Below are 56085 nucleotides of genomic sequence, written 5' to 3' on the forward strand. Positions count from 1 at the left end.
CGCCCTTGGCGAAGGTGGCTCCGAATTCGTAGAGTAACCCTCGCAGTGCATTGGTCTGCATGATTCGCATCTTCATCAGTGCCTGACGCTGCCGGTGCAATGTCAACGTCGCCTGCTGAGCTACTGATTTGATGCCCACAAACTTGACACCAGGTTGCTGCACCGCCAGCCAGATGGCGCGTGCGTCCGTGGCGTCGGTTTTGTTTCCGCTGACAAATGGGCGAACCACTTTGGCGTGCAGAAGTCGCACGGTATGGCCCAAAGAGCGCAACGCCCGTGCCCAGTAGTGTCCACTGCCGCAAGCCTCGATGGCGATCAGGCTGGGCCTGCGGTTGGCGAAGTGTTCTAGCACCTTTGCCCGCTTGATTTGCACGTTGGAGATTTCGCCGGTCTCCATGTCGACGCTGTGCAGTTGAAACACCTTCTGCGCAATGTCCAGGCCGACCACCTGCTGCCCGGCCATCGTGCCAATCACTTGTCCCGCGTGCATCCCAGTATTACGACTCATGATGGATCCTCTGTGGTGTTGGTGAAGACGGTGGTCTATCACTTCTTGGGCGCTTTGATGCCGTATCCAGCAGAGGATTCACCCGCAACTCGGGACTTCTCTACTGACCAACGGCTGTTCAGGCTTTGTGCCCAATCCACTGCCCAGCCCGAAGGAGGGAGGCATCCATAGCATCTTGCGCGGTTGTCGTGGGGGTTTCGCGGGTCACAGACTTCGACTTGCCACGTTGCCATGGCAGAGGTTTCGGTCTCGCCGCAACGCCCGTCCCAGGCGTGTCCTGCGTGTTGTGCGCGTCGATGAGAACCACCATTGCGCTGTTGCGGTCGCGCGGGGCCGTGTGCCCGCAGTGCGGGCACACATGCACACGCTGCGCCAACGTCTTGGGAGCGAGTTCCCAGCACGCCGCGCAGCGCTGCGACGGTTTGAGCTGGCGCGTATTGCTCAGATGCAGCCGCGTACCAGCTTCTTCAGCTTTGTACGCGAGCATCGGATGCGCCATGCCGAACCCCGCCGAGAGAATCTCCCGGTTGAGTCCGGCCTTCTGCCGCACGCGACGGCCCGGTGCATCCACCGTGCCCTTCGCGCTGCGGCTCATGGTCTTCGGAGCCAGTTGCTCGGTCGCCAGGACGGCGCATTGCCGCACCATCCTGGTTGTTTCCTTGTGCACGAAGTCCCGGCGCAGATTGGAAATCCGGTCGTGCAGTTGTGCGATGCGACGCCCGAGCCGTTTGAAGCGCAGCGATCCCTTCTTCTTCCTGGCGCGCTGCCGCTGCAGCGCGGCAAGGCGCGGCAGTTCTTCACGCAGCCAGCGGGGATTCGCAATGATCTGTCCATCGTCGAACGTCGCCCAGTCGGTGACGCCGAAGTCCACGCCTCGGCGCATGCAGTCCGTGCGCTGCCGCGCGCACGCTTCTTCGGGCACGCGCAGCGTCACCGACACGAACCACTGATCGTTGCTGCGCGTGAGCGTGATGTCGTTAGGCTTCGCGTCAGCGCCGAAGCGATGCTGCCCACGCGCCCGGATGGACATGGCGGATGGACCACTGCCGATGCGCAGGGTTGCGCCGCTGCCGCCATGCTGCATGAGCTTCCAGCCAGCCGGGTCGGGATAGGCGAAGCCGGAGAACCGCATGCTGGATTTGAATCGCGAGAATCCGGGCGTCTGCCCCGCCTTGACGCGGCGAAAGAACGACTGGAAGGCGAGATCGAGCCGCCGCAGCGTCTGCTGCAAGGCATGACTGCCAAGCGCGATGAACTCGGGCCGATCGGCCTTGATCTGAGGCAGGACGTTCTGCTGGTCGAAGTAGCTGATCGACTTGCCGGCCTTGTGCCAGGCGTCGATGCGCTCTTCGAGCGCCGCGTTGTACAACTCGCAGTGCAGCCGCGTCCACGCCTCCGGCTGCGCCATCTGCGCGGCATTGGGATACAGCTTGAGCGTGACTTTGCGCCGTTTCATACTGGTATTTTATCCAGCCTGGAGAGGAACAACAAGCGAAACCCGCCCGCTTGACCCCCTCCTGCCCGGTCGGCTTCGCCTGAGCGACGCTGTGCGTCGGGCCGGGCGAGGAAGGGGAATGCGCGGGCATTAGTTCAAACTGCACGGCATGTCAACGCGAGCAATGGCATATTCGCCACAACAGTCTGTTCGTGCCGGCCGACTTTGATCTCTCACCCTATTTCGCCATCGTCAAACCCGAAGCCGACGTAGCACTCGATTACCGCGCCCTGCCATGGGTCTCGATGCTGGACGCCGATCTCGTGCCAGCACTGCAAGACTCCGCCCACGCAACAGCGGACGTGCCTCGATAGATAGGACGGACGCGCGCACGGATGAGGTTGACATGCCACAAGCATGAGCCAAACGGTGACGGCCTTGCGCCGGAACACGGTTCCGCCCAGAGCCGCAAGCGCCGGGACGCGTAATCGAGCAGTGGCGGCCTGTGTTGTTTCCAGCCACGGCAAAGCTGATCGGCTTGGCGACTCGCCAGGGTGTGCAAGCAGCTCAGCTTATTTTGGCTCGTCCGAATCGCTGTCCCGGTAATTCCGCCAGTTGCTCATCGCCTGGCGCATGGTCAGAACCTGCTTCTCAAAGCGGGGGCAAGCTTCACACATCAGGAAATGCAAGCGGATCGCCCATCGCTCCGCAAAGCTGAGCGCTCTGTCCTCTCGCGCGAGAACAAATGCGGAAATTTCGCGGCAAGAGCGGAGTGTGGTGAGTTTCACGATGAGGATGGTCCGAACCAGTTGAGTTGCAGACATTCTCGAAGGCGTAAGCGAGCACGTGAGAGCATCTGCCACACATTGGTCGGAGAAATGCGCAATTCCTGACAGATGGCCTTGGTGTCGAGCTCCAACCATTCGCGCATCAAGAACACGCGGCCAATTTGCCCCGGCAGAAGTTCCATGCACGTCTCGAGTACTTCGAAAAACTGGCGCTGCTGGAGCGCTGCGGCGGGAGCATCCCAGTTTTGCGGCACGGTCTGGAAATGGCCGTCCGCCTTGAACATTAAATCTTCGAGTGGGTCGTCGTTTTCGTCACTGTCATATCCGCACTCACGCTGGCGTAGGCGTAGCTGGTCGAGCACTTTGTGCTTGAGGATGCCGACCACCCACGTCTTGAATTGCGATTTGCCTGAAAAACGCGCGGCGCCTTCCAAGGCCGCCAGCAATGTCTCTGAGACCGCATCTTCCGCCCAGGAGAGATTGCGCAACTGCAGTTGCGCCAAGCGCAGCAGTGTTGGGCGCAGCGCCTCGATGCGAGCATGGAGTTCCGCGGAATCGTTGGTGGCTGCTTTGGTGGGCATGGGCAAGTCGATCAGTACGCCGGGCGCTGCGCCGCATTCTTCCATAGGCCCGCATCGCACGCTCGACAAGGGCCCTGGTCACGGGTTTACCCCAGTGCATTGCGTTGTCAGGAATCGCCAATCAGGCCGACCAAGATGCAACCCGGTCACCAAAGCTCCGGGGCCTTGCGGGTGCATAGCCTGCTTCACCATCCATCTTCTCAGGAGATACACCATGAACAAGCGTCAATTCCTCAGTACAGCCGCCGCCTCCATGCTCGCCATGGGCGTGCTCGCCATGGCTCCCGCAGCGCATGCCGAGAGTATGGGGAAATGCTTCGGCGTGGCCACCGCCGGCCATAACGACTGTGCCGGGATTTCGGGTCTGCACTCCTGCAAAGGCACCACCACCGCGAACTACAACCCAGGCGACTTCGTCATCAAGCCGACCGGTACTTGCGAGAAGATGGGTGGCCTGACGATGGAGCAAGCCAAGGCCATCCTGGCCAACCCTGCGCAAACCAAGGCATTCGAAGAAGAAATGCAAAAGAAATTGGGCGCGTAACTGTCCTCGGCGCGTGAGCTGGTCCGTGTCTGCACGTCCACCAGCTCATCCCCTCAGCAATCCGCCAACGGAATTTGCCATGCCCGCAACCCTGATAGCCCAAACGTACCGCGCAGGCATCGGCCTACGCCAGCCGCATTACAGCGACTTCCGCACGGCGCAGCCCAATGTCGGTTGTGTCGAGGTGCATTCCGAGAATTTTTTTAATCCGCATGATGCGGCAACGCAGGTCCTGGCCGCTGTGCGACGGGATCATGCCGTCAGCCTCCATGGCGTCGGCCTGGCGCTGGGTTCGGCCTGTGGTCTGGACGGGCAGCACCTGGACAAGCTCGCCGCGCTGGTCGGCCGCATCGAACCGGTGCGGGTTTCCGATCACGCCTGCTTCGCGCGCGCGCCGCTTGGCCCATGCGGCATTGCCCATGCCAACGATCTACTGCCCGTCGCTTTTACACGCGGGCAGCTCGACATTTTCTGCGCCAATGTGCAGCAGGTTCAGGACCGCCTGCGTCGCCCCATCCTGCTTGAAAACCTCAGCACCTACCTTGACTTCGCCGAGCGCGATTTCAGCGAACCGGTGTTTTTTGCCGAATTGGGCGCGCGCACCGGTTGCGGTCTTCTGCTCGACGTGAACAACCTCATGGTCAATGCCAAGAATGCCAATGAGACGGATCCCCTGCGCGCCGTGTGCGACTGGCTGGATGCACTTGCCGCGACCGCGCCGCCGGGATTGGTCGGTGAAATTCATCTGGCCGGCCACAGCGTGCAACGGGGCCTGGTGATCGACGACCATTCTGAGGTGGTTTCGCTGCCGGTGTGGATGGCCTACGCCCACGCGTTGCGGCATTTCGGTCCCGTGCCAACGCTGATCGAGTGGGACACCGCATTGCCAGCGCTTGATGTGCTGCTGGGCGAAGCCGCGCAAGCGCAGGCGCTGCTCGACGAGGCCGCAGCGGGTCTGATCCCGAACGTGGCGTGGCGCGGCGCGAATAACTTGTCTGATCTGGAAACCTTCACGGCCGAAGGAACCTTGCTGGAGTGCTTGCGATGAGCGCCTTGAACGCGTCCTCCGTGGAGCAGTCTCGCGCTCTTGACGCTCGGCAACGCGAGGCGCGACGCCAGCGCAGCCTGCTTGCCGCCGTGTTCGCCCCCCAGCCCACCCCAGCCCCATCGGACGAACTTGCGATACGTCAGCGCGGCGCACGCTGGCAGGCTGGGCTTTCGGCCTACCGCACCAACGGCGTGGCTCATGCCATTGAAGCCTTGCGCGCGCAGTTCCCCACCGTGCTGGCCATGCTCGGTGAACAAGCGTTTGAGGCCGTTTGCATGCGCCACTGGCGCAGCCACCCGCCCAGGCAAGGTGACCTTGCTTGGGTTGGCATTGATTTTCCGCAGAGTCTGGCCGTCCTGGACGAGCTGTTGCCATGGCCATGGCTGGCCGACTGTGCCCGATTGGATCTCGCACTTTGGCAAGTTTTGTTCGAACCGCGCCCCGGGCTGAAGCAGGATGATTTGCAGCGCCTTGCTGCGCAAGATCCCATGGACTTGAACATGCAACTGGCTCCCGGCACACGCCTGCTTGCGTCGCCTTGGCCTATCGTCACGCTGCGGCGACTGCACTGCGAGCCCGAACCTGATGCTCTGGCACTTCGCACTGCCTTGCAACAACCCGGCGAGACGGCCTGGGTCTGGCGCGAGGGCCTGCAGGCGCAGTGCAGTGCACTTGCCCCAATCGAGGTGCAATGGATTTCGGCGTTGCAAACGAGCCCGACGTTGGCCGCGGCGCTGGACGTCGTGCAGGACGACTTCGACCTGGCCGCGTGGCTGCACCTTGCCGTGGTGCATGGCTGGCTGGAGAGCGTGCAAGACCTGCACCACACTGACGCCATCGCGAATGTCAATGGATGCGTGAGCGCGCGATGAAGACCGCGATGAGCGCGATCCAAACCCCACCAACCACTTAACCCGCCCCACATGAAGGAGCCGATCATGACCGCATTGCCCTTGCCCTCGACCCCCATCCATGCCAATCCGATAAGCCGCGCCTGGAGCATGCTCATTCGGATTCTCGACGGTCTCCAGTCGCCTGTTCTGCTCGTCGCGCGACTGTATGTGTCCTATGTGTTTTTCAACTCCGGCGTGCAAAGCCTGCGCAATTGGCAAGGCACAGTCTGGCTCTACGAGAACGAGTTCCACGTCGCGCTGCTGCCGCCCCATCTTGCCGCCATCGTTGGCACGGCCGGGGAGTTGCTTCTGCCGCCGCTGGTCGCACTGGGCTTGTTCGGGCGTTTTGGCGCGCTCGGGCTGTTCGTGGTCAATGCTGTGGCACTGCTGTCGTACATGCATGCCCTGCAGCCTCCAGCCATCATGTTTCACATCATCTGGGGCATCCTGATCCTGGTTGCCGCCTTGTGGGGGCCGGGTATATGGTCCGTGGACCACTGGATGCAGCGTCGCCGCAGTACGGCGTGAAGGGGGCTTTGATCACGCACTGCAACCTTGCCGAACGGCTCGACCGTGTCCGATGGAACCGGTTCCACGCCACCGTCACGATTGCCTTGGGTGTCGGCTGGCTCCTCGATGCCTTCGAGGTCACGATTGTCAACAATGTGATCGGCGTGTTCAAGGATCTTTGGCACTTGGACAATGCGCAAACATCCTGGATCCTGAGCACCTGGTTTGTCGGATTGATGATCGGCGCCTATGGCTTCGTCTTTCTGGCCGCTCGATTTGGGCGCAGGCGGCTTTTCCCGCTCACGCTGCTGAATTACGGCGTCTTTAACCTGCTGACGGCATTGGCCTGGAGCTACCCACCGCTCCTGGTTTTGCGCCTGCTCACCGCAGTCGGCATAGGTGCGGACTATTCGGCCATCAGTGAGTTCATCCCTTCGCGCAACCGCGGCAGGGCGAACGCGTCAGTGATGAATTTCTGGCCTCTGGGCGCCATCCTTGCTGCGCTGGGCTCCCTTTACGTGGTCAACCCGCTGCCTCCCGACATCGGCCAGCGAGTGGCATTCGGCTTTGGCGCCTTGGTGGCTGGGTCCCTGCATCGTTCACCCTCGGCAGTCTGTTCGCAACCGGAGCCTGGATTTCGCCTTATCCGACGTTTTCCCAACTCCTTCCCAACCAATTGGGCTCGAACGGCATCCGCATCTCGGTGGCCGTGCGGCGTCTCGGCGCCTTCGCTGCGCCATTGATCCTGACAGCCGTGGCCAAGGCCTATGGCATGGTCGCGGGATTGGTTTTGCTGGCGTCCGTCTGGGTAATTGGCGCGGTGACGATGATTCCATGGATCATGTACGGCGTCGAAGGCAAACGCCGCTCGCTCGAGGGGATGGTTGCCGGAGCACTGGCGTCATGACGAGGCTAGGCCATGAACCTATGGCGCCGCCGGGCCGCCACTGCCCGATGCGCTACCACGATGCCGCGCGTGCGTACGACTGCGCACCATGGTTCGAGGCCAAGACCCTGTACGTGGTCGCGGCGTTGTATGGCACTGTCGAGGCACTTGAGGTTGTGCTGGTCATGCAGCAAGCCGAGTCGCGGCATGGCTGCCCTGTCACGCTCATGTTCAACGGTGATTTCCACTGGTTCGACGTGGACGCCGAGAGTTTCGCGCGCATCAGCGAGGTCGTGCTCGACCATGCGGCAATTTGCGGCAACGTCGAGATGGAACTCGGTACCCCAAACGATGGTGCCGGCTGCGGGTGCGCCTATCCCGATGACGTGTCCGACGCCCTGGTCCTGCGCTCCAACCGCGTCATGCAGCGCGTGTATGCGCAGGCCGCGAATGTGCCCGAGATCTCGCAGCGGCTGGCGGCTCTACCGATGCACGCCACGATCTGGATCGGTAAGGGCGCATCGGCATCGTGCATGGCGACGCGCATTCGCTTGCCGATTGGGAGTTCGCCGTCGAAAACCTCAAACACGGCACCGGACAGGTGCAAGCTGATAACCGCCTGGACCAAATCCGAGCTAGATTCCGGCAAGCGCAGGTCAGCGCCTTTTGCTCGTCACATACTTGCCTGCCCGCGGCCTTCGCCTTCGAGGTCGACGGTCAAGAGCGCCTGATCATCAACAATGGCGCCGCTGGCATGCCCAATTTCCGGGACACGTCGCTCGGCGTGCTGACTCGGATTTCAGTTCGTGCTGACGCGCCTCTCGACAGTCTCTATGGCATTGATTTGGGTGGCCTGCGCTGCGATGCGCTGCCCATCCGCTTGGACGAGCGCGCGTGGCAACGCCGCTTTCTGCGCAACTGGCCTATCGGGACCGATGCCCACGCCTCTTACTTCGCGCGCATCATGCATGGACCTGACTTCGAACTCACCCAGGTCATAGCTGGCGGCGGTGTCCGGCAAACGGCCTTGTTACCCCAACCTTCGCGCGATTGATCTTGGAAGATGGCATTCGGCTGGGCAGGGCCCGCCTTGCGTGTTAAAGGTGACGCGCGAATCCCCAATTCCAAGCATCGGCAAAGATCTCCACTATTTTGTTCTATATTGTTCAGAAGAGGAACGATGACTCATGCCGAGACCCCGAACCTTTGATCAAGACACCGTCATCGATGCCGCAGTCGGCGCATTCTGGCAAGGCGGGTTGGGCGCAACCAGCGTTGACGACGTGCTTCAGGCCACGGGGCTGGCGCGTTCATCGCTGTACAGCAGCTTTGGCAACAAAAATGACATCCTGCGGCTGGCGATCGACCGTTACGTCGATCGCCAGATTGTGGAGTTGGATCAGGCATTTCGAGGCCGCTCTCTGCACGAAGCGCTCGAGGGTATTTTTCTAGACATCGCGCGTCGCAACAACGATGGCAGAGGCTGTTTGCTGATCAACAGCGTGAATGAGTTGCGGGGTGCGGACGACGGAGCAGCCCAGGCGGTGCGCTCGGGCTTCGCACGCATGGCCAAGAACATTGCGAAATTGGTCGAGCGTGCGCAGCCGCATCAGGAGAGCCCGGCCGGCATTGCCGCCGAAATCATCGGCGCCATCGCCGGTCTGCGTACTTTGCAAAAAACCGGATTACCCCCTGCAGTGGTACGTGAGACGGCTCGGCGCTTCGCACGCAATATCGCTGAGCGCTAATTTTTTTCACAATTACGGAACATTCGTTCCATAATATTCCAGCCTGTGTTTTCCACAGGTCCAACCCGCGCCATGAAACGCAATGACCAAGGACATGCCATGACATCGCCGGTCGCAACGTTAAACCTTCCGTCCCACACCGTGGAGTCGACGCAGGGCAAGGCCCGCGAAATGCTCGAAACCGCCAAGGCGCGCTTAGAGTTCGTCCCGACGATGTATGCCAATATGGTCAATTCCCCGGGGCTGCTCGAAACGTATCTCCTTGGCTACGAGCGTTTCCGCGAACATGGCGGCTTCACCCCAGCCGAACAAGAGGTTGTGTTCCTCACCATCAGCCGCTTCCATGGGTGCACTTACTGCATGGCGGCGCACAGCAGGATTGCGGAAAGGCTGTCCAAGGTCCCGGCCGCCGTCCTCCAAGCCGTGCGCACGGGTACCGCCATTCCCGCTGCCAAACTGGCGGCGCTGTCAGCATTTGCGCACATCATGGTTGAAAGCCGCGGCAGCCCGACCCGCGCGCATTTGCAAGCCTTTCGTGTTGCGGGCTACTCCGATCGTCATGCCTTGGAAATCGTGCTTGCCTTGGCGGTGAAGACCCTATTGCTCCGGCCCTGTGAAGTATTAAGCTGCGTAGCGAACATGCCGGTCCTGGAAGTAGCTCATCACACGCTGCGGGTTTTGTTCCAGCCTCGCCATGTGGTCGTTGGCAGCTTCGCGTAACTTGGCCTTGGTTCGCACCGGCACGCGTTTGCCCATTTCCTGTTTGAGATCGGCGTTGAGCCTCTCCTCAGGGTTGAGTTGGGGGCTGTAGCTGGGCAGGTAAAACAGCTCGATCTGAGCGTGATGCAAGGCCACCCACGCCTTCACCAACTTGCTGTGATGCACCCTCAGGTTGTCCAGAATCAGGAACACCTTCCTGCCCGCATCCTGGATCAACGCCTGCAAGAACTCAATCAACTTGTCGGCATCAAACGCCTCGTCGATGATCATCCAGCGGGTCTTGCCCTGGTTGGTCACCGTGGCGATCATCGAGAGCTTCTGGCGCGTGCCGCCCACCGCCATCGCCACGGGGGTTTTGCCCGCAGGGGCAAAGCTTCTGCCGCGCACGTCCGTGTTGACCAGCGCGGTTTCGTCTCCCCAGTGAATTTCCCCGCCCTCAGCCCTGGCGCGCTGCTCAATGGCGGGGTATTCCCCCTCCAGCCAAGCCTGCACCGCCGCAGGGCTTTGCTCATAGGCTCGCTTGATGGGCTTTTGCGGCGTAAAGCCCCAGCGGGTGAGGTACTTTCCAACGCTGCGCACCTGCAGTTTGATGTCGAACTCCTGTTCAATGAGCTGCATCACTGCAGCGCGGCTCCACAGGTGAAAGTCCATCTTGAGTTGCTCGGGACGCGTGTCAATGATCAGGCGCTGGATCGTCTCTTCTTGCGCTTGACTGAGCACCCGACCGTCGCCTCTGGCGCGTCCCCGCCGAGTCGGTCGGATGGCGCTCCAGCCGCCGGCCTCGTACAAGTCGATGGCCGCTCGAACCGGCGGGTAACTCAGCCCCGTCATGTCCACGATCTGCATGATCTTGACGCCCCGCTTGTGCAACCTCACGACTTGCTTGCGCCGCTCGTGAAGTTGCTCGAGTGTTTGCTTTCTTGCGTTTTCTTTTTCCATCATCAATGGATCAAGAAACTTTCCGAAAGTTCATATTTTATTGGGCCTTATCTATAAGCAACTTCTCGAATCACTTGATGCACACTGAAGTCGACCCGGCGTTCCAGCCTTACGCTTGGGCGGCCTGATCGTGCAGTCAAATCATGGTCCCCGCCTGCGTGGGGAAATTTACGCGCAGGCCTTCTCGGCCAGAAACCAGGAGTTTGCAATGCGTCCAGAATTGATCTCGATTGACGCCGTCGTCTTTGACGCCTATGGCACGCTGTTCGACACGGCCAGCGCCGCGCGCCGTCATGCCGCGCACCTCGGGGAGCGCTGGACCGCGCTGGCGCAGCTCTGGCGCGACAAGCAATTGCAATACACCTGGCTGCGCGCACTGAGCGGCCAATGGGCCGATTTCCAGACGGTGACGTCCGATGCACTCGACTTCGCGATGGACAGTCTTGGCCTCGTGGATACGAACTTGCATGCCGATTTGATGCACGCGTATCTCACACCCGATCCATTTCCCGATGTTGCAGACACACTGCATCGTCTGCAGCAAAGCGGCAAGCGCTTGGGCATTTTGTCCAATGGCAGTGCACCGATGCTCGCTGCGGCCGTGCAGCATGCCGGACTCGAGGCCCTGTTGTCTGCCGTCTTGTCGGTCGACCGCGTGCGGACGTTCAAGCCCCACCCTGGGGTGTACCAACTTGCGGTGGACGCCTTCGAACTGCCTGCCCATCGCATGCTCTTCGTTTCCTCCAACGGCTGGGACGCATGGTGTGCCAAGGCTTATGGGTTTCGCGTCGCGTGGTGCAACCGCGGCGGCCTCACGCCAGAGCGCCTGCCGGCTTCGCCAGACCAGACGATCCCGGGACTGGCGCCCCTGCCGTCCCTTTTGCGATGAAAAACCATGTTTGTCCAGGATCTGAGCCAGCCTTTCGAGCGCGTGATGACATGCAGCGTGAGCGAACTTCTTCTCTGGCTCCCGGCGGCTCTGCCTGGCGCCCGCATTGAGATCGACGCAGCTGCGAAGCACTGCGAGCACGGTTCGACGGCGGCATCTTCGCGCTGCGCTGGACAGTGTTGCCCGAGCGCCGGATTGGCGCCCTGCGTCTGCCGCAACTGCATTTGCACCTTTCCTATCAAGGACTGGGCCGCAATGCGCGCGAGGGCGTTCAACAAGCCTTTGATCGCGCCACGCAGCGTGGCGGCGGCTGATCACCTTGCCTGCTGACGCCTGGCATGTTGATGGGGTCGGCGCGACACCACCATGATTGTCTCGCATCGGCGTCTGGATTTTGGGTGCGACGCGACGAACATGGAGGAGTCGTGTGCCCTAGCGCGATCGTGAATGCGCCACGAGGTCCAGGGGTGCGCTTCGACACTGCGATGCCTGCCCACACCGCGATCAGGAGATTCTCATGCTGCAGTCAACCAAACCCCGTCTTGGCATGGTCGCTTCCGAAGCCGTGTGCGCGCTCGCCCTGGGCCGCGCGCCTGCAGCGCGGGCGGATTACGTCAAGCCCACCATTCATCACGCGCCCTGTCGAACGGATGGTCGTACCCATCACAAGTCCCGACCCCGGGGATCTGGGGGTTCAAGTTGAACAACATCGCCAATAGCGAAAATGGCATCAAGGACTGGAGGCCCAAGCGCGAGGCGCACGTTGTCTTCTACGGACCTGGCCTCAACCTGCTGGAGGAGCCCATGGATCCCGAATTGCAGAGCAAGGTGGATCAATTGCGTGGGAAAGGTGTTCGCTTTGACCCGGTGCGCTACAAGCCCCCCGGATCGCAAGGACGCAGCTTGTCGCGCAGCGGGTCAGACAGCACTGCACGATCGCTGAACGTCGCCGGTGCTCACGCCTCTGGGGACTCGGGCGCATAATTCGGCTTTATCCTGAAAGTAATCACACTTGATGAACACCCAATCTCCAGCTTTTGACGCCGCCATCGAGCCCATTCAGCGCTACAGCGATCTGGGACTGGACGCGCGGCTTCTCAAAGCTGTTGCCGACATGGGGTACGAAACGCTCACGCCGATTCAACAGCGAGCCATCCCCATCGTACTGTCAGGGCGCGATGTCATGGGTGCAGCGCAGACCGGTACCGGCAAAACGGCGGCGTTTTCGCTGCCCATCCTCCAAAAGCTCCTGCCATTGGCCTCCACCAGTGTCTCTCCGGCCCGCCACCCGGTGCGTGCGTTGGTGCTGGCTCCCACGCGTGAACTGGCCGACCAGGTTTTCACCAACATCCAGGCCTATGCACGGCACACGCCGTTACGCAGCACGTGCGTGTTCGGGGGCATGGACATGGCGCCACAGACGGCGGCGTTGCGGCTGGGCGTGGAACTGCTGGTGGCAACCCCAGGACGGCTGCTCGATCATCTGGAAGCCAAGACAGTCAACCTTTCGCAGGTGCAGTTCGTTGTCCTGGACGAAGCCGATCGCATGTTGGACATTGGCTTCCTGCCCGACTTGCAGCGCATCTTGGCCTATTTGCCCAAGCAACGCACGACGTTGCTGTTCTCGGCTACCTTCTCGGGAGAAATCAAGCGCCTGGCGCAAAGCTATCTGCAGGATCCGGTGTTGGTGGAGGTGGCACGACCCAATGCGACGGCCACGAATGTCGAGCAGTTGGTCTACAAGGTCACCGAAGACAGCAAGCACGCCGCACTCCTGCAGCTGCTGCGCGAGCATGATCTCAAGCAGACCCTCGTCTTCGTCAACAGCCGATTGGGTGCGAGCAGATTGGCGCGCATCCTCGAGCGCGATGGGCTCAAGGCGCAGGCGATGCACGGCGACAAGTCTCAGGCGGAGCGCTTGGCCACGCTGGACGCGTTCAAGCGCAACGAGGTCGAAGTGCTTGTTGCAACGGATGTGGCGGCTCGAGGTTTGGACATTGTCGAGTTACCAGGTGTGATCAATTACGACGTGCCATTCAGCGCCGAGGACTATGTGCACCGCATTGGGCGCACGGGCCGCGCAGGGGCGTCGGGCCTCGCAATCACGCTGGCCACGGAACGCGACAGCCGGTCGCTCGGCGATATCGAAAAGCTCATCAAGCGCGGAATTGAAGTGCGCACCCTAGCGCTGGAGCCGCGCTCCAGCCGGCGCCCGGCACCTGCGGAGCGCGGGACTGTCGTCACCTCCACGACTGCGCCTGGACGTCATGGCAGCAGTCCCCGCACGGCCGCGCGTGATCCATGGTTCGACAAACCCTACGAAGCGGATCCGGACGCCAAACCGGCTTGGGAAGACAGCACCAGTCTGCCAGCCCGTGGCGCCATGTCGTCGAACATCCGCCAACGTCGTAAAGTCGCTGCCCTTCTCGGCGGCAAGCCTTCAACGAAGTAAATCGTCGCCGAGGCTCGCGCGCGGCGACTGTCGGCGGCCTTGGCGCCATTGCGCAACCGACGATTGCAAAAGCTCGCCCAGCGTCTTCCCCGCAGGCCTGAGGCCGAGATGCGTCGCGGCTGCACATATGGCCTGGTACCCGGGCACGAAAGGCTGCGCGCCATCCTGCTTGGAAAGCTTGCGTCCATGCCCATCGCGCACAAGCGCAACGTGCAAATACGATGGCGTGGGCAAGCGCAGCGCGCGTTGCAGCAGGATTTGCCTGGCCGTTGACGCGGCAAGATCTTCGCCGCGTACGACGTGGTTGACGCCCTGCGCCGCATCATCGACCACCACGGCAAGCTGGTAAGCCCACAGACCATCCGCCCTCTTGAGCACGAAATCGCCGGTGATCCTGTCAACCTGTTCGAGCCGTTCCCCCAAACGAGCATCCACCCACCGCACAAGGCACTGGTCGGCATCGGGCAAGCGCAGCCGCCACGCTCGCGCCTTGCGTCCAGCGAGGCCTGCTCGGCAGGTTCCGGGATAAACGCGCTCGCCCAAGGGCTGGATTTCATGGCCCTGCCCACGCAGGGTCCCTTCAATGTCCGTGCGGGAGCACGCACAGGGGTAGGCCTGCCGGCCGGCAAGCAGGTTCTCCAGCGCAGCGTCGTAGGCCGTGGTGCGCTGGGACTGCCACCACACGGGTCCATCCGGTACAAGCCCGCAGCCGGCGAGCTGCCGAAGGATCTCGGCATCGGCACCCGGCTTGCAACGCTGCGCGTCGATGTCCTCGATGCGCACCACCCACTGACCGTCGTGCGCCCTTGCGTCGAGCCAGGAGGCCAGCGCTGCCGCCAACGAACCCCGGTGCAGTGCACCTGTTGGGGATGGAGCAAATCGCCCGACGTAACTCACGGCCCACAACGCATCAACGTGGAAGGCATGCGCCCCGGGCCGCTGCAGCCGCCGCAATGCGGCGACCATGCGTACGGGCCGCGCCCATGCTGGCTCAATACTTCAGATAGTGATCGACCAGCATCGCGGCAAACAGCAGGGAGAGGTAAACAATCGAATACCGGAACATCTTGCGTGCGAGCATGTCGCTATACCGCTGCTTCAGCTCCCAAGCGTACGCAATGAAAATTGCATCGAGCACGACGGCCGCAACCACATACACGATACCGCTCATGTGCACGGCAAAGGGCATCAGGCTGACCGCTGTCAGCAGCAGCGTGTAAAGCAGTGCCTGCAACCGGGTGTACTCGGACCCGTGCGTGACGGGCAGCATGGGCAGGCCTGATTTGCGGTAGTCCTCGGTGCGGTACAGGGCCAAGGCCCAGAAGTGTGGTGGGGTCCACAAGAAAATGATGAGAAAGAGGATCAGGGCCTGGGCCGATACCTGCCCCGTCATGGCGGCCCACCCCAGCACGGGTGGCATGGCGCCTGAGGCACCGCCGATGACGATGTTCTGCGGCGTGGCAGGTTTGAGCAACACCGTGTAGACGACGGCGTAACCGATGAAGGTGCCAAAGGTCAACCACATCGTGAGTGGATTGACCTGCGTATACAGCACAAGCATGCCTGCGGCGCAAAGCAACCCGGAGAAACCAATGATCGACGTGGCGCCGAGCTCGCCCGTCGCGGACGGACGCCATGCGGTGCGGCGCATGACAGCATCGATCTTTTGCTCGACCAAGCAGTTGAACGCCGCGGCGGCACTGGCCACCAGCCAGATGCCCAGAGTGCCGAACACCAGCGGACGCCATTCGGGGAGGCCTGGCTTGGCCAGAAACATGCCGATGACGGCGCAGAACACGATGAGTTGCACAACCCGTGGTTTGGTCAGCGCGTAGAACTGCTCCAGGGATCGCATCATGCCGGGCGGGCGTGGGAGGCTGGTGGTCTTCATGGCTTGGCGTGAACGCGTTGAATGTTGACAAAATCGACCGAGGTCTCGTTCATCACGACTTCCCTCGATCTGGTGCCGCTGGCGCGATAGACCGCGATGGTCAGCAGGAGCATCAGCAGCGCGGCAACACCATTATGGGCAACGGCGAGCGCCAGCGGATGCGCAAAAACCACGACGCTCGCGCCAAGGCCGATCTGCACCAGCATCAGAGCCGAAATCCACGCGGCAAGCTTGCGCAGGGCCCGATACCGGCCAAGCAGCGCCATCGCAGCCAGGACCGTGATCAGGGTGATGCCCGCAAAAATCCGGTGCCCCCACTGGATCGCGACCAGGGCCTGAAGGGCGATGGCCGAGCCGTCCGGATTCTCGCCCAGATTGCGCCAGAACGTGAAACCTTGCGCCCAGTTCGCGTCCGGATGGAAGCTTCCGTTGCAGGTGGGAAATCCCGTGCAGGCCAAGGCGGCGTAGTTGGTGCTGACCCACCCGCCGAGGAACACCTGCCAGAGCATGGTCAACATCGCGGCCCAGGTCAATAGCTGTGCCAGCCGGGTGACTGGCACCTTGGGGAGATCATCACGGTTGCGCATCCAGAACCACACGGCCAGCATCAACAGGATCACACCGCCCATGAGGTGCAAGGTGACGATCAGGGGTTTGAGCAAAAGGGTCACGGTCCATGCACCAAACAGGCCCTGAAGGATCACCCATCCAAGCAGCACCAGAGGCAGCCCGAGCGCGATGCGCTTGCCGTGCCTGCGTCCCCAGGCCGCACGCACCGCCATGGCGACGATCAGTGCGCCGATGATGGTGGCAATGTAACGATGGATCATCTCCACCCATGCCTTGAACGGACTGACATTGCCCTGGGTCCCGCCTTGCTCAACAACGGCCTCGCTGATCTGGTGGTGTGCCTGCGCCGGTGTGAAGTGCGCATAGCACCCCGGCCAGTCGGGACAGCCAAGGCCCGAGTCCGTAAGGCGCACGAATGCGCCAAACATGACCAGATCCATGGTGAGGAAAACGAGCAGCGCCACCAGCTTGGGCCAGCGCATTCGGAACCCCGCCCAGAGGATGAGCACGAGTCCCGCCACCCACATGCCAGCCTGCAGCCAGTGCAGGGAAAAGGACCAGACCGTGGGCACAGCGGTGGACAGGTTGGTCATGGTACTGAGGGTTGCGCTCATGGAAGGGGCTCCAGATGCTTGGCTTTCCACCCGGCTGTGTTATAGAGCAGCTTTTTGAATACCGCCAGCGTTTTTAGCGGATCCGGGTTGGACGGAAATTGCATCATCAAATTGCCGAGGGGGTCGACCAGCCAAATCGGCCCCTCGAGGGCCTCACCCGGAGCAAGCGGTAGCCACTGCTTGAGTTGCTCGGGTTGGGCGCGCAGGATGACGGTGCCTTCGGCCGGCTCGAACACACCGGGATTCACGGGGCCGGAGTCGGTGACAAGCCACACGCGGGCGACGCGGTAGCGATCATCGCCAGCGGCCAGAAAGAATTGCCGAATGTCGAACAGCAGGGTCTGGCAGGCCTTGTCGCAAGCGGCGGGCCCGGCAACGATCATCAGCCAATACCCGTTGTACTTGCGCAGATCAACAGCCCTGCCGCTCAGCGTGGTGAGTTGCAGCGCTGGGACGGGCCGCTGTGGCTGAATCAACTGACCGTAGGACGGCTTGCCCTCGGGTTTGACCACATAGAAAAAGAATGTGCTCGCGACGAACGGTCCAGCCGTGACCAGCACGATCATCCAGAACACCCACATGCTGCGCTTGGGCTTTGGACGTTTGCTGTCTGCGACGGAGGGGGTTGGATTCACGTATGCGACTCCGGTGCGGAAGCGGTTCTCGAATGCCCGCGGATGCGCTTGCCCAGGAAATAAATCGTCAGGCCCAGCCCCAATGCCGTCATCGAGAACCACTGAAAGGCGTAGCCGTAATTTGTGTTGATGCCCACATTGGGCTGCGGCCAGTTCCGGACCAGGCCATCGTGCTGACTGCCCATTTCCTGAATGACATAGGGAAGCAGATGAATGTGGCGATAGGCGGCGAACTGGGCAAGCTGCACATTTTGGCGGATGACGGCGTCTGGCGGATCCTGCGCGAAGGAAAACCATTGCGATGGCGCTGGCGCGATCCGCCCTTCGACCGGCGTGACACCCTGCGGTGTTGCGATTTTTGGCAACAGGTCAATGGCATCAAAATTTCGCGGCACCCAGCCGCGCATGACCATCACATATGTTTGACTGTTCGCAATGCGCAGCGGAGTCAGCACCCAGAAACCTGGTTGCTCGTTGTATTGGCGATTTTGAAGGTAAATGGTCCATGGTGTCGCGTATTCGCCGCGCACAACGACATGCCGCCATTCGTTGGCCTTGAAATCCAGCGGCTGAGCCCCTTGCACGACAGGGCTGCCGCGCATGCGCTCGGCAATGCGCACGGTCAGTGCCTTCTTGTACGCCGCACGCCCCAATTGCCAACGGCCAAGCAGGGCCGTTGCCACGATCAGGGCCAGCGCCAGGGCCAGGGTCACCATTTCCCGGGCCCCAGAAGCGGCTGCGCCCCTTTGGGCCGTGTTGGTGGGACAATCGAAACAGGCATCAGTATTTGCAAAGCTAGGAGTCAAGTTTGGACATCATCGTCATCATCGCTTTCGTCCTCATCCTCGCCAGCCTGTTCTCAGGGCTGTATTTCGTGATGAAAGACAAAGGCAAGACCAACCGGGCCGTGAACGCCCTGACCTTCAGAATCGGGTTCTCGATTTTGCTGTTCGTCTTCATCCTCTTCAGCTACAAGATGGGGTGGATCCATCCGACGGGCATTCCCATCACGCCGCGTTGATCCGGGCTGAGGCCGCAGCCCGCTTTACCACTAAGGCTCGGCCCGCCTGACGAGAAAACACCTGAAGAAAAAACGCCGCTGAGCGGCGTTTTTTCTTTGCGACAGAGGGACTCGTCACAGCCAATAGACCAGTACATAGAGCAACAACCAGACCACGTCGACAAAGTGCCAGTACCACGCAGCGCCTTCAAACGCAAAGTGGTGCTCAGCCGTGAAATCACCACGAATCAAACGGAACAGCACGACCGACAGCATGGTGGCACCGAGAAACACGTGAAAACCATGGAATCCGGTCAGCATGAAAAAGGTGGAACCGTAGATGCCGGATGTGAGCTTCAACCCGAGTTCCGTGTAGGCATGATGGTATTCGTAAGCCTGCAGGAATAGGAAGAGCACGCCCAGGGCGATCGTCGACGCAAGCCAGAAGATCGCCTTTGAGCGATGGTTGGCACGAAGGGCGTGGTGGGAGATCGTCAGGGTCAGACCCGAGCTCAGCAGCAGTGCCGTATTGATGGTCGGAATCGGCCAGGGATCCATCGCCTTGACGGGCGCGATCAGCCCTGCCGGGCCGACACTCGGCCACGTACCTTGGAAATGAGGCCACAGAATCTGGCTGTGCAGGGCCGCCAGATCCGGAAGCGCATAGACGCGCGCGTAGTAGAGCGCGCCAAAAAACGAGGCAAAGAACATCACCTCGGAGAAGATGAACCAGCTCATGCTCCAGCGGAACGACGTGTCCACAGCGAAGTTGTGCATCCCTCCTTCACTCTCGGAAATGGCCTTGCCGAACCACCTGTACATCGTCACCACAAGCCAGATGAACCCGGCGAGAAGCAGCCACTCTGCATGTGGCACGCCGTTGAACCAGAATCCCGCGCCGAAAGCCATCATCACGAGACCGGTTGCTGCAAGCACCGGGAAAGGCGACGGGCCAGGCACAAAATAACCCGTGTGTTGTGCAGATGTTGACATATTGTGTCTTCCTCGTCTTTATGAATGAGCTGTCGGAACGATCCAGTGAATGATGGCCATGAGCAGGCCGATGAATAAAGCTGCGGAAAGCAAGCCAGCAATGATGATATGAATAATGTTCAGGTGCTCGAAATCCTTTTCCCTGTCCTTCGACTTGCGAATGCCCAGAAAGGCCCAGGCGATCGTCTTGAATGCACGGAAAAAAGATCTCACGATACGGCCCGTCTCATGCGTGCGCCAAGGGCCTGAACACGGCGGCCGCGGCTTGGCGCATCAGAGATACCTCCACTTCACGATAAAGCCCAGGAAAAGGGCCGCCGCAATGCTGGCCATGATCAAGGCCAGGCGGAGATTCTGGCGGCGCTTTTCCGGGCTGATTCGATGGGCTGCCACGGACTTCAGTATCCCAGAACCTTGGTGGCTGTCGCGTCGAGCTTCGGCGGCGTTTCGAAGGTGTGAAAGGGCGCCGGAGACGGAATCTCCCATTCCAGCCCGTGCGCGCCCTCCCAGGGACGCTGAGGAGCTTTCGCCCCATGACCACGGAACATCGGAATCACCACGGCAAAGAGGAAATACGCTTGGGACAGACCAAAGCCAAAGGCCCCGATCGACGAGATCATGTTGAAGTCGGTGAACTGCACTGGATAGTCGGCATAGCGGCGCACCATACCCGCAAGGCCGAGGAAATGCTGAGGAAAGAAGGTCACATTAAAGGTGATCATCGACGCCCAGAAATGAATCTTACCCGCACGTTCGTTGTACATCACCCCCGACCACTTGGGACTCCAGTAGTAGAAGCCCATGAAAATGGCAAACAGGGAACCGGCCACGAGCACGTAGTGGAAGTGGGCGATCACGTAGTAGGTGTTATGGACCTGTGTATCAATCGGGGCCATGGCCAGCACCAGACCCGAGAAACCGCCAAAGGTGAAGACAAAGATGAAACCGATTGCCCAGAGCATGGGCGTTTCAAAGGACAGCGATCCGCGCCACATCGTGGCGACCCAGTTGAACACCTTCACGCCGGTCGGAACCGCAATGAGCATGGTGGCATACATGAAGAACAGCTGTCCGGTGACAGGCATGCCGGCGGTAAACATGTGGTGCGCCCACACGATGAACGACAAAATGGCAATGGACGCCGAGGCGTACACCATCGAGCTGTAGCCGAATAGCGGCTTGCGCGCAAAGGTGGGCACCACGGAGCTGACGATGCCGAATGCCGGCAGGATCATCACGTAAACCTCAGGATGACCGAAGAACCAGAACAGATGCTGGTACAGCACCGGGTCACCACCGCCGGCAGCATTGAAGAAGCTCGTACCAAAATGACGGTCGGTCAGGGTCATGGTCACGGCGCCGGCCAACACGGGCATGATGGCGATCAGCAAATAGGCCGTGATCAGCCATGTCCACGCGAACAGCGGCATCTTCATCAACGACATGCCGGGAGCGCGCATGTTCAGAATCGTGACAATGATATTGATCGAGCCCATGATGGACGATGCGCCCATGAGGTGCACGGCGAAGATCACCAGATCCATGCCCATGCCTTGCTGGATCGTCAGCGGCGCATACAGCGTCCAGCCCACGTCAGGCGCGCCGCCGGGGACGAAGAACGATGCCGTGAGCAGGATGGCCGCGGGAATCAGCATCCAGAAGCTCAGGTTGTTCATGCGCGGGAATGCCATGTCGGGAGCACCGACCTGCAGCGGGATCATCCAGTTGGCGAAACCCACCATGGCGGGCATCACCGAGCCGAAGATCATCATGATGCCGTGCATCGTGCTGATCGACAGATAGAGCTGGGGATTGAGAAACTGGATGCCGGGCTTGAACAGTTCCGCACGGATCAGCATGGCAAGGATGCCGCCCTCAAACAGCATGAACAGGGCGAACACCAAATACATGGTGCCGATGTCCTTGTGGTTGGTCGAAAACAACCATCGGCGCCATCCGTGGGGATGGTCATGGGCATGGTCCCCGCCATGGGCTGGGGCATGAACTGGATCAAGCACTGCGCTCATCGTGCACTCCTAGCAAAAATGCGTCAGAAAATATTTTTTAGTAAGTTTTGGTCGAAGCTTGGTGGCGATCAGCTCGTCGCTCCGGAAGGGGCCAGGGCGCCGCCATCCTTCTTCAGCGTGGCCTGCTCGGTTTTGACCCAATTGTCGTAATCGGGCTGCGACATGACCTTGACCACAATGGGCATGAAGGCGTGACCCTTGCCGCAAACCTGCGCGCACTGGCCGTAATAGGTACCCACCTGATCAGCCTTGAACCAGGTTTCACGGATGAACCCCGGGATGGCATCCATCTGCACCCCGAACGACGGCACGTACCAACCGTGCAAAACGTCCATCGACGTGGTCAGAATCCGGATCTTCTTGTCCACCGGCACCACCAGCGGATGATCAACCTGCAGCAAATAATTGTCCGGCTTGGGCGCGCTGCCGTAAATCTCCGACATCGGCGTGGTCAACGTCGAGTAAAAGGCAATGCCCTTGCCCGGACCGTCCACGTAGTCGTATCCCCACTTCCACTGATAACCCGTGACCTTCACCGTCATGTACGAGTCCGACACGTTCTGCTGCGCCACCACCGTCTTCGTCGCCGGAATCACCATGGCAATCACAATGAGCAGCGGCACCACCGTCCACACAATCTCCACCGTCGTGCTCTCGTGAAACTGCGACGCCACCGCCCCCTTGGACTTGCGGTGCTTGAACACCGAATAAAACATCACCCCAAACACCAAAATGCCGATCCCCAGACAAATCAGCATCACCATGTAGTTCAGATCGCGCTGGTCGCGCGCAATGCTCGTCACCGGATGCTGAAAATCAATGCCGTTGACCTGCGGCCCCCCCGGCAGACTCTGGTCGGCAAACGCCGTGCAAACAAACAAGGCCGAGGCCGCCGTCACATAGTGCTTCAGTTTCATCGCGAATGTCACCTTATTGAAAATGATTCTTGCCGCTCGCCTCACGCCGCCAGCAATGCCCGCCGCAAATCCCGCGCCAGCTTCTCGCGCCGCTCCCCACGGGTGTAGCGTCCGACAAACGCCCGCTTGCCCCCGCCTGAAATCTCGACCAAGCCGTTCCCATTGACCACAATGCGTGTCCATCGCGGGTTGAACTCCACCCGCTCCACGGCACCCGCATTCTCCCACTCCACCACCAGCAAATGCGCTGAAATGCTCACCCGCTCCCGATCCCCGGCGTGGCGCGCATACACCAGAAGCGCCGCGCCCATGGCCACCAACTCCAACACCGTGAACGGCGTCACCAGCGTCGCGCCCCCAACCCAGCACATCAGCGCCACCAGCATCGAAACCACGGATAGCGAGATGAAAAACGCCAGCAGCTGCCGCGGACTGATCGAACAGTTGCGCCTGAACAGCCACACCATCATCCCGTCCTGCTCGGAGGGCTTGCCCAGCAGGCCGAAATCAAAAGTGTCCAACAGCTGCGCTGCCATGTCGGTCGCCTCGTTCCTCGTCTCGATATCGTGCACGATGCGGCAAGAACCTTCCTGGTCTTGACCCAGCTCAACACAAGCCCGTCGCAAACGTATTAGTCGCAAATTATAGAGATGGGCTTGGCCCCGGGTTGACCGTCCCACGTCATTTGCACTGATTTTGCTCACAATCAACACGGCCCACCCTGTGAGGCGTTCTTCGAATGCCACAGTCCTTGAAGACAACAGGCGCGAGCCTTGCGCCGGGACGCTTTCCCATCATGCCAGCGCGGCAGAATTTCGCACTCGGGAACTTCCCGGTGTTGACGGCAGCGCAATGGGCCCCGCCCGCCGCGCCATACACCACCAATGGGTCGCGTGATCGACGGACTCAGCCCTCAGCGCCTTCGTCCGGTCGCGCGCAACTGCTCCACGGAAAAACTGGCCACGCCGGCTTGCGCGGGGCGTGTCGCCGGCTTGAAGGCGTGGCCGTAGACCAACTCAAAGCTGAGTTCGATCTCCGCAGCCCCTGCCAATTGGGCTTGCCGCGCGAGCACGTCGCACAGCGCGCGCCATTTGCGCGGCGTGCGCAGGCCGGCTGTGATCGCTTGGTGAGCAGGCCGGCCCAACTCAGCCAGTTCGGTCAGGGCGGCCTGTGGACTGGGGTAGCGCAGATGCAGCATCTCCATATCCATCACAGGCTCGGCAAACCCATGGTGCAGCAGCATATCGCCCAGGTCGTGCATGTCCGGGTAGACGGGCGGTGCGATGCCCAAGCGCTGCACCTCGGGTTGCCGCAACTCTCGCAGCGTGTCCGGGCCGAACGTTGTAAACATCAAGACACCGTCGGGCAACAAGGCGCCTTGCCAAGCGGCAATCAAGGCATCCAAATCTTCAGCCCACGGCAAAGCAAGGTTGGACCACAGCATCTGCGCTGCGGGCAGCCGCGTTTGGGCATTTGCGCCTGCCTCCAAGGGTGCCGCGATCACCGTCGTTGCACCTTGACCACGCAGCGCACGCAACCAGCGTTGCGGTGCGTGGGCCCCGCGCGCCACGGAACCAAGCTGGTGTGACGGCTCTACACCGACGATTTGTGCGCGACCGTATTGTGTGCGCAACAAACGAAGGCCCTCCCCCCAGGCGCAGCCGATGTCCAACACCACCTCAGGCTGAAGGCGCAGAAGCGGTAAGCGCTCGGCCATTCGGCGAGCTGCCTCCAGCCAAATAAACGGCGCCGGTCGGCGCGCAAGGCGATCACGGATTGCGCTGATCCTTGAGGGGTCTGTGCCGACGTGGGCTTTAGGGGGCGTGGACATGGGTTTGACCCGGCGCGCGACAAGCCACGCCGCTCAGGGCGGAGAAGGATAGCGCGGATGCCACAGGCATCCTTGTGGGGCTTGCGGCTGGTTCGCTGGATGCTGTATATTTATCCTGCAATGAAGGGCGGGACACGTCCGGTTCGCCTGTGAAGTGAGTGGTGCAGCAATGCCGCCAGCAGCAGGAACCCGCCGAAGCGACTCATTCCGGCTCGAAGCCGGGATGAGCGCCGTAGGAATTCCCATCCTCCGGGTCGGGGGGATGTCAAAAAACAGGGCTGCTGCGCAATATAGTTTGAGTTTGGCAGATGCGCTCGCTTGACTGCCCGCAACGACGGGGGCCTTTCGCGAAAATAGGGTAACCCAGCGTCGCTGCTGTTGCGCGCACCCTTGTGTACGCGCTTTAGCAAAGGAGCGGGGAGCGGCATCGCATATACAGGCTGGCTTGGGTCGCGTTGCGTGCGCGCTGTCCGCCTTCTCACCGCTTTGTGCTCGCTGCGCTTCTCAACCGGCCCACGCCTCCATGTTCCATATCGTGCTGGTGCATCCAGAAATCCCACCCAATACGGGAAACGTGATCCGCTTGGCGGCCAACACGGGATGCAGCTTGCATTTGATCGAGCCGCTTGGTTTTTCGTTGGACGACAAGCAACTACGGCGCGCAGGGCTCGACTATCACGAATATGCGGACCTTCGCGTGCATCGCGATTGGGCAAGTCTGCTAAGCGAAGCACGCTCCGGGCCCCGGACGCCGCGGATGTTCGCCTTCACCAAGTTCGCGGGCACGCTGCTGGGCCAGGCGCGCTTCCAACCCGGTGACTGGTTCGTGTTCGGCGCCGAAACCACGGGCTTGCCAGCCGCTGTACTGGAGGACTTCGCGCCGCAGCATCGGCTGCGCCTGCCCATGCGCCCGGGACAGCGAAGCCTGAACCTGTCGAATGCGGTCGCCGTGGTGGCGTTCGAGGCTTGGCGGCAGTGCGGCTACGAAGGTGGCATCTGACAGCCAGGGCACAAGCGCCCGGCAGGCATCAAAGCCCTGAGAAGTCTGGCTTGCGTTTGGCCAAAAAGGCGCCGAACGCCTCTTTCGCAGCCGGCCCTTTGAGCATCCGCTCGAAGTGGGTCGCCTCCTCGACGATCACCGCATGCACGGCCTCGCGCAGAGGCTTGCGCAAAAGGGCTTTGGTGACGCTGAGGGAAGCCATGGGCTTGGCGGCCAGTTTGCCTGCCTGCTGCTGCGCGTAGGCGTTGACCTCCGCCGGCGGCAAAACACGGTTGACCAAGCCCATTTCATGCGCCTCGTCGGCCGCGAATGGTTCGCCGAACAGCAGCTTTTCAGCCGCAGCGGCGTGGCCCACACGCAGGGGAAGCAGCAAGCTGGAGGCAGCCTCAGGGCAAAGACCCAGATTGACAAAGGGCAGCGAGAACAGGGCGTTGTCGCCCGCGTAGACCAAATCGCAGTGCAGTAGAAGTGTCGTGCCAATCCCGACGGCCGGGCCGCATACCGCAGCGATCACCGGCCTGGGAAAGTCGGCGATCGCACGCAGAAACCGGAACACGGGTGCCTCCAGGCTAGCGGGCGGACGCTGCAGGAACTCACTCACGTCGTTGCCCGCTGTAAACAGGTTTTCTTGGCCCTGGATGACCAGCACGCGCGTTTGCGCATCGTCGGCAGCCCCCATGAGATGGTCGGCAAGCTGGGCGTACATCGGACTGGTGAGGGCGTTCTTTTTCTCAATCCGGTTGAAGGTCAGGGTCAGCACGCCATGCTCGGCATGGGCGAGGATCTCGGACATGGTGGACTCCGCTTGCAGTCAGTGTGAATCGGCTCAATCAAACCAGCTCAAAAATGCCAGCTGCGCCCTGCCCGGTGCCCACACACATCGTCACCATACCGTACTTCAGCTGGCGCCGGCGCATGCCATAGATGGTGGTTGCCGCACGGATGGCGCCTGTTGCACCCAGTGGGTGGCCGAGCGCGATGGCGCCCCAAGCGGGTTGACCTTGGCTGGGTCCAGACCACAGGTGTTGATGACCGCAAGCGACTGTGCCGCGAAAGCTTCATTGAGTTCGATCCAGCCGATGTCCTCAAGCTTGAGGCCGGCTGCCTTCAACGCGGCAGGGATTGCCTCGATCGGGCCAATGCCCATGATCTCTGGCGGCACGCCCCGCGCGGCAAAGCTGACGAAGCGCGCCAGAGGCTGAAGGTTAAACCGCTTGACAGCCGCCTCGGAGGCCAAAATGAGCGCCCCGGCGCCGTCCGAAGTCTGCGAGCTGTTGCCAGCCGTCACAGTGCCCATGCCTGAAGGCTTACCTGTCGGATCCTTGGGCGAAGCAAAGGCCGGGCGCAATTTCCCCAGCGCCTGCAGCGACGTGTCGGCACGCGGGCCTTCGTCCAGGCTGACAGTGTGGCGGCGCTCCACGATACTCCCTCCTGCCAAATCAGGCACGCGGTCCACCACGTCGATGGGAATGATCTCATCGCTGAACTCGCCTGCGGCAAACGCCGCGAGCGCGCGCTGGTGCGACTGCAGCGCGAAAGCGTCTTGCTGCTCGCGAGTCACCTTCCACTGCTGGGCAACTTTCTCTGCGGTGAGCCCCATGCCATAGGCGATCCCGATGTTCTCATCCCGCGCGAAGACCAAGGGATTGAAGGAGGGTTTGTTGCCGCTCATCGGGACCATGCTCATGCTCTCGGCGCCGCCTGCGAGCATCACGTCGGCCTCGCCCACGCGGATGCGGTCAGCCGCCATCTGAATGGCCGTCACACCCGAGGCGCAAAAGCGGTTGATGGTCACGCCCCCGACACTGTTTGGCAGCCCGGCGAGAAGCGCAGCCACGCGAGCCATATTGAGCCCCTGCTCGCCCTCGGGCATGGCGCAGCCGATGATGGCGTCTTCAATGGCCTTCGGGTCCAGACCGGGCGCCTGCTTGAGCGCGGCATGGATGGCAGCGATCAGCAGATCGTCCGGGCGTGTGTTTCGAAACACACCGCGATGCGACTTGCCGATGGGCGTGCGCGCGGCGGCGACGATGTATGCGTCTTGCACTTGGCGGGACATAAGGATCTCCTGAATATTGGTTGATGTTCAGTTGCGGACCGGCTTGCCCGTTTGCAGCATGCCCATGATGCGTTCCTGCGTCTTGGCGTTATCGAGCAACGCGCAAAAGCGCTCGCGCTCCAGGCGCATAAGCCAGTGCTCATCCACCACGCTTCCCGCGTCCACCTCACCGCCGCACATCACCTCGGCGATCATGCTGCCCAGCAGGAAATCATGCGGTGTGATCTGCGCACCGTCACGCATGTTCACAAGTTGGCTCTTGATGGTTGCAATGCCGCTGCGCCCCTCCACGGTAATGCGCGCGGGCATGGGGGGACGGTATCCGGCATCAGCCAGCGCGCGGGCTTGCGAAATGGCCACATGCAGCAGCTCGTCCTTGTGCAACACGATGACGTCGTCCGGCTGGAGATAGCCCATCTGGCGTGCCTCGATCGCGGACTTGGACACCGCAGCGGTTGCCGGTTGCATGTAAAGCGCCTTCAGGAACGCCAGCACGTCCACATCCGCACCGCCAGCCCGCGAGAGTTCGCTGGCGCGCCGGGCCAAGTAAGTCAGCCCGCCGCCTCCAGGAATCAGCCCTACGCCCACCTCCACCAGTCCCAGATAGCTCTCCAGGGCGGCGACGCGCCGCGCGGTGTAGGCCGCAAGCTCGCAGCCCCCTCCGAGCGCCAGCCCGCGCACCGCTGCGACCACCGGGACCTGCGCGTAGCGCAGGCGCAACATAACGTCCTGAAGCTTTTTCTCCTCCGGCTCGATGGCCTTGGCGCCACCGGCCATGAAAGCAGGCAGCATCGCTTGCAAATCGGCGCCTGCGGAAAATGCCTCGCCAGCCTGCCACACCACAAGCCCGACAAAGCGCTGCTCAGCCTCGTCCACCGCCTTGTGCAGCCCGGCGATCACGCCAGGTCCGAGCGTATTCATCTTGGTCTTGAAGCTAGCCAGCAGCATATCGTCTGCACCCGGGGCCGTCCAAAGGCGGATGGATTCGTCCTCGAATACCGTGGTGCCTGCGCTGCGCGGGTCCGCTGCAGCCTCGCCCAGCACGCTTTGCGGAAACAGCTGGCGCCGCATGACCAGCAACTCGCGACGCGCCTTGTAGCGACCCTCTGCCGCCGACCAGGAACCTTCAGGCTTATGCACAGCGTCGATGCTGCCCACCCAGTCTGGCAACCGCGTCGCGCATAACGCCTTGCCCGCGGCAATGTCTTCGCTGATCCAGTCGGCGACCTGCTTCCACCCGCCTGCCTGCCAGCTCTCGAACGGCCCCTCATTCCAGCCGAAACCCCATCGAATGGCAAAGTCGAGGTCGCGCGCATTGTCGGCCACCGTACCCAGGTGCACAGCGATGTAGTGCCAAACGTCGCGGAACACACTCCACAGAAACTGTGCCTGCGGATTCGTCGATTCACGCAGCAGCTTGAAGCGCTCGGCAGCAGGCTTCTTCAACATGCGCACGACAATCTCGTCGGCTTTGCCGCCGCCTGCCACATAGTCGCCGCTGCTGGGATCGAAGCGCAGGATATCCTTGCCGACCTTTTTGAAGAAGCCCGCACCGCTCTTCTGCCCCAGCGCACCCTTGTCGACCAGCGCTTTGAGCGCTGGCGGCGTGGCATAGAGCGCAGCGAATGGATCCTTGTCCGCTGGCAATGTGTCCAACATCGTCTTGATGACGTGGGCCATCGTGTCGAGGCCGACTACGTCCGCAGTTCGGAACGTCGCGCTTTTGGCGCGACCCAGCTTGGTGCCCGTAAGGTCGTCCACGACATCGAAGCTAAGCCCGAACTTCTCGGCCTCATGCATCACGGCCAGGATCGAAAATACACCCACACGGTTGGCAACGAAGTTCGGGGTATCCATCGCGCGCACGACGCTCTTGCCAAGCGTCGTGGTGAGGAACGTTTCAAGCTGATCGAGAACCTCAGGCCTCGTGGCCTTTGTCGGAATGAGCTCGACTAATGGCATGTAGCGCGGCGGGTTGAAAAAATGAACACCGCAAAAACGCGCACGCAGGTCGGCTCCAAACCCCTCGCTCAGGGCGGTGATGGACAGGCCCGAAGTATTCGTCGCAAACAGCGCATGGTCCGCCAGGTGGGGCGTGACCTTTTTGTACAGGTCATGCTTCCAGTCCATGCGCTCGGCAATCGCCTCGATCACCAAGTCGCAGCTCGCAAGCAGCGCCAGATCGTCCTCGTAATTGGCGGTGCGGATGAGTGCGGCTTCGTTGCTCAGGCCAAAAGGCGCGGGATTGAGCTTTTTGAGATTGGCCACGGCCTTTTCGGCAATGGCGTTCTTTGGCCCTTCCTTGGCGGGCAGGTCGAAAAGGATGACGGGCACGCGCGCATTGATGCAGTGGGCAGCAATCTGGGCGCCCATCACACCTGCGCCCAGAACGGCAACTTGGCGAATCGGGAATCGGGATGTCATGGTCGGTCTTCGCTCGGTGGATAGGGGGAAAAGTCGATGCAACGCATGGGTCACGCGAACACCGCCTCGGTGTCCATCAGGGATCGGGCGCCGCTGCGCGCCATGCGTATTGCGGCGGCGGTTTCAGGATAAAGGCGGGCGAAATAAAAACGCGCCGTCTGCAGCTTGGCCGTGTAGAACGCATCCGTGCTGCCAGCGGCGATTTTCTGCTGCGCCACAAGGGCCATGCGCGCGAACGCGTAGGCGAACACCAGATGGCCGACGACGCGCAGGTAGGGCACTGCAGCGGCACCAATTTCCTCGCGGTTCTGCATGGCTTTGAGGCCCAGTTCCATGGTGAGCTTTTGCACCTTGTCACCGAGATCTGCCAGCGGATTGACGAATTCCTGCATGGCCTCGTTGACGCCTTCGGCTTCAATGAAATCCTGGACGACGCGGCCGAATTTTTTCAGCCTGGCTCCGTTGTCCATCAGCACCTTTCGGCCAATCAGGTCCAGCGCCTGAATGGCGTTGGTGCCTTCGTAGATCAGATTGATGCGTGCGTCACGCACATACTGCTCCATGCCCCATTCGTGGATGTAGCCGTGTCCGCCGAACACCTGCAGGCATTCGTTGGCTGCAGCAAAACCATTGTCGGTGATGAACGCCTTGACAATGGGCGTGAGCAGCGCGACGAGATCGTCGGCGTCTTTGCGCACCTCCGCATCAGGATGCAAGTGGGCCTGGTCAAGCATCAGGGCAACCCAATAGGCAAGAAAACGCCCGCCCTCGGCCCACGCGCGGGCGGTCAGCAGGGCGCGCCGAACGTCGGGGTGCACGATGATCGGATCGGCGGGTTTGTCAGGCGCCTTCGGACCGGTGAGCGCACGCATCTGCAGCCGATCCTTGGCGTAGGCCAGCGCATTTTGATAAGCCACTTCCGTCAGCCCAAGCGACTGCATACCGACACCCAGGCGTGCCCCATTCATCATCACGAACATCGCGGCCAAGCCCTTATTGGGTTCACCCACCAGCCAACCAATGGCGCCGTCCAGCGTCATCTGGCAGGTGGAGTTGCCGTGAATGCCCATCTTATGCTCGATGCCCGAGCAGAAGATGCCATTGCGCGCCCCAAGATTTCCCTTATCGTCAGGAACGATTTTCGGCACGACGAACAGCGAAATTCCCTTGGAACCTTCAGGGGCACCCGGCAGCTTGGCCAGCACCATATGCACGATGTTTTCCGCCAGATCATGCTCGCCGCTGGAGATGAAGATCTTCTGTCCGTGCAGCGTGTAGGCTCCTCCGTCCTGCGGCTCCGCCTTGGATCGGATCAGTCCCAAATCCGTGCCGCAATGGGGTTCGGTCAGACACATGGTGCCGGTCCATTGTCCGCTCGCAAGCTTGGGGAGGTACAGATCCTTCTGTTCCCTGCTTCCGTGAACGGAGAGCAATTCGACAACGCCCTGGGTAAGCCCGGGGTACATGGTCCACGCCTGGTTCGCTGCGTTTTCCATTTCGTGTACCGCGCTTCCAACCAGATGCGGCAATCCCTGGCCACCGTATTCGGGCGCTGCCGTCAGCAGCGGCCAGCCGGCATCCACATATTTCACCCAGGCGTCCTTGTAACCCTTGGGGGTGGTGACGGCATGGGTCGAAGGATCGTAGTGGCACCCCTCGCCATCCCCGCTCAGGTTGATGGGAAACAGCACCTCGGCACAGAACTTCCCCGCTTCTTCGCAGACCTGGTTGATCAGATCGGCGTCCACATCGGCATGCGATGGCAGTTCACGCAGCGCTGGCACGACGTCAAGCACTTCGTGCATCACGAACTGCATGTCGCGCAATGGCGCAGTGTATTGAGGCATGGTGATCTCCTAAGGCAGTTGGGTATTAAAGGTTCGCTCAGCCGTCGACCTTGCACAGCGCATGGAGCAGCCTCACGCCGGCTGGCGTGGCGTAGGAATGAAGCAGGTGTGAATAGCCGCGCATGGCCATGGCCAGGCATCCCGGGACCTGCAGCAGCCTGGCATCGTGATGCAGAGCCAGAATGAGGCCGTGCAGCTCAAACATCAATTGCTCGGGCGGCGCATCGGCGCGCAGATGGCCGACCTCAATGGCCTGCTTGACCGCGCGCTGCAGCGCGTCGTGCCACGTCTGGACCATCAGCACCAGGGCATCGCGCACCGGGCCGGGGCGGTCATCGAACTCCACCGCGCCTGAGATGTAGATGCAACCCGTTTCCACCTCGCGGCTGACCTGCTGGACCCAGCGATCGAACAACATGTGCAAACGTGGCAGCCCGCGGGGTTGCTCCAGCGCGGGGTAGAACACCTCGGCCTCGAATAGCGCGTGATAGTGGCGAATCACAGAGATCTGCAATTCTTCACGCGACCCAAAGTGCGCAAAGACACCCGACTTGCTCATGCCCATGCGGTCAGCCAGCACGCCAATGGACAGGCCCTCCAGACCGATACGCCCGGCCATCTGCAAGGCGCAATCGAGAATGGCCTGACGCGTCTGACGTCCCTTGCCTGAAACTTCCACCGCGTCGGCGCCATCTGCAAGCGTGACCAACCCCGCGCGCGAAGCGGCGCTTGACCTTGCAGACAAAGGGGTGACCGATGCAGGTTTGCGTGCCATGGATGGGGGTGTTTTGAAAATCGAACGGTCGTACTATTTCTGAAACTGCTCGGTTTGTCAACAGAAACCTGCAGGTCACCCGAGTTGCGGGTGATGAGCACGCAGCCGGCACAGGTCGAATTGGGACACGCTCGATGGACCTCGGGCCGTACGCCTGGGGCACCTGTCAAGGGCTCGGCGCCGCCGCAATAACCCTCCACGCCATGGCCCAATGGTCTGGCACGCAGCCTTTGTCGCATGCGCAGCGCATGGACCAGGCCCAACGCAAACGTCACACGGCGTGGCGACTTGCGTCCGAGGATGGATCCCGACGCTGCCATTCGCGGGCTCCAGCGAGCGCATCCAATGGCGGCCTTCTTGCTCCGTTGTCACGAGGGCCAAGACCCAATGCACCATCGTGCTTGCTGCGGCTTGCGCCAGCACAAAGGGGTGTAACGCGGCGAGCCACGCTTGCCCCGTTACACGAATGTTGCGAATCTCGTGCCACTCTCGCGTGACTGGCAGGGTCCGCACGCGCAACCCGACGCCCCTACGGCCCGACTGGCCCGTGTGGCCGCAATCAACTGCGCGCCGCGTTCACGCAAACAGAATGAGCGTCACGCCTTCGGTGCCACCCACTGGCTGGCTGGCCATGCTGCTGCGTGCCCAACGGAACAGGCAGCCGGCGGCATAACTCACCAGCAGGTGGGCGCGCTGCGCTGGGTCAAAGCCCGCGGCCACCGCGCCTTGCTCCACTGCGAGCTTGAGGCTTTGCCGCAAGGCCGCCTCCACACGCTCGAAGAACTGGTTCATCCGAGCTTGCAGGCGCGGGTGCTCGCCGACCAGGGCGTCGCCCACCATGACCCGGCACAGACCAGGGTTCTTGTCGGCAAAACCAAGCAAGGCCTGCACGATGCGCATGCACTGCGCCAGCCCCGACTCCTGCTGTTGAGCGATCTGGTTGATCATCCCGAACATACTCTGCTCGATGAAATCGATCAGTGCCTCGAACATTTGCGCCTTGCTGGCGAAATGTCGATACAGGGCAGCCTCTGACACCTGCAGACGTTGCGCCAGCGCAGCAGTGGTGATGCGCTCCGCGCCCGACTGCTCCAGCATGCCAGCCAGGCATTGCAAGATCTGCTCGCGGCGCTCACCTGGCTTGGGTCGCTTGCGCACAGGCGCCTCGCCCGCCAGTGCGGAGGCCGGAGTCAACGCAGAATCGATGAATGCAGCTGCCATAGTGTGGCAATTTTCGCACGCACGTAGCCCGGGCGGCCATGCAGGCCGGCACGCTCCATGGCCAGATCCCGGTGCCTGCGTGCAGCGCGGTGCGCATAACGCGTGAACCAGACCCCGCGCATACCAATGCGCCGGGCCGCCGCGATGTGCTGCAACGTATCTTCGACCAGCACGCAACGCGTCGGGCGCAAACCGCGGCTGTGAAGCACATGACGCAACATGCGCGCATCGGGCTTGGGTCGGATCCGGCGGAACTGATGCATGTCCTCAATGCTGATGACCCCCTCGAACAGCTTGACGAGCCCCAGTTCGCGCAGCACACGCAAGGCGTATTCACGCGGGGCGTTGGTCAGCACGAACTTGCGCCCCGGCAAACGGCGGATGGCCGCACGCTGGTTGGCGTCGGCGCGCAGCATCTGCGGTAACTGGGGAAATCGGTGCGTCGCCTCGAGGAAATGCTCGGCCTTCACGCCGTGCTCATGCACAAGCCCCAACAGCGTCGCACCGTAGCGCTGCCAGAAATGGCTGCGGATCCGGTTGGCCTCAGCATGATCCACCCCAAGATGACGCTCGATGTACGCCGTCATTTCAGCATTCATCATGGGGAAGATGCGCCATGACGCGTCGTGCAGCGTATTGTCCATGTCGAACAACCAAACCGGAACGCCAGGTGCATCACGCCCCATCACGATGCCCCAAGCAAGTTCCGCCTGCGTCTGGCAGCTTCACGGCGCCTTTTCAAGCAGCCTGGCTCCAGGGGAAGGCCATCGGTTGCGATGGCGAAGACTCCATCACTCAATGGGAACGAATCATCGTACCGAAAGCCTGCTCGGTGAGGATTTCGAGCAGCATGGCATGGGGGATGCGCCCGTCAATGATGTGCACCGAGTTGACGCCTGAGCGCGCCGCGTCCAGAGCCGAAGAAATCTTGGGCAGCATGCCACCCGAAATGGTGCCGTCGGCAAACATCTCGTCGATTTCCCGCGCGGTCAAGTCCGTCAGCAACTCGCCCGCCTTGTTGAGCACGCCAGGCGTATTGGTGAGCAACACCAGTTTCTCGGCATTCAGTACCTCGGCCAGCTTGCCGGCCACAACGTCGGCATTGATGTTGTAGTTCTCGTTTTCGGCACCAAAGCCCAAGGGTGAGATGACGGGAATGAACTGATCGTCCTGCAGTGCCTGGACCACACTGGGGTCGATCGCCTCGATCTCGCCGACCTGGCCGACATCATGCTCAAGCTCGGGGTTCTCACGATCTCGCATACGTAGCTTTCGGGCACGGATCATGCCGCCATCGCGCCCGGTGAGCCCGACTGCCTTGCCGCCTGCCACGTTGATCAAACCCACGATGTCCTGCTGCACCTGGCCCGCAAGCACCCACTCAACCACTTCCATGGTTTCCGCATCCGTCACGCGCATGCCCTGGATGAACGTGCCCTTTTTGCCGATTTTCGCCAATGCGTCGTCGATCTGCGGGCCACCGCCATGCACCACGACCGGATTCATGCCGACGAGCTTGAGGAGCACGACATCTTCAGCGAAATCCTGCTGCAGTGAAGGATCGGTCATGGCGTTGCCACCGTATTTGATGACGATGGTCTTGCCGTGAAATTTGCGAATGTATGGCAGCGCCTGGGCGAGGATCTCTGCCTTGTCACGCGGAGAAATGTGCGTCAGCTCGGGGGTGGCTTGCAGATCGTTCATGGCAATCAGGAATGGGGATGGGTGCGGCGCACACAGTCAAACACGCGAATTCTAGGGACAAGCGCGCCCAGACGATTGTCGAAGCGTCTCACCAGGACCACCTGGAGCCCGGCGGCTTCTCGTACTGGGGTAGCGCTGGCGATCCAGGGCCCTCTGCCAGATGCGCCATCTGAACGCACAGCGCACACGGGAAGATGTCCTGCCTCCGTCCGTTTCGCTGCGCCTACACTGCGGCCTCATGACACGCTTGAGCCGCCTTCCCCGAGCACTCCGGGCACTCCTGTATCGGCCACGTCTGAGCGTGGCAACAATGCTGGGCGTGTTGCTGTTCGTTGTTCTCAACTCTGTGCTTGGCGTGGGCCGCGCACTATTGCTCGCGTTCGACATCGCATGCTGCGTCTACTTCGGATCCATCGGGTGGATGATGGCGCGAACCACGCCTGAAAATCTCAGACGCCGAGCCGAGCAGCAAATGGAAGGCAAGTGGACGATTCTGGTGCTGAGCACAGCGGTGTCGGCCGTGGTCCTGCTTGCACTGAGGACCGAATTGCATGCCAGTAAGGGCAGTTCCATTCTCGACCTGGCATTACCCGCGGCCAGCATCGTGCTTGCATGGCTCTTTTTCAGCGTCGTGTTTGCGCAAACCTACGCCCATAGCGACCATCTGGAGCGCTTGGAGGGTCAACCCGGCCTGCTCTTCCCCGGCGCGAACTCTCCGGACTACTGGGACTATCTGTATTTTTCGGTCGTGCTGAGCATGACCTTCCAGACCTCGGACGTGAACATTGCCAGCCGCAACCTGCGCCACATGGTGCTTCTGCATAGCGTGGCGGCTTTTTTCTTCAACGTCTTCATCATCGCGTTGACCGTCAATGTGGTCGCCGGGGGCCTCTGATCGCCCCAGGCGTTGCAACGTGAGCATTGCCGCTGCGGTGTGCGGCTGCCTTGCAGTGCGTCCACCCCAGCCTTGGGCCATGGGGCCAATCGGCGCTCGCTTGACGCTCGGGCAGGCATGCCGAGCGAACGCCGACTCGCTCAGCGCTGCGCGGAATTGTTGTTCTGCCGTTCCTGCAGGTTATGGCGGTACAGCGTACTTCGGTGCACGCCAAGCAGCCGCGCTGCCCGGCTGATATTGCCGCTGCATGAGGCAATCGCCGCATGAATGGCCGACTCCGTCAAAGCGCGCAACTCCGTCGCCTGTAGGCGTCCCTCGCCAGCGCCCTTCCTGGAGACGTCGACACTCGCCGATGGCCCCCACGTTGACCGCTGCCCTTGGCGCTTATCGCGCCACGCGTGCCGAATGTCATCCGGAAGATCGGCCACCTCAATACAACTGTCTGGTTCCGCCAGGGCAACGAGTGTTTGTGTGACCGCCACAAGTTGGCGCCAGTTGCCTGGCCACAAATACGACAAAAGTGCGTCTCGCGCCTGCGGGCTGAGCTGGATGCGGCGCGGCGACAACATCGACTGCAAAAATTCTTCAATGCGTGCCTGGCCGCCGGCCTGGTCTCGTAGGGCCGGCAAGCGGACCGTGAAATGCTGAAGCCGGTAATACAAGTCGGATCGGAAGCCCCCTTCGGCGGCCATCGCCTTGAGGTCACGATGTGTGGCACACACCAGGGCAAAATCGACCGGCTGCTGGCGTCCGCCGCCAAGGGGCTTGACCTCATGGTCCTGCAATACACGCAGAAGCCGCGCCTGCAGGGCCAGGGGCATATCGCCGATCTCATCGAGAAACAGGACACCGCCATCCGCTTCTCGGATCAGACCCGACTGCCCTTTGCGCCGGGCCCCCGTAAACGCACCCTCCTCGTAGCCGAAGAGCTCCGCCTCGATCAGCCCCTCGGGCACCGCGGCGCAATTGACCGCCACAAAAGGGCCATCCCTGCGCTGGCCGCGCTTGTGCAACTGTCTGGCAAAAATCTCCTTGCCAACCCCGGACTCTCCAAGCACCAGAACCGGAATGCCGCAGTCCATGACGCGCACTGCGCGCTCAAGTTGCCCATCGCGCTCGGGGTCGCCGATGATGGGAGCCCCTTGGGAGCGCCCATCCGGATGCACTGGCGCGCAAGCTACAGCTTTTAGATCGCCCGCACCATGCACTGCGGCCCCGTGCCCCACCCAACCCGAAGCCCAGGACGCCGAGCGCCCCGGGCGCGCAAGCCAGGGATGAAGCGACAAATCAAACTGCTCGCAGTCCGTCGTTGGTAGTGCACCGAACAGATCGTCGATGAAGCGACCACGCAGTTGCTCAAAGGTCATGCCCAGCACGCGCAGCGCGGCCCGATTCGCGCCGACGATCGATTCATTGCGGATCCACAGCAAAGCTTCACGGTGCGAACCGATCAAGGCCCGGTCATGCGCGAAGCGGAGGATTTCGGTATGCCTCGGCACGTTGTCCAGCGCCATGCGGTGCTCAATCATCTGCGCTGCCATGCGCACAAGGCCAACCGTTTGCGGCTGAATGCAGCGAGGATCGCCGGAAACGTCGAGGACCCCCATGATCTGCCCGTCGGGCGCCAAAAGCGGCGCTGCCGTACAGCCCAGCGACGCGTTTTGTTCCAGATAATGCTGGGTCCCCAGGACGGTGATGGGGGAGATTTCCGTCAAGGCCGTCCCGATCGCGTTCGTGCCTCGATGGAGCTCGGACCAATCAACGCCCGGCATCAAGGCCACGCGCTGGGCCTTGCTCATAAAGGCATCGGATCCCGCTGCGTCGAGAACCATGCCCTGCGGGTCGGCCAACAGGACAATGACACGCGAAGGCGATAACGCCTCGGCCAAGGCTTCCAGCTCGGGAAGGGCATGCCTGCGCAACCGCCCTTGCGCATCGCGCCGCCCGGATAATTCCTGGTGCGGCAAAGGCTCGGGGCTCTCGCTCAAAGTGGCGGAAATGCTGGCGCATCGGCGCCACGAACGTGCGATGAGCTCCGGAATGAGCCCATCCGGGTTGCTGCCTTCTTCAAAAAAGCGCTGGCGCGCCAATTGCAGTTGCGTCGAAACTGGACTGATCTCGGCCTGATCAGACGGATGGGTACGGGCCACGGCTGTCTCCTGTATCGGTCAACCATGACGAGCTGGCGACCAACCTCTAGTGCCGACAGTGTCGCACTCTCGCAAGCTCATGTCATCTGTCGCAGGATGCGACAGTCCTTTGTCGCAAAAAGCCGAAGAAAGAGCCACGGCATATCTTCGGGTATTGCCTAATCCTAATTCGTAACCTTTTGATTTTTCATGTGAATTATTAGGTTACAACCCGGCATGTGTTTGGCACGATTCCTGATACGTAAGGGATAACTGCAACGGCAGTTGAATTCTCTTCCATGCAATACAGGAGACGCCCATGGATATGCTTGAACCCGGAAAGTTTGGCACCGCAGTTCCCTTCAAGAAGCGGTATGGCAATTTCATCGGCGGCAAGTGGCTAGAACCCGCAAGCGGCCAGTATTTCGACAATGTCACGCCCGTGACGGGGCAGGTGTTCTGTGAGGTACCACGCTCCAACGCCGAGGATATCGAACGCGCTCTTGACGCGGCGCATGCGGCCAAGGCGGCCTGGGGCAAGACTTCGCCAGCCGAACGCGCGGGCATCCTGAACCGTATTGCGGACCGGATGGAGGAAAACCTTCCGATGCTGGCCGCGGCGGAAACCTGGGACAACGGCAAACCCATTCGCGAAACCACGGCGGCTGACCTGCCCCTGGCGATCGACCACTTCCGCTATTTCGCCGGCTGTATTCGCGCGCAGGAAGGCACCGTGGCGGAAATCGACCACGAAACGTATGCCTACCACTTCCATGAGCCGCTGGGCGTCGTGGGACAAATCATTCCCTGGAACTTCCCGATCCTGATGGCGGTGTGGAAGATCGCGCCCGCTTTGGCCGCAGGCAACTGCGTCGTGCTCAAGCCCGCCGAGCAGACACCTGTCAGCATTCTCGTGCTGATGGAGTTGATTCAGGACCTGTTGCCCCCGGGCGTTCTCAACGTCGTCAACGGCTTTGGCCTGGAAGCCGGCAAACCGTTGGCGTCGAACAAGCGCATTGCCAAGATCGCCTTTACAGGGGAGACCACGACAGGCCGCCTGATCATGCAATATGCCAGCCAGAACATCATCCCGGTCACGCTGGAGCTTGGCGGCAAGTCCCCGAACGTCTTTTTCGAGGACGTCATGGCCCGTGACGACGGCTTCCTGGACAAAGCCGTCGAGGGCTTCGTGATGTTCGCGCTGAATCAAGGGGAAGTCTGCACCTGTCCCTCCCGCGCATTGATCCAGGAATCGATCTATGACCGGTTCATGGAACGCGTGCTCAAGCGTGTTGCCGCGATCAAGCAGGGCAACCCCCTGGATCCCCAGACCATGATCGGCGCCCAAGCCAGCAGTGAACAACTGGACAAAATCATGTCCTACATGGACATTGGCCGTCAGGAGGGCGCAAAGGTCCTAGCCGGCGGCGCCAGAGCCGAATTCGATGGCGACCTCAAAGGCGGCTATTACGTCCAGCCGACGGTCTTCCTGGGCCACAACAAGATGCGGATTTTCCAGGAGGAAATCTTCGGCCCCGTCGTGTCCGTCACAACGTTCAAGAATGAAGCGGAAGCCCTCGACATCGCCAACGACACCCTCTATGGGCTGGGCTCTGGCGTCTGGACCCGCGACATGAACACCGCCTTCCGCATGGGGCGCGGCATTCAGGCCGGGCGTGTGTGGACCAACTGCTATCACGCCTATCCGGCGCACGCGGCATTCGGGGGCTACAAGCAATCGGGCATCGGGCGTGAGACCCACAAGATGATGCTTGATCACTACCAGCAGACCAAGAATTTGCTGGTGAGCTACAGCGAAAACAAACTGGGATTCTTCTAACCATGAGCGTGCGGTCCGTCCCGGGGCCCTTTGGCTGCCGAAACGGACCGCCGCATGCTGCCAAACACGGAAGCGGGGAGGATGAAATGAGCGACTCGGTGCCCGACGCGGCCACAGTGGTGGAACAAGTGACTGCCACGCCTGCGGCCCTTGCTCTGATCGAGCAGTTACGCAAGGTTCACGGTGATCTGATGTTCCACCAGTCGGGAGGCTGCTGCGACGGCAGCGCACCCATGTGCTACCCGGATGGCGAGTTTCAGGTCGGCGACGCTGATCACCTGCTGGGTCACATCGGCGGGATGCCCTTCTACATCAGCGAATCCCAGTTCGCGTACTGGCAGCACACCCAGCTCATCATCGACGTCGTTCCTGGTCGTGGCGGCATGTTTTCCCTCGAAGGCCCCACCGGGCAGCGTTTCTTGACGCGCTCGCGGCTGTTCACCGATACAGAATGGAACAGTCTTCGAAGCGCAGACAGGGTCCGGTAGGTAAAAGCCCGATTGGAAGCAAGGCAAGCCAGCCTACTGTCAATAGGTGCTCAAACCGCACCATCCATTTTCCATGCATGAATTTATGACTTCTTTTAATCATCGGAGACAACTATGAGAACCCGAAAAAAGTATTGAGGCATAGCCTTCGCTTTGCCGTGGTCGCTGGCATTCTTGGCGTGTCGACGCTTGCGATGGCGGATTATCCCGCCGTCACCCAAGACAAGCTCGACAACGCGTCCAAGAGCACTGACTGGTTGACGTATTACCACTCTTACGGTGGTGAGAGTTTTTCGCCGGCCAAACAAATCGGCGCGGCCAATGTCAAGCACCTGAAGATGGTTTGGTCGCACAAATTTCCGGCCGACTTGACGCAGGGCTTTGAGGCAACGCCGATTGTCAACGGCAACTATATGTTTGTCACAACGCCCAAGGATCTCGTTTACGCGTTTGATGCGACGACCGGGAAAAAAATCTGGAGCTATAACCCCAACCTGCCCCAGATTGCCTACAAGACTGTCTGCTGCGATGTCGTCAACCGTGGCGTTGCCTTGTATGGCGATGACTTGTTCGTTGCCATGCTGAGCGGCGAAGTGGCGTCATTCAATGCGCAGACCGGGCAGATCAACTGGAAAAAGCAGCTCTTCGATCCGGGTGTCGGCTATGCATTTTCCTTGGCTCCGCTGGCCGTGGATGGAAAAATCATGGTCGGGAGCGCTGGCGGCGAATATGGTGCACGCGGGTTCATTGCGGCGCTTGACGCTAAAACAGGTGACACCGTATGGAAAACCTACACAGTACCGTCACCCGATGAAAAAAATGGCGATACGTGGCCTAAGGGCATGTACCTTCATGCAGGGTCACCTGCCTGGTTGACCGGCACCTACGACCCGGAGAGCAAGACGCTGTACTGGGGTGTTGGCAATCCAGGACCCTGGCTCGCCGAATTACGGCCCGGGAAAAATCTGTACTCCGATTCGCTTCTGGCGCTCGACGCCAATAAAGGCGATATCAAATGGTATTTCCAATACACACAGCATGATTCCTGGGATTATGACGGCGTCAACACCGCACTCAAGGCAAACATCAAATACGAAGGCAAAGATTATCATGCTCTAATCCACGCTGACCGCAACGGCTATTTCATTGCGATCGACCGCGACACGGGCAAACTGATCTATGCGAAGCCCTTTGTGAAAACCGAGTCCGTGACTGGCTACAACGCCCAGGGGGAATCGATCAATGATCCCTCGAAATACCCGAAAATCGGCACAACCGTCAAAACCTGCCCGGAATTCCTAGGTGGCAAGAACTGGTGGTCGATGTCGTACGACCCCGAGACCCACATCGCTGTGGTCCCGAGCCTTCATGCCTGCGGGACCTACAACGGGACCAAGGTGAGCTATATGCAGGGCCTGCCCTATCTGGGCGAAGGCTTTGGGATCGTTCCTGAACCTGGCAGCAAAGGCTATGGCGAGGTCCAAGGCATTGACGTCAACACCGGCAAGAAGGTCTGGGGCCATTGGAGCAAGATGCCATGGAACGGCGGCGTCACGACCACTGCGGGTGGCATCGCGTTCTCGGGTTCGCTCAAAGGCCACCTGTATGCCTTTGACACGAAAACGGGCAAAGTCCTTTGGAAGAGTCCGAAACTTGCCAGTGGCATCGTGGCCCAACCGTCCGTCTACGAGGTCAACGGGAAGGAATATGTAGCGATCCTCGCCGGCTATGGTGGCGCCAACCCGATCTGGGGCGGCCCGATGGCGACCATGACCAAGGATGTACCCCGTGGCGGCACGCTTTACGTATTCAGCTTGAATGACTAAATGATTGCGGCCAATCATTGAAAAAACGGAGGGCGCCATTGCTGGCGCCCTTCCCAACCAAGGTTTTAATCATGTTTAATGCATTGCATCATCGCCCCAAGCTGCCCATGATCCTCGCGATTCTTTCCGCAGGATGGTCGATAAGCAGCATCAATGCTCAGGCTCATGCGGTCAAAGTGTGCGCGTTTCCCCAGAGTCCGACAAAGTCGATTGACGCCGAGGTCGCCCATGCCGTATTCAGGCAAATGGCATTACCCTACACAACCGTTGACCTTCAGGCAGAATTAGGAAAGCGTGCCACATCGGATGTCGAAGTGGCCAATCTTCTGCGGAAAACCTGCGACGTTTTCATGGGCGTGCCGATTGCGAAGAGTGACCAGCAATTTAAGAGTCACACGACTGTATCAATCCCCTATCTTGACGCCGACTTCGTCAAATTCAGCATGGCCAATGAAGGCAAAAATCAACAGGGGCGCGGTGTTGTTGCGGTCGCCTACAAGAGCCCTGCGCAATTTATCGCGGTTGAAGAGAAAGATGCGAATTTCGATGTCGAAAACACGCCGGATGATGTCATCAAAGCCGTCGTCGATGGAAAAACCGAATATGGCATTGCGTGGTACCCGAGTCTTGTCGCGTATCAAAATGCGCATCCGGAAGTCCGTTTCCACGCACAGCAGACGCACACGAACATTTCGAATTGGAAGTTGAGCTTTATCGCCAATGATCGAAATCGTGCTCTTGCATCCCGAATTACCAATGCAATCCACGCATTGTCAACATCAGGAACATTGGATGGCATCACCGGCCCCTGGGCCTATAAGAAATCGGGGTTTGAGTATCGCGCAACCCTCCATCCTGCGCTGACACCGGCTGTGTATTACCCGACTCGGAGCAACGATCCCGATGCGTACCGGGTGATCCGCGTATCCGACACGGCAGCATCCGATCAGCAGGCCAACTTTTCAGCCGATCAGGTTGGGCCCGGAAAGACAGCCTACGCAGCCGAGTGCGCAATGTGCCACGGCGATCATCTGGAAGGCCGAACAGCACCAGCGCTGGCCGGCCAGGGCTTTGCACCGCGGACCAATTCCACGATGACGATTGGCGGCATTTACCAGTACATGACAACCAATATGCCTGCAGAAAAACCAGGCAAGCTCAAACCAGGGGAGTACGCGAACATCATGGCTTACTTGCTGCACGAAAACGGTTACGCGCCTTCAGGAAAGGCGCTTTCTCCGGAGACTGCAGGGGACGATCAACAGCAGTTCGACTCGTTTGTCAAATGACGGGGCGCGTCGGACTTCTCCACAGCCGATCCCTCAACTACGCGAAATCGTTCATTGCCGCTGGCCTGTTTCAGGCCGGCGTGGTGCATGCGCAGCAGGTTGTGCATGGCGAGGCTGCGCAGCGGCCTGTGGCGGCGGCCAGCGCGGTGCAGTCGCTGGCGCCGGTGACGGTGCAGGGGGTGGCGTATGGGGCGGGGGCGGTGGCGCTGCCGTCGACGATCACGGTGCTGGGGCGGCGGGCGCTGACGCAGGGTCAGGCGCAGGTCAACCTGAGCGAGAGCCTTGGGCAGGTACCGGGGCTGATCGTGAACAACCGGCAGGACTATGCGCAGGACATGCAGGTGTCGATCCGTGGCTTTGGGGCGGACGCGCCGTTCGGGGTGCAGGGGGTGTACATGACGCTGGACGGCATCCCGCTGACGATGCCCGACGGGCAGGGCCAGTCGCAGATCATGAACCTGGCCACGCTGGGGGCATGAAGATCATCAAGGGTCCGTTTGCGGCGCTGTATGGGAATGCGGCCGGGGGCGTGATCCAGGCGTACACGCGCGATGCGCCGGATCCGCCGAGCGTGAGCCTGCGCAGCTGGGTGGGGGCCTGGGGCAGCCGCCAGAGCACGCTGGTGGGCGGGGGCACGAGCGGGGGCGTCAGTGGCGTGGCCGGGCTGACGGATTTCCGCACCGATGGCTGGCGCCAGCACAGCGCGGCCACGCGCAGGCAGTTCAACGGCACGCTGAGCTGGCGTGCGCATGGCGATGACCGCTTCAGCCTGGTGTTCAACGCCCTGAACCAGGATGCGCAGGACCCGGGGGGCTGACGCGCGCGCAGCTGCAGGCGGACCCGCAGCAGGTGGATGCAGCGGTGCTGCAGTATGACGCCCGCAAGAGCGTGCGCAACCGTCAGGCCGGGCTGGTGTGGGAGCATCGCGTGGATGCGCAGGACACGCTGCGGCTGAGCGCGTACGGGGGCACGCGGCACATCGTGCAGTACCTGCCGTTCAGCGGCAGCTTTGGTTTGTCCGCCGGCGGGGTGGTGGATCTGCAGGATCACTTCGGGGGCACCACGGCGGCGTTCACGCATGCCGGGGAGCTGCAGGCGCGCCCCTACACGGTGGCCGCCGGGCTGGACTATGCGCGCGAGAACGAATACCGCAAGGGTTACGTCAACGCGCTGGGCACCCAGGGGGCGCTGCGCAACGACCAGTACAACACCGTGGACAACGTGGCGCAGTACGTGCAGGCGCACTGGGCGCTGAGCACGCGGCTGTCGCTCAGCGGCGGGGTGCGGCACGATGCCGTGCGCTTTGATTCGATGAACGCCGCCGACGCGCCCTTCAGCCCGGCACCGGGGGCGGCGCCGACTACAGCAGCACCGATCCGGTGGTGGGGCTGCTGTACAAGCTCAGCCGCCACAGCAGCGTGTATGCCGATTACGGCCACGGGTTCGTCACGCCCACGTTCTACCAGCTGGCCTACCGGCCCGATGGCCAGCCGGGGCTGAACTTTGCGCTGCAGCCCATGCACCTGCACAACGCCGAGGTGGGGCTGCGCAGCACCCTGGGGGCGGTGCGGCTGGAGGCCTCGGTGTATGACATCACCACCGACAACCAGATCATCGTCAACAGCTCCGTCAAAGGGCGCACCACCTATGTCAACGCCGGCAGCACGCGGCGCGACGGGGTGGAGCTCAGCGCGGACGCGGCGCTGGCGGCACACCTCAGCGCGCGCCTGGCCTACAGCCTGATCCGCGTGCGCTTCACCGGCGGCCCGTACAACGGCAACACGCTGCCCGGGGTGCCGCGCCAGCAGCTGTATGCGGGGCTGAGCTGGCGTCCGCCGCTGCCCGGTGCGGCGCTGCAGGGCTTTTACACCACGCTGTCGGCGCTGGTGCGCAGCCAGGTGTTTGTCGACGCGCGCAACAGTGATGCGGCCCAGGGCTACGGGGTGCTGGACTGGGCGGCGGGGGTGCGGCAACGCCACGGGGCGTGGCGTCTGTCGGAGTTCGTGCGGGTGGACAACGTGCTGGACCGCAACTATGTGGCCGCCGTGGTGATCGCCGACAGCAACGGGCGCTACTTCGAGGCGGCCCCGGGACGCAACGCCATGGTGGGCGTGCAGCTCACGCGGGGCTTCTGAGCCATGCGCGCCGCCTGGCTGCTGCGCACCGTGCTGCCGCTGGGCGCCGCAGCCATGCTGCACGCGCGCGCCCACGGCGCCGAGGTGCCGCCGGCAGCTGCCGCCTCGGCCCCGGCTGTCGTGCAGCTGCCCACCGTGACCATTGGGGCGGGCAGCGGCACCGAGGGCTTTCGCAGCCCGCCGCAGCACGCCTACGCGATCGACGCCGACACCCTCGGGCAGCAGCCCGCCACCGCTCTGGCCGATGTGCTGGCGCAGCACCTGCCGGGGGTGGCCCTGACCCACGAGCAGGGCAACGCGCTGCAGCCCACGCTGCACTTCAACGGCTTTGCCGCCTCCCCCGTGCTGGGCACCCCCCAGGGGCTGTCGGTGTTCCAGGACGGGGTGCGGGTGAACGAGCCCTTCGGCGACGTGGTCAACTGGGACCTGATCCCCACCGAGGCGCTGCGCTCGATCCACCTGGTGCCCATCACCGATCCGGTGTTCGGCCTCAACACCCTGGGTGGCGCCGTGCTGCTGCGCACCCGGGACGGGCGCTCGGCGCCGGGGGCGCGGCGGGCGTGGAGTTCGGCAGCTTCGGGCGCACCACCGAGCACGCGCGCTACGGCAGCCATGCCGGCGACTGGAGCGCATTCTTCGCCGTGCGCAACCAGCATGACAGCGGCTTTGTGCCGTACACCGCCAGCAGCAGCCGCAATCTGTTTGCCAAGCTCACGCGCCGCGACGCGGGCAACGACTTCGACCTCAGCTACACCTTCGCGCAAAGCCACCTGGCCGGCTCGCAGACGCTGCCCCTGGAGTGGATGAACACCCCCACGGCGGTCTACACCGCGCCCGACCACATCGACAACCAGCTCAACTTCCTCAACCTGGGCGACACCCAGGTGCTGGGCGCGCATTGGCAGCTCGCAGCGCGCCTGAGCCTGCGCAACAGCGACCAAAGCGGCTTCAACAGCAATGTCAACGGCAACTACGACGGCAGCCCCCCCACGCTGGCCAACCCGGTGGCCGGCAACGTGCAAAACGCCCTGCATCAGCAAAGCCGCGGCCTGAACCTGGCCCTGCACAACACCAGCCCCCTGGCCGGACGGCCCAACAGCGCCAGCCTGGGGCTGAGCGTCGAGGCGCAGCAGGTGCAGTACACCCAGCTCCAGCAGGCTGCCACCTTCACCGCGCAGCGCTACACGCTGGGCACCGGCCCCTTCGACCAGGCCCCGGTGGACCTGGGGGTGCGCAACCACGACAGCGGCGTGTACCTCACCGACCGCCTGGCCGCCGCCCCCTGGCTGGATGTGGCCGCCGGCGCCCGCTACGAACGCGCGCGCGTGGACCTGACCGATCACCTCGGCGGCGCCCTCGGCGGCCACCACAGCTACAGCCGCCTCAACCCCAGCGTCGGCCTGGATCTGCACCCCACCCCCAAGGCCTCCTACTACCTGCGCTACGCCCAGGGCATGCGCGTGCCCATGGCCGTGGAGCTGACCTGCGCCAGCCCTGCCGCCCCCTGCACCCTGCCCAACGTGCTGGTGGCCGACCCCGAGCTGCAACCCGTCATCGCCCGCACCGCCCAGGCCGGCGCCGTCTGGCGCCTGGGCGCGCTGCGCGTGCATGCCGAGTACACCCACACCCGGCTGAGCAACGCCATCGAGTTCATCAGCCTGGCCAACATGACCCAGGGCTACTTCACCAACATCCCCCAGGAGCTGTTGCGCACCCTCACCCTGGACCTCACCACCGGCTCCGAGCGCTGGCTGTGGTCCGTCTCCCTCAGCCGCACCCTGGCCACCTACGAGAGCGCCTTCCTGCAGCCCAGCCCCAGCAACTCCAGCGCCGACCCCAGCGGCAGCATCCAGGTCCAGCCCGGCGACCGCCTGCCCAACATCCCCAAGTGGAGCCTCACCCTGCAATCCCAGTACCAGCCCAGCGAGCGCCTGCTGCTGCACGCCACCGTGCTGGCCTACAGCGCGCGTTACGCCCAGGGCGACGAAAACAACCAGGACCGCCACGGCACCGTGCCCGGCTACGCCATCGTCAACCTCGGCGCCCAGTACAGCCTCGACACCCACTGGCGCCTGGACCTGTCCGTCCACAACCTCTTCAACCGCACCTACACCGACTTCGGACAACTCGGCGTCAACGAGTTCACCGCCGCCAACCGCACCTTCAGCCCCGATCCAGCCTCCTGGCAAAACACCCAGTTCGTCGCCCCCGGCGCCCCCCGTGGCCTCTGGCTCGGCGTGCGCTACGCCTGGTCCTGATCCCCTTGCCTCCCCACCCCCACCCCGAACCCACCCCTGGAGCCCCACCATGATTCAAGTCAGCGTGATGTACCCCAATCAGGATGACGCCCGCTTCGATATGGCCTACTACACCGAAATCCACATGCCCCTGGTGCGCAAACTTACCGGCCAGGCCTGCCGCGCCGTCGCCGTCCAGCGCGGCCTCTCCGGACCCCAGCCCCACTCCAAACCCACCTACATCGCCCTCGGCCACCTCTACTTCGACTCCGTCCCCGCCTTCGAGCAGGCCTTCGCCCCCCATGCCGCCCAGATCATGGCCGACCTCCCCAACTTCACCAACCTCACCCCGGCCATCCAGATCAATGAGGTCGTCCTCGAATAGCCCACTGCGATGCCGGGAGAAACGCCATGAACAACCGATGGGTTTGCCGGCGCAGCACGGCTAAAGCGGCAAGGCGCGCACGCACTGTATGCCTGGCGCTCGCCATCTGCACAGCGCTGGGTTCGCGATTAGCCGCCGCGGGCGAAGTTGATGTCAGGGCCTGGTTCTTCCACGCACCCGTACACGTTGACGACATCCGTCAACTCAAGCTGGCCGCCACAAAGGGAGAAGTAAGCGCCCGACTCGATTACGCAAAGTATCTCTTTGACCATGGCGAAAAGCCACTTGCCATCCTTTGGCTCACCGAGGCCAACAACCAAGGCAATGAGCAAGCTGAATATTTGCTTGGGCTTCTTTATGCACACGGCGATGGCGTAGCGCAAGACCTTGATCAATCCCGGTATTTTCTTGGCAAGGCTGCTGATCAAAACTACACGCCTGCCGAATATGCACTCGGAGAAATGCTGCTCAACGCCGAGTTCGACGATCCAGATCAACAGGGGAATGAAGACGCAACGATCAAGGCCAGAATTGGCCGGGGCGTATCGCTGTTACAGCGCTCGGCAAGGGCTGGCTACGCGCCTGCTCAGTACCGCCTTGGACTGATGTACTACAACGGCCAAGGTGTGGAGACTGACCGGCGAGCAGCGCTCCGTGCATTTGTCCAAGCCGCCGATCAGGGCGTCGCGGAAGCCGCATTCATGGCGGCACGTTGCTATGCGTCCGGCGCGGGCACGCGCAAAGATGCCGATGCCGCCAAGCGCTACCTGCGGCAAACGATCAAACTTGCCGGGAGCGACAGCCATTATGGTCGGGATGCCCAAGCCATGATCTCCGAGTTGCGATGACGGCCCGAGCCACTGACCAGATCGCAGCATCTCTTGATGTGCCACTCGGATGGTCCTTTAAGCTCGCCTTCACGCACTCGAACCAACGTTCCAGACGGCTGCCGGCCCCCGTTCATGTCGCGCTGCGCTAAAAAGTACCCGAGCGTCTGGCGTCGTTCGCAACACCAGCCACCCCAACGTTCTGATGCTTAGCGTTCGGCCATTGCGCCCAAGACCTGCCAGCGGCTCATGACTTGCGGTTTGCCTCATGGGCCTGCTTGCGTAGCGTCATCGCATACAAAGCGCTCCAGACCAGTGCAATGGCGAACTGCACAATGATCGCAAACTCCAGGTAATGCCCAAGCGCGTCTGGCCGCAGACCAAAGCCCTTGGCGGCAAAAATTCCCGAGACCAGAGCAGGCGCCAAGACAAAAAGGGCCATCCAGCCCACATTGATAAGTTCGACAACACGCAGCAGTCGTTGAATTCCCACGATCAACCCTCCATCCACCGCGATTGAAACACCGAATGACCGAGGCATGGTCATTGCCGAGTAATCGCCTCAAGCTGCCGACATCGAGCGCCGACGTCCCCGCCTCACGGTAACCCGTCGACATCGCCTGGATGGACTTGCGCGTCAGGGACGACCGTGCTGACACGTGTGCGCTCGCCGCATTCGGGCCGGCAGCGCTCGCTTCGGAATAGTTTTCCAGGATGCTGGCGGTGAGGGGCACGCAAGATAAGCCCAGGACTCTCTGTCGGCCGCAACGCGCATCAGCAATGGCCTCGAACACACCAAGCAGAGTGGGTGCTCACGCGCAGAGGGCTTGCCATTTGCGACGGGCCCTCCTCTGCATCAATATGAAAAAGCGGTCATATCAATCGAAATTATGCGTTTTGCGCGCTAAATGAAACGTCATTAAATGCGCAGGAAATAATCTTCAGGAGAAACGACGTCACCATGTTCGCCCTTTCGATGCCCTTTTTCAAGCAGTCAATACCAATCGATTCCCAATGAAAAACTGCTCAAAACCTCAACGTTTGTTCTGGCTTGCGCCGCAGCCCTTGCAATGGCATCGACGACCTTTGCGGCGCAAGCCGAGCCCGGTGCAAATCCAATTCATGTTGACGTCCCCGTGATTCTGAAACACGCAAACGTCGTGTTCAACATGGACCATTTGGCGTTCGCCGGCGATCTCCCGTTTGGCATGAATTACATGCATCTCTTGGCCGATCGCATGAAGAAGATGGGCACCACTGGAAAGATCATTGGTGTGTTCCACGATCCCGCCGCCTACATGACGCTCAGCGACAAGGCGTACGACGCCGCTCGTCACGTCAAGACTGACAACCCGTACGCACCTTTGATCGCCGGCCTGCAAAAACAAGGGGTGCAGATCGAGGAGTGCGCCGTATCCGTGAAGGCGCACCACTGGGGCAACGCCAATCTTCTCCCCGGCGTGCTCGTCAATTCCGGAGCCGTCGGTCGCATCATCCAGCTTGTGCAGGAGGGCTATGTCCAGATCCAACCCTAAGGCGCCTGGCGCGTTCCGATGCGACAACAGCCCGTTTCGCGCATTGCGTCTCCTGACCATGGGACCATTGGCTGCGCCTCGAGGCTCGAAGAGCCGCCAGGTCGTCGCACCGGGACTCGCCGGTGCGGCACCTCTGGAGGGTTCCGAACATTCAACGCAGCGTAGCGGCATACCACCGCCGACCGGGCCGCGGGGGGCTCCCGCGCGGGCATGAGCAAGGTGGCCCGCCAGTGCCACTAGACTTCCAGCGGGAGAGTTTTTCTTCCACTATTCAAAAGAGAGGAGACATACATGAAAAAGATAGGCCACATGGCTGGCGCCATTGCCAGCGTATGCACCGCGGCGCTGTTTAGCGCGTCCTCAGCGCATGCCCAGGCGTCGGACTTCAAAGGTGCGCAGCCAACCAAGAGCCACTACGGTGCCATCTTTCAGATCGACTCAGGAAGCCAAGGTGCGATCAAGAAGACGCTCAATAACATCGAAAACTTGATGGATGACCCCCGGTTGAAGGGAAAAGTCCAAATTGAGCTGATCGCCAACAGCAAGGGCTTCGCCGTCTACGTCAAGAACAACGGCTTCGAGAAAAAGCTTGAGAAACTGCAGCAAGAAGGTGTCATTCTGGCCCAATGCTCCAATACGCTGAGGGAACTGCACATCGACCGCAAGGACCTTTATCCGTTCATTAGCGTCGTGCCCTCGGGAATGGGGGAAATCACACTGCGCGAATCGCAAGGCTGGGCCTACATCCACCCAACCCCGCCAAACCCCGGTTTGTAACGCAAGCCGAACATGGTCTCTGGGAGGCCATGTTCCTCTAGCATCGGCTGCCCCAATCCCGGCAGCCGGTGACATCGAATCAGGCAACGATTCAGCGCGCGTCGGGTTCGGTGCGTACGCAGGCGTTCACGCCATCAAGCGCAACGCCATGGCTCGGCAACAGCGCCAAGCGCCGCTGCGCCTTACCGGGCTGCCGTCCATCCGGTCGGCTCGCACGGATGGCTGCAACGCTCCAGCACGCTTGCAGGCTGGGCAACCATGGCGCCACGAATGGGCGATCCTGCGTGCCACCACAAGGCGCTGAGCTGACGGCCCAGCGCCTTCTTGCCCCGCTATCGGCTGGCGATATACATCGTGATTTCAAAACCAAAGCGCAAATCAAGATAAGACGGTGTAGTCCACTTCATCGTGATTCTCCTGTGTTAGAAGGCTGCCAGCAAAATGCCGGCATCTGGTGTCGGGCGGCCAAGAGTGCCCATGCCCGTCATTACTTCGAAAGCGTAAAAATAGCAATCGCGTCGCCATAAGGGTAGTTCAACTGAAAATTCCCACCAGCAGCAACCGCGATGTATTCCTTCCCATTCACTTCATAAGCGATCGGTGGCGCATTCACGCCCGCACCGAGGTTGAAATTCCAAAGCTTTTCACCTGTCTTTGCATCGAATGCGTCAAAAGAGCCATTCCCCTCCCCGGTGAAGGCGAGATTGCCAGCCGTGACCAATGCACCCCCCATCATCGGCTGCGGCAAATGCTGATCCCAAACAATCTTTCCTGAATTGACGTCAATTGCGGTAAACGTGCCATCCTGTAGCCCGCCCTTGACATTTTTGAACGTACTGCCGAGTCTAATCTGCCCTGGGATTGCCGGCGAATCCTTCTCATTGGTGAAGGTCATCAGCTGATTCATGCCCAGGATGTAGACCATGTGGGTAAGCGGGGAATAAGCCGGCGGCGACCATTCAGAGCCTCCGTTTGCACCCGGAAGCATGTCAACCCCCTTATCCGTCGGTTGCGAGAACATATTCTTCTGCTGATCGAAGGCTTCGGATTTTCTAATCAGCTTGCCAGTGTCGCGATTGACGATATAGAACCATGCCGTCTTGCCGGCCTCCCCTGCCGCCGGAACCATCTTGCCGTTGTCCATGGTGTCAAACAGGACCACATTGCTGACGGCATCGTAGTCCCACACGTCATGCGGAACCTCCTGGTAATACCAAGCCAGTTTTCCCGTCTTGATGTGAAGTGCGACGATGGAATCTGTGTACAGGTTGTCGCCCAAGCGCCCCGAGCCGTTCAGGTCAGGATTGGGGTTGCCCGTCGCAAAAATCAGCAAGCCACGCTCCGGATCCACGGCTGGGGTCGTCCAGGTCATCCCTCCCCCGGTCTTCCACGAGTCACCCGACCAGGATGCGTGGTCACTGGTGCTGTGCCAGCGCCAGAGCTCTTTTCCACTGTTGGCGTCATACGCCGCAACAAAACCCGCTATCGGCCACTCACCGCCAGCGCTGCCGATAATCACCATGTTGTCATAGAACGTCGGCGCCATGGTTTCGGAATAACCGGCTTGCGGATTGGCCACCTCGTCCTTCCAGGCCTCTTGCCCCGTTTTTGCGTCGACAGCCACAAGATGATCATCAATGGTCAGAAAAAACACCTTGCCATTGCCCACTGTCGCACCCCGATTGACCGGGCCGCAGCAGATCTGGTTGAAACCATCCGTGTACTCGTATTTCCAAAGCGTCTGGCCCGTCACCGCATTGAGGGCGATGAGCGCCTGCTTCTTGTTGACCATTGGGGTCGTCGCGTACATCACACCATTCACCACCAATGGCGTCGTCTCGAAACTGGCCGTGTAGCCTGTCTGGGCGATCGCAACCGGCACGAGGTGCTTGACGGTTCGCGCATTGATCTGGGTCAGCGGCGAATAGCGTTGATTGTCATACGCACGTCCGGAAAGCAGCCAGTTGCCTTTTTCCTTGGCGGCGTTGCTCAGCATGGATTGGGTGACGTTGACCTCCTGCTCAACTGCACTTGCACCCTTGCTCACAAGCCCACCGGTCTCCGATCCAGATGCCTGCACACCGGCGGCCTGCGCTGCAGCGAATCCCAACACATGACCCGCTGCTGCCACGCTCATCAAGGCCGCGGACAAAGCAACCGTTCGCGCTATCTTTGGAAAATCCAAAAGCGACTTCATTGATGTCTCCTCATTTCATTTTAATTGGGTAACCCTATCGTTCAAAAACACACATCACGTCTTTATCAGTGGTTACTCTCCTCAAAAAGCCAGTCATTCTTTCCCGGGATAAGGAAGCATTGGGATGCACGAAACGTTGGATTGGCTAAGATCGGCATTCCCGCTCTTGTAGCCATTCGCATCGAGAATATAGGAAAAAATATCCTGATATTCATCAGGCTTCAAGCTGCCTGGTGCTTGATATGGCATCTGCGACTGCATGAACGCCAAGAGTTGCGCCGCTGAAATATGTGAAAATTTCAGATAGGACTCGAAATCGTGGCCGTAAAGAGCCGGGCCGGAGTTACCCTTCAAGTCTGCACTATGGCATTCCGCACAGTTATCAAGGTAAAGCTTCTTACCGCTCATTGCCTGCGGTTTGCTGAAGTATCCGGAAGATTGCCCCACGCAACTGTTCTCAGCATTGCATGCAAGCGGAAATCCGAGCGCCACGATTCCAATCGCTATTTTTTGGCACGCGTTATGCGTTCGATTCCTTTTGATGCCCATTCCAATGCCACTCCCTTTTTGTTAATAGATTTTCACGACGGCAGATCAACAGTCTTTCAATGGCTCACGATACGGCAAGGCATTCTGCAGCGCGGCCGTTGTGCGATCACCAAGGACTGCCAGCCGGGGGCTCCGACGAGCACGCTCGCGCGTCATGCGACACTTGGGATCCATCACGTGGTTCGCCCGCAAGCGGCGAACCACCGCTGCAAGCCGCGCCACACACGATATGGTGAGGTCGGCAACTCGGTATCGCGCCGCGCACGCGTTCATTTGCGTCTGGGCATGCGAGGCGCTCAACTGGCGCGTAGGCTTGGTGGCCACCCGCATGAAATTGAATGGGCCCGTCGCCCCCGCGACTTCAGCGGTCGCCTCGTCGGCCTGCACCGTGCTCGTGGGACTCCAGGTGCATGGAGATCCGTACGCCCTGGCGACCGAAAACTGGCGCGCTTCCGCAGTGTGGGGCAGCGGCATAGGGCTGAACCGCGCATCCGCAATCCTGGCGTGGCCAGGAACTCCCGCCACGGGAAGCGGCGTCGTCAGTGCTTCAGACATCGTGTCTCCTCACGCGATCCGAACGGCGGGTGATGCAGGCAGCAAATCTTCGGCCGGGCTCACCTCTTTGTCTCTTTATACCTGAATATGATGCAAAGGCTGAGCAGGCGCGTTTCGTTTTTGTAACGAAACAATGCAGGCGTTCAGGAATTCAATGTTTGCCCCGGGGAATGGGACATGGGAGCCGGCCAAGCCTCCCGCAAGCGTTCGATTGCGCAGGTCGTCGACTCGTGGCTAGCCAAGATCTGGGCCAGGTTGCGCGAAAGATGCGTGCGTGGACGGAGCGCGGGGTCCTCAGGAGATCGTCGCGCGCTGCTGCGGCGGAGTCCGCCCGATGCGTGGCGGCAGGCGCGTCCCTTAGGCGGGTCAGAGTGCGTCGTGATCAACGCATCGTGCATCGGGAGGGGCGAGCCCTCAATGCATTAAATCGCGCCTTGCCCAAGAGAGATAAAGACCCGACTGCCCCGGGGCGTCATGGGCGTGCGCGCTCACGCACGCCCATCCTTGAGTTGCCGCGCGCAGGCTTCGGTTGATGCTGGGTGTTCAGCTTCCTGCGTCAACGACTTCGCGGGGTCGGCGCCATCTTGCGATTGGCGTCGGACTCACCGCGCTTTCACGGCGATGACCCCGTTCAGCTTGACGTGGGCACAGAGCTGCCAGCAGGCGGCGCGCTCAGGACCGTACCCAGATTCGGGTCGAGGTATAGCGCGGGGATATTGCCGGTGCGCGAGAAATTGAACATGTCCATGAGCGATCCAGCAGTCGCATCGAACGATCCGCCGCCAAGGCGTGCCCCGCCCAGCCAGTTGTCTTCGATGAATCGTGCAATGGACGCCTGGGAAATCTTCACGTGGCTGACATAGTTGGGCTTGGCCCAAGGCGAGATCACCATGAAGGGGATCCGCGTGCCCGGACCGCAGCGACCATTAATCGGCTGTCCACCAACACCCATGGGCTGGGTGCCTTGCCCGC

General features: G+C 61.3%; 62 protein-coding genes and 1 pseudogene (2 of these 63 cut by a window edge). 31 read left to right on the forward strand and 32 right to left on the reverse strand.

The genetic code is table 11. The features are described from left to right. Positions 1 to 463 carry the 5' end (the start) of an IS110 family transposase gene (locus CD04_RS0110460; protein WP_031404103.1) on the reverse strand. It extends 569 nt beyond the left edge of the window, so only the first 463 of its 1032 coding nucleotides appear in the window; it begins with the start codon at positions 461 to 463; its stop codon lies beyond the left edge, outside the window. 163 nt (positions 464 to 626) lie between these two features. Next, positions 627 to 1964, reverse strand: a complete 1338-nt coding sequence (locus CD04_RS0110465) for an RNA-guided endonuclease TnpB family protein (RefSeq protein WP_051849093.1) — start codon at positions 1962 to 1964, stop codon at positions 627 to 629. 191 nt (positions 1965 to 2155) lie between these two features. Between CD04_RS0110465 and CD04_RS24155 the strand changes: the two genes are divergently transcribed. Next, entirely contained in the window at positions 2156 to 2317 is a 162-nt protein-coding gene (locus CD04_RS24155) for a hypothetical protein (RefSeq protein ID WP_197033074.1), read from the forward strand. 198 nt (positions 2318 to 2515) lie between these two features. Here the strand turns inward: CD04_RS24155 and CD04_RS0110475 are convergent, their stop codons facing one another. Next, entirely contained in the window at positions 2516 to 2731 is a 216-nt protein-coding gene (locus tag CD04_RS0110475; RefSeq protein WP_031406552.1) for a zf-HC2 domain-containing protein, read from the reverse strand. Then, entirely contained in the window at positions 2728 to 3312 is a 585-nt protein-coding gene (locus tag CD04_RS0110480) for a sigma-70 family RNA polymerase sigma factor (RefSeq protein ID WP_031406554.1), read from the reverse strand. The genes CD04_RS0110475 and CD04_RS0110480 overlap by 4 nt, the downstream gene beginning before the upstream one ends. A gap of 214 nt (positions 3313 to 3526) precedes the next feature. On the opposite strand from CD04_RS0110480, the gene CD04_RS0110485 reads away from it, so the two are divergent. The 10 genes from CD04_RS0110485 (at position 3527) to CD04_RS0110525 (ending at position 9661) form a co-directional block, all read left to right on the forward strand. Continuing rightward, complete coding sequence (locus CD04_RS0110485) at positions 3527 to 3856, forward strand: DUF2282 domain-containing protein (protein ID WP_081857890.1); 330 nt, start codon at positions 3527 to 3529, stop codon at positions 3854 to 3856. A 79-nt stretch (positions 3857 to 3935) separates the two neighbouring features. After that, positions 3936 to 4904, forward strand: coding sequence for a DUF692 domain-containing protein (locus tag CD04_RS0110490; RefSeq protein WP_081857891.1), 969 nt, complete (start codon positions 3936 to 3938; stop codon positions 4902 to 4904). Further along, positions 4901 to 5776: a DNA-binding domain-containing protein gene (locus CD04_RS0110495; protein WP_031406560.1), complete on the forward strand. Its 876-nt coding sequence runs from the start codon at positions 4901 to 4903 to the stop codon at positions 5774 to 5776. The genes CD04_RS0110490 and CD04_RS0110495 overlap by 4 nt, the downstream gene beginning before the upstream one ends. Positions 5777 to 5842: 66 nt before the next feature. Next, the gene (locus CD04_RS0110500) at positions 5843 to 6325 is read left to right on the forward strand and encodes a DoxX family protein (protein WP_031406562.1); all 483 of its coding nucleotides are present in this window, start codon (positions 5843 to 5845) and stop codon (positions 6323 to 6325) included. Continuing rightward, a complete protein-coding gene (locus CD04_RS21700) occupies positions 6280 to 7050 on the forward strand; it encodes an MFS transporter (protein WP_031406564.1) in 771 nt (256 codons plus the stop codon). Before CD04_RS0110500 ends, CD04_RS21700 begins: the two co-directional genes overlap by 46 nt. An 11-nt stretch (positions 7051 to 7061) precedes the next feature. Continuing rightward, positions 7062 to 7214 carry a hypothetical protein gene (locus CD04_RS24545; RefSeq protein ID WP_231480532.1) on the forward strand — a complete coding sequence of 51 codons (153 nt, stop codon included), beginning with the start codon at positions 7062 to 7064 and terminating at the stop codon, positions 7212 to 7214. Then, entirely contained in the window at positions 7211 to 7924 is a 714-nt protein-coding gene (locus CD04_RS21705) for a hypothetical protein (RefSeq protein WP_156030209.1), read from the forward strand. Before CD04_RS24545 ends, CD04_RS21705 begins: the two co-directional genes overlap by 4 nt. A 23-nt stretch (positions 7925 to 7947) precedes the next feature. Continuing rightward, positions 7948 to 8247, forward strand: coding sequence for a hypothetical protein (locus tag CD04_RS22570; protein ID WP_051849096.1), 300 nt, complete (start codon positions 7948 to 7950; stop codon positions 8245 to 8247). A 133-nt stretch (positions 8248 to 8380) separates the two neighbouring features. After that, positions 8381 to 8941 carry a TetR/AcrR family transcriptional regulator gene (locus tag CD04_RS0110520; RefSeq protein ID WP_031406568.1) on the forward strand — a complete coding sequence of 187 codons (561 nt, stop codon included), beginning with the start codon at positions 8381 to 8383 and terminating at the stop codon, positions 8939 to 8941. Positions 8942 to 9112: 171 nt separating this feature from the next. After that, complete coding sequence (locus tag CD04_RS0110525) at positions 9113 to 9661, forward strand: carboxymuconolactone decarboxylase family protein (RefSeq protein WP_197033075.1); 549 nt, start codon at positions 9113 to 9115, stop codon at positions 9659 to 9661. On the opposite strand, the gene CD04_RS0110530 is transcribed toward CD04_RS0110525, so the two are convergent. Beyond that, positions 9563 to 10600 (reverse strand): IS630 family transposase, encoded by a 1038-nt coding sequence (locus CD04_RS0110530; RefSeq protein ID WP_031406572.1) that lies wholly within the window; start codon positions 10598 to 10600, stop codon positions 9563 to 9565. The two genes, CD04_RS0110525 and CD04_RS0110530, sit on opposite strands and share 99 nt — an antisense overlap. A gap of 208 nt (positions 10601 to 10808) precedes the next feature. Here CD04_RS0110530 and CD04_RS0110540 point away from each other — a divergent pair, with 208 nt between their 5' ends. From CD04_RS0110540 to CD04_RS0110555, 3 genes are all read left to right on the forward strand, one after another. Continuing rightward, on the forward strand, positions 10809 to 11489 hold the full coding sequence (locus tag CD04_RS0110540) for a haloacid dehalogenase type II (RefSeq protein ID WP_031406574.1): 681 nt from the start codon (positions 10809 to 10811) through the stop codon (positions 11487 to 11489). Positions 11490 to 12188: 699 nt separating this feature from the next. After that, complete coding sequence (locus CD04_RS0110550) at positions 12189 to 12473, forward strand: hypothetical protein (RefSeq protein ID WP_031406578.1); 285 nt, start codon at positions 12189 to 12191, stop codon at positions 12471 to 12473. Between the two features lie 31 nt (positions 12474 to 12504). Next, a complete protein-coding gene (locus CD04_RS0110555) occupies positions 12505 to 13941 on the forward strand; it encodes a DEAD/DEAH box helicase (protein ID WP_031406580.1) in 1437 nt (478 codons plus the stop codon). Here the strand turns inward: CD04_RS0110555 and gluQRS are convergent. The 5 genes from gluQRS to CD04_RS0110580 are packed head-to-tail and all read right to left on the reverse strand — an operon-like array spanning position 13930 to position 18367. Beyond that, positions 13930 to 14907 (reverse strand): tRNA glutamyl-Q(34) synthetase GluQRS, encoded by a 978-nt coding sequence (gene gluQRS / locus CD04_RS0110560; protein ID WP_051849097.1) that lies wholly within the window; start codon positions 14905 to 14907, stop codon positions 13930 to 13932. The genes CD04_RS0110555 and gluQRS overlap by 12 nt on opposite strands. Positions 14908 to 14932: 25 nt before the next feature. Next, complete coding sequence (cyoE, locus tag CD04_RS0110565) at positions 14933 to 15832, reverse strand: heme o synthase (protein WP_031406584.1); 900 nt, start codon at positions 15830 to 15832, stop codon at positions 14933 to 14935. Beyond that, a complete protein-coding gene (locus CD04_RS0110570; RefSeq protein WP_231480533.1) occupies positions 15829 to 17016 on the reverse strand; it encodes a heme A synthase in 1188 nt (395 codons plus the stop codon). Before CD04_RS0110570 ends, cyoE begins: the two co-directional genes overlap by 4 nt. Next, positions 17013 to 17651 (reverse strand): hypothetical protein, encoded by a 639-nt coding sequence (locus tag CD04_RS0110575; protein ID WP_038167729.1) that lies wholly within the window; start codon positions 17649 to 17651, stop codon positions 17013 to 17015. Before CD04_RS0110575 ends, CD04_RS0110570 begins: the two co-directional genes overlap by 4 nt. Beyond that, the gene (locus tag CD04_RS0110580; protein WP_031406591.1) at positions 17648 to 18367 is read right to left on the reverse strand and encodes an SURF1 family protein; all 720 of its coding nucleotides are present in this window, start codon (positions 18365 to 18367) and stop codon (positions 17648 to 17650) included. Before CD04_RS0110580 ends, CD04_RS0110575 begins: the two co-directional genes overlap by 4 nt. A 92-nt stretch (positions 18368 to 18459) precedes the next feature. Here CD04_RS0110580 and CD04_RS0110585 point away from each other — a divergent pair, with 92 nt between their 5' ends. Then, positions 18460 to 18672 (forward strand): twin transmembrane helix small protein, encoded by a 213-nt coding sequence (locus CD04_RS0110585; protein ID WP_031406592.1) that lies wholly within the window; start codon positions 18460 to 18462, stop codon positions 18670 to 18672. Between the two features lie 114 nt (positions 18673 to 18786). Here the strand turns inward: CD04_RS0110585 and CD04_RS0110590 are convergent, their stop codons facing one another. The 7 genes from CD04_RS0110590 to CD04_RS0110620 all read right to left on the reverse strand — a co-directional run bounded on the left by CD04_RS0110590 (position 18787) and on the right by CD04_RS0110620 (position 24305). Beyond that, positions 18787 to 19644, reverse strand: coding sequence for a cytochrome c oxidase subunit 3 (locus CD04_RS0110590; RefSeq protein ID WP_031406594.1), 858 nt, complete (start codon positions 19642 to 19644; stop codon positions 18787 to 18789). A gap of 18 nt (positions 19645 to 19662) precedes the next feature. Continuing rightward, positions 19663 to 19857: a DUF2970 domain-containing protein gene (locus tag CD04_RS0110595; RefSeq protein ID WP_031406596.1), complete on the reverse strand. Its 195-nt coding sequence runs from the start codon at positions 19855 to 19857 to the stop codon at positions 19663 to 19665. Between the two features lie 60 nt (positions 19858 to 19917). Further along, positions 19918 to 20037, reverse strand: a complete 120-nt coding sequence (locus CD04_RS24550; RefSeq protein WP_231480534.1) for a cytochrome oxidase small assembly protein — start codon at positions 20035 to 20037, stop codon at positions 19918 to 19920. Positions 20038 to 20042: 5 nt separating this feature from the next. Continuing rightward, a complete protein-coding gene (gene ctaD / locus CD04_RS0110605) occupies positions 20043 to 21671 on the reverse strand; it encodes a cytochrome c oxidase subunit I (RefSeq protein WP_031406599.1) in 1629 nt (542 codons plus the stop codon). Positions 21672 to 21739: 68 nt separating this feature from the next. Next, complete coding sequence (gene coxB, locus CD04_RS0110610) at positions 21740 to 22588, reverse strand: cytochrome c oxidase subunit II (protein ID WP_038167428.1); 849 nt, start codon at positions 22586 to 22588, stop codon at positions 21740 to 21742. A 41-nt stretch (positions 22589 to 22629) separates the two neighbouring features. Then, the gene (locus CD04_RS0110615; RefSeq protein WP_081858003.1) at positions 22630 to 23124 is read right to left on the reverse strand and encodes a DUF2244 domain-containing protein; all 495 of its coding nucleotides are present in this window, start codon (positions 23122 to 23124) and stop codon (positions 22630 to 22632) included. A gap of 377 nt (positions 23125 to 23501) precedes the next feature. Continuing rightward, on the reverse strand, positions 23502 to 24305 hold the full coding sequence (locus CD04_RS0110620; protein WP_197033076.1) for a methyltransferase domain-containing protein: 804 nt from the start codon (positions 24303 to 24305) through the stop codon (positions 23502 to 23504). 637 nt (positions 24306 to 24942) lie between these two features. On the opposite strand from CD04_RS0110620, the gene CD04_RS0110625 reads away from it, so the two are divergent. Further along, positions 24943 to 25419 (forward strand): tRNA (cytidine(34)-2'-O)-methyltransferase, encoded by a 477-nt coding sequence (locus CD04_RS0110625; RefSeq protein ID WP_031406606.1) that lies wholly within the window; start codon positions 24943 to 24945, stop codon positions 25417 to 25419. Positions 25420 to 25447: 28 nt separating this feature from the next. Here the strand turns inward: CD04_RS0110625 and CD04_RS0110630 are convergent, their stop codons facing one another. The 8 genes and pseudogenes from CD04_RS0110630 to argB form a co-directional block, all read right to left on the reverse strand. Next, on the reverse strand, positions 25448 to 26212 hold the full coding sequence (locus CD04_RS0110630; protein ID WP_031406608.1) for an enoyl-CoA hydratase: 765 nt from the start codon (positions 26210 to 26212) through the stop codon (positions 25448 to 25450). A gap of 37 nt (positions 26213 to 26249) precedes the next feature. Further along, positions 26250 to 27478: pseudogene (locus CD04_RS21710) on the reverse strand (acetyl-CoA C-acyltransferase). A gap of 27 nt (positions 27479 to 27505) precedes the next feature. Next, the gene (locus tag CD04_RS0110640; protein ID WP_031406609.1) at positions 27506 to 29902 is read right to left on the reverse strand and encodes a 3-hydroxyacyl-CoA dehydrogenase/enoyl-CoA hydratase family protein; all 2397 of its coding nucleotides are present in this window, start codon (positions 29900 to 29902) and stop codon (positions 27506 to 27508) included. A 50-nt stretch (positions 29903 to 29952) separates the two neighbouring features. Further along, positions 29953 to 31749 carry an acyl-CoA dehydrogenase C-terminal domain-containing protein gene (locus CD04_RS0110645; RefSeq protein ID WP_031406610.1) on the reverse strand — a complete coding sequence of 599 codons (1797 nt, stop codon included), beginning with the start codon at positions 31747 to 31749 and terminating at the stop codon, positions 29953 to 29955. 37 nt (positions 31750 to 31786) lie between these two features. Continuing rightward, on the reverse strand, positions 31787 to 32524 hold the full coding sequence (locus CD04_RS0110650) for a TetR/AcrR family transcriptional regulator (RefSeq protein ID WP_081857892.1): 738 nt from the start codon (positions 32522 to 32524) through the stop codon (positions 31787 to 31789). Positions 32525 to 33100: 576 nt separating this feature from the next. Then, positions 33101 to 33745, reverse strand: a complete 645-nt coding sequence (slmA, locus tag CD04_RS0110660; RefSeq protein ID WP_051849100.1) for a nucleoid occlusion factor SlmA — start codon at positions 33743 to 33745, stop codon at positions 33101 to 33103. Next, a complete protein-coding gene (locus CD04_RS0110665) occupies positions 33715 to 34431 on the reverse strand; it encodes a pyrimidine 5'-nucleotidase (protein ID WP_031406618.1) in 717 nt (238 codons plus the stop codon). Before CD04_RS0110665 ends, slmA begins: the two co-directional genes overlap by 31 nt. Before the next feature lie 109 nt (positions 34432 to 34540). Continuing rightward, positions 34541 to 35449 (reverse strand): acetylglutamate kinase, encoded by a 909-nt coding sequence (argB, locus tag CD04_RS0110670; protein ID WP_031406620.1) that lies wholly within the window; start codon positions 35447 to 35449, stop codon positions 34541 to 34543. A gap of 238 nt (positions 35450 to 35687) precedes the next feature. On the opposite strand from argB, the gene CD04_RS0110675 reads away from it, so the two are divergent. Further along, a complete protein-coding gene (locus CD04_RS0110675) occupies positions 35688 to 36344 on the forward strand; it encodes a DUF1345 domain-containing protein (protein WP_031406621.1) in 657 nt (218 codons plus the stop codon). Positions 36345 to 36484: 140 nt separating this feature from the next. Here the strand turns inward: CD04_RS0110675 and CD04_RS0110680 are convergent, their stop codons facing one another. Continuing rightward, the gene (locus CD04_RS0110680) at positions 36485 to 38494 is read right to left on the reverse strand and encodes a sigma-54-dependent Fis family transcriptional regulator (protein WP_051849101.1); all 2010 of its coding nucleotides are present in this window, start codon (positions 38492 to 38494) and stop codon (positions 36485 to 36487) included. Between the two features lie 298 nt (positions 38495 to 38792). Here CD04_RS0110680 and adh point away from each other — a divergent pair, with 298 nt between their 5' ends. The 12 genes from adh (at position 38793) to CD04_RS22595 (ending at position 49521) form a co-directional block, all read left to right on the forward strand. Continuing rightward, positions 38793 to 40313: an aldehyde dehydrogenase gene (adh, locus tag CD04_RS0110685; RefSeq protein ID WP_031406625.1), complete on the forward strand. Its 1521-nt coding sequence runs from the start codon at positions 38793 to 38795 to the stop codon at positions 40311 to 40313. A gap of 86 nt (positions 40314 to 40399) precedes the next feature. Beyond that, positions 40400 to 40801, forward strand: a complete 402-nt coding sequence (locus CD04_RS0110690) for a DUF779 domain-containing protein (RefSeq protein WP_031406627.1) — start codon at positions 40400 to 40402, stop codon at positions 40799 to 40801. Positions 40802 to 40995: 194 nt separating this feature from the next. Next, complete coding sequence (locus CD04_RS0110695) at positions 40996 to 42627, forward strand: PQQ-dependent dehydrogenase, methanol/ethanol family (RefSeq protein ID WP_081858004.1); 1632 nt, start codon at positions 40996 to 40998, stop codon at positions 42625 to 42627. 38 nt (positions 42628 to 42665) lie between these two features. Further along, entirely contained in the window at positions 42666 to 43916 is a 1251-nt protein-coding gene (locus tag CD04_RS0110700; RefSeq protein WP_156030211.1) for a c-type cytochrome, read from the forward strand. Then, positions 43913 to 44395 carry a TonB-dependent receptor plug domain-containing protein gene (locus CD04_RS24555; protein ID WP_051849103.1) on the forward strand — a complete coding sequence of 161 codons (483 nt, stop codon included), beginning with the start codon at positions 43913 to 43915 and terminating at the stop codon, positions 44393 to 44395. The genes CD04_RS0110700 and CD04_RS24555 overlap by 4 nt, the downstream gene beginning before the upstream one ends. After that, complete coding sequence (locus CD04_RS24560) at positions 44392 to 44733, forward strand: hypothetical protein (protein ID WP_051849104.1); 342 nt, start codon at positions 44392 to 44394, stop codon at positions 44731 to 44733. Before CD04_RS24555 ends, CD04_RS24560 begins: the two co-directional genes overlap by 4 nt. A gap of 44 nt (positions 44734 to 44777) precedes the next feature. Next, positions 44778 to 45416, forward strand: a complete 639-nt coding sequence (locus CD04_RS25010) for a TonB-dependent receptor (protein ID WP_255333215.1) — start codon at positions 44778 to 44780, stop codon at positions 45414 to 45416. Further along, entirely contained in the window at positions 45299 to 46051 is a 753-nt protein-coding gene (locus CD04_RS25015) for a TonB-dependent receptor (RefSeq protein ID WP_255333217.1), read from the forward strand. Before CD04_RS25010 ends, CD04_RS25015 begins: the two co-directional genes overlap by 118 nt. 3 nt (positions 46052 to 46054) lie before the next feature. Further along, positions 46055 to 46858, forward strand: a complete 804-nt coding sequence (locus tag CD04_RS24570; protein ID WP_231480535.1) for a Plug domain-containing protein — start codon at positions 46055 to 46057, stop codon at positions 46856 to 46858. Then, positions 46750 to 48309 carry a TonB-dependent receptor gene (locus tag CD04_RS21720; protein WP_369792825.1) on the forward strand — a complete coding sequence of 520 codons (1560 nt, stop codon included), beginning with the start codon at positions 46750 to 46752 and terminating at the stop codon, positions 48307 to 48309. Before CD04_RS24570 ends, CD04_RS21720 begins: the two co-directional genes overlap by 109 nt. A 49-nt stretch (positions 48310 to 48358) precedes the next feature. After that, entirely contained in the window at positions 48359 to 48673 is a 315-nt protein-coding gene (locus CD04_RS0110715; protein ID WP_031406633.1) for an EthD family reductase, read from the forward strand. A gap of 26 nt (positions 48674 to 48699) precedes the next feature. Beyond that, the gene (locus tag CD04_RS22595; RefSeq protein WP_031406634.1) at positions 48700 to 49521 is read left to right on the forward strand and encodes a tetratricopeptide repeat protein; all 822 of its coding nucleotides are present in this window, start codon (positions 48700 to 48702) and stop codon (positions 49519 to 49521) included. Positions 49522 to 49747: 226 nt separating this feature from the next. Here the strand turns inward: CD04_RS22595 and CD04_RS0110725 are convergent, their stop codons facing one another. Further along, positions 49748 to 49993 carry a hypothetical protein gene (locus CD04_RS0110725; RefSeq protein WP_197033077.1) on the reverse strand — a complete coding sequence of 82 codons (246 nt, stop codon included), beginning with the start codon at positions 49991 to 49993 and terminating at the stop codon, positions 49748 to 49750. A 643-nt stretch (positions 49994 to 50636) separates the two neighbouring features. Between CD04_RS0110725 and CD04_RS0110730 the strand changes: the two genes are divergently transcribed. Continuing rightward, positions 50637 to 51035 carry a DsrE family protein gene (locus CD04_RS0110730; protein ID WP_197033078.1) on the forward strand — a complete coding sequence of 133 codons (399 nt, stop codon included), beginning with the start codon at positions 50637 to 50639 and terminating at the stop codon, positions 51033 to 51035. Positions 51036 to 51326: 291 nt separating this feature from the next. After that, positions 51327 to 51812, forward strand: a complete 486-nt coding sequence (locus tag CD04_RS0110735; RefSeq protein ID WP_031406639.1) for a DsrE family protein — start codon at positions 51327 to 51329, stop codon at positions 51810 to 51812. Between the two features lie 91 nt (positions 51813 to 51903). On the opposite strand, the gene CD04_RS23720 is transcribed toward CD04_RS0110735, so the two are convergent. The 5 genes from CD04_RS23720 to CD04_RS0110760 form a co-directional block, all read right to left on the reverse strand. Beyond that, on the reverse strand, positions 51904 to 52068 hold the full coding sequence (locus CD04_RS23720; protein WP_197033079.1) for a hypothetical protein: 165 nt from the start codon (positions 52066 to 52068) through the stop codon (positions 51904 to 51906). Positions 52069 to 52144: 76 nt separating this feature from the next. After that, entirely contained in the window at positions 52145 to 52219 is a 75-nt protein-coding gene (gene pqqA / locus CD04_RS23180) for a pyrroloquinoline quinone precursor peptide PqqA (protein ID WP_081858005.1), read from the reverse strand. A gap of 80 nt (positions 52220 to 52299) precedes the next feature. Next, positions 52300 to 54009 (reverse strand): PQQ-binding-like beta-propeller repeat protein, encoded by a 1710-nt coding sequence (locus tag CD04_RS0110745; RefSeq protein WP_031406641.1) that lies wholly within the window; start codon positions 54007 to 54009, stop codon positions 52300 to 52302. 93 nt (positions 54010 to 54102) lie between these two features. Then, positions 54103 to 54558 (reverse strand): c-type cytochrome, encoded by a 456-nt coding sequence (locus CD04_RS0110750; RefSeq protein ID WP_051849110.1) that lies wholly within the window; start codon positions 54556 to 54558, stop codon positions 54103 to 54105. 1186 nt (positions 54559 to 55744) lie between these two features. Beyond that, positions 55745 to 56085: the 3' end of a phospholipase C gene (locus tag CD04_RS0110760; RefSeq protein WP_369792826.1), read on the reverse strand. It continues 1366 nt past the right edge of the window; the window shows 341 of its 1707 coding nt (coding positions 1367-1707); its start codon lies beyond the right edge, outside the window — the gene reads right to left on this strand; its stop codon occupies positions 55745 to 55747.

Source organism: Thiomonas sp. FB-Cd, assembly GCF_000733775.1.
GTDB lineage: Bacteria > Pseudomonadota > Gammaproteobacteria > Burkholderiales > Burkholderiaceae_C > Thiomonas_A.

What these genes read in the sequence shown, in the direction of transcription:
- CD04_RS0110465 (WP_051849093.1), bottom strand. Translation starts at nt 1,964, where the DNA reads ATGAAACGGCGCAAAGTCACGCTCAAGCTGTATCCCAATGCCGCGCAG.
- CD04_RS0110480 (WP_031406554.1), bottom strand. Translation starts at nt 3,312, where the DNA reads ATGCCCACCAAAGCAGCCACCAACGATTCCGCGGAACTCCATGCTCGC.
- CD04_RS0110485 (WP_081857890.1), top strand. Translation starts at nt 3,527, where the DNA reads ATGAACAAGCGTCAATTCCTCAGTACAGCCGCCGCCTCCATGCTCGCC.
- CD04_RS0110490 (WP_081857891.1), top strand. Translation starts at nt 3,936, where the DNA reads ATGCCCGCAACCCTGATAGCCCAAACGTACCGCGCAGGCATCGGCCTA.
- CD04_RS0110495 (WP_031406560.1), top strand. Translation starts at nt 4,901, where the DNA reads ATGAGCGCCTTGAACGCGTCCTCCGTGGAGCAGTCTCGCGCTCTTGAC.
- CD04_RS0110500 (WP_031406562.1), top strand. Translation starts at nt 5,843, where the DNA reads ATGACCGCATTGCCCTTGCCCTCGACCCCCATCCATGCCAATCCGATA.
- CD04_RS21700 (WP_031406564.1), top strand. Translation starts at nt 6,280, where the DNA reads ATGGTCCGTGGACCACTGGATGCAGCGTCGCCGCAGTACGGCGTGAAG.
- CD04_RS21705 (WP_156030209.1), top strand. Translation starts at nt 7,211, where the DNA reads ATGACGAGGCTAGGCCATGAACCTATGGCGCCGCCGGGCCGCCACTGC.
- CD04_RS22570 (WP_051849096.1), top strand. Translation starts at nt 7,948, where the DNA reads ATGCCCAATTTCCGGGACACGTCGCTCGGCGTGCTGACTCGGATTTCA.
- CD04_RS0110520 (WP_031406568.1), top strand. Translation starts at nt 8,381, where the DNA reads ATGCCGAGACCCCGAACCTTTGATCAAGACACCGTCATCGATGCCGCA.
- CD04_RS0110525 (WP_197033075.1), top strand. Translation starts at nt 9,113, where the DNA reads ATGCTCGAAACCGCCAAGGCGCGCTTAGAGTTCGTCCCGACGATGTAT.
- CD04_RS0110530 (WP_031406572.1), bottom strand. Translation starts at nt 10,600, where the DNA reads ATGGAAAAAGAAAACGCAAGAAAGCAAACACTCGAGCAACTTCACGAG.
- CD04_RS0110540 (WP_031406574.1), top strand. Translation starts at nt 10,809, where the DNA reads ATGCGTCCAGAATTGATCTCGATTGACGCCGTCGTCTTTGACGCCTAT.
- CD04_RS0110555 (WP_031406580.1), top strand. Translation starts at nt 12,505, where the DNA reads ATGAACACCCAATCTCCAGCTTTTGACGCCGCCATCGAGCCCATTCAG.
- gluQRS (WP_051849097.1), bottom strand. Translation starts at nt 14,907, where the DNA reads ATGGTCGCCGCATTGCGGCGGCTGCAGCGGCCCGGGGCGCATGCCTTC.
- cyoE (WP_031406584.1), bottom strand. Translation starts at nt 15,832, where the DNA reads ATGAAGACCACCAGCCTCCCACGCCCGCCCGGCATGATGCGATCCCTG.
- CD04_RS0110570 (WP_231480533.1), bottom strand. Translation starts at nt 17,016, where the DNA reads ATGAGCGCAACCCTCAGTACCATGACCAACCTGTCCACCGCTGTGCCC.
- CD04_RS0110580 (WP_031406591.1), bottom strand. Translation starts at nt 18,367, where the DNA reads ATGGTGACCCTGGCCCTGGCGCTGGCCCTGATCGTGGCAACGGCCCTG.
- CD04_RS0110590 (WP_031406594.1), bottom strand. Translation starts at nt 19,644, where the DNA reads ATGTCAACATCTGCACAACACACGGGTTATTTTGTGCCTGGCCCGTCG.
- ctaD (WP_031406599.1), bottom strand. Translation starts at nt 21,671, where the DNA reads ATGAGCGCAGTGCTTGATCCAGTTCATGCCCCAGCCCATGGCGGGGAC.
- coxB (WP_038167428.1), bottom strand. Translation starts at nt 22,588, where the DNA reads ATGAAACTGAAGCACTATGTGACGGCGGCCTCGGCCTTGTTTGTTTGC.
- CD04_RS0110615 (WP_081858003.1), bottom strand. Translation starts at nt 23,124, where the DNA reads ATGGCAGCGCAGCTGTTGGACACTTTTGATTTCGGCCTGCTGGGCAAG.
- CD04_RS0110620 (WP_197033076.1), bottom strand. Translation starts at nt 24,305, where the DNA reads ATGGCCGAGCGCTTACCGCTTCTGCGCCTTCAGCCTGAGGTGGTGTTG.
- CD04_RS0110625 (WP_031406606.1), top strand. Translation starts at nt 24,943, where the DNA reads ATGTTCCATATCGTGCTGGTGCATCCAGAAATCCCACCCAATACGGGA.
- CD04_RS0110630 (WP_031406608.1), bottom strand. Translation starts at nt 26,212, where the DNA reads ATGTCCGAGATCCTCGCCCATGCCGAGCATGGCGTGCTGACCCTGACC.
- CD04_RS0110640 (WP_031406609.1), bottom strand. Translation starts at nt 29,902, where the DNA reads ATGACATCCCGATTCCCGATTCGCCAAGTTGCCGTTCTGGGCGCAGGT.
- CD04_RS0110645 (WP_031406610.1), bottom strand. Translation starts at nt 31,749, where the DNA reads ATGCCTCAATACACTGCGCCATTGCGCGACATGCAGTTCGTGATGCAC.
- CD04_RS0110650 (WP_081857892.1), bottom strand. Translation starts at nt 32,524, where the DNA reads ATGGCACGCAAACCTGCATCGGTCACCCCTTTGTCTGCAAGGTCAAGC.
- slmA (WP_051849100.1), bottom strand. Translation starts at nt 33,745, where the DNA reads ATGGCAGCTGCATTCATCGATTCTGCGTTGACTCCGGCCTCCGCACTG.
- CD04_RS0110665 (WP_031406618.1), bottom strand. Translation starts at nt 34,431, where the DNA reads ATGGGGCGTGATGCACCTGGCGTTCCGGTTTGGTTGTTCGACATGGAC.
- argB (WP_031406620.1), bottom strand. Translation starts at nt 35,449, where the DNA reads ATGAACGATCTGCAAGCCACCCCCGAGCTGACGCACATTTCTCCGCGT.
- CD04_RS0110675 (WP_031406621.1), top strand. Translation starts at nt 35,688, where the DNA reads ATGACACGCTTGAGCCGCCTTCCCCGAGCACTCCGGGCACTCCTGTAT.
- adh (WP_031406625.1), top strand. Translation starts at nt 38,793, where the DNA reads ATGGATATGCTTGAACCCGGAAAGTTTGGCACCGCAGTTCCCTTCAAG.
- CD04_RS0110690 (WP_031406627.1), top strand. Translation starts at nt 40,400, where the DNA reads ATGAGCGACTCGGTGCCCGACGCGGCCACAGTGGTGGAACAAGTGACT.
- CD04_RS0110695 (WP_081858004.1), top strand. Translation starts at nt 40,996, where the DNA reads ATGGCGGATTATCCCGCCGTCACCCAAGACAAGCTCGACAACGCGTCC.
- CD04_RS24555 (WP_051849103.1), top strand. Translation starts at nt 43,913, where the DNA reads ATGACGGGGCGCGTCGGACTTCTCCACAGCCGATCCCTCAACTACGCG.
- CD04_RS24560 (WP_051849104.1), top strand. Translation starts at nt 44,392, where the DNA reads ATGAAGATCATCAAGGGTCCGTTTGCGGCGCTGTATGGGAATGCGGCC.
- CD04_RS24570 (WP_231480535.1), top strand. Translation starts at nt 46,055, where the DNA reads ATGCGCGCCGCCTGGCTGCTGCGCACCGTGCTGCCGCTGGGCGCCGCA.
- CD04_RS0110715 (WP_031406633.1), top strand. Translation starts at nt 48,359, where the DNA reads ATGATTCAAGTCAGCGTGATGTACCCCAATCAGGATGACGCCCGCTTC.
- CD04_RS22595 (WP_031406634.1), top strand. Translation starts at nt 48,700, where the DNA reads ATGAACAACCGATGGGTTTGCCGGCGCAGCACGGCTAAAGCGGCAAGG.
- CD04_RS0110735 (WP_031406639.1), top strand. Translation starts at nt 51,327, where the DNA reads ATGAAAAAGATAGGCCACATGGCTGGCGCCATTGCCAGCGTATGCACC.
- CD04_RS0110745 (WP_031406641.1), bottom strand. Translation starts at nt 54,009, where the DNA reads ATGAAGTCGCTTTTGGATTTTCCAAAGATAGCGCGAACGGTTGCTTTG.
- CD04_RS0110750 (WP_051849110.1), bottom strand. Translation starts at nt 54,558, where the DNA reads ATGGGCATCAAAAGGAATCGAACGCATAACGCGTGCCAAAAAATAGCG.